Raw genomic sequence first — 57,671 nt, forward strand, 5'->3', positions numbered from 1 at the left:
TTCTGATCGCTGCTTCTGCTGTTGTCGCCCCATGGGTGCGTCTGCGGTGGGGCGTTGTTCCACTTCTTGTAGCTACAGTCTGTGCGGCATTGGTTGTGTGGGGCATCCGCATGGCTTGTCGAAAGTTTGATCGACCTCGCGCCCCTTGGCAAGGTGGAGGAGCGCGGCGACGGGCTGATCGCCTGCGGCCCGCGGTGGGCGCTGTTCGGTTGGAACATGCAGAGCGGCGTCGCATCGTGCGCCGACCGCCCGTGACGCCTACCGTGTTTCGTCTGCCTACGAGTTGGGCGACGCTCGCTGGGCTGATGGTGAGCGCAGCCATCCTCTGCTGGAGACTGACATCTATTTTCCGGTCTCCCGAGTACGTCTCCCAGACCGCAGACAACGTGTTCCATCTCAATGCGGTTCGCTTCATCATCGAGACCGGGAACGGCTCGTCGCTCGCACTCGGGGCGGCAGGCGGGTCGTCGCCTTCGCTGTACCCCGGCGGTTGGCATGATTTCGTCGCTTTGGTGGTTCAAACCACGGGAACGTCCATTCCCGTGGCGGTGTCTGCCGCCAATCTGGTCATCGGGGTAGTCCTGTGGCCGCTCTCGGTTGTCTTTGCAGCCCGCGTCCTTTTTGGGCATGCGAGGATTGTGGACCTTTCGGCTGCCGTGCTTGCCTGCTGCTTCAGCGCGTTCCCTTATCTGCTCGTAGACTGGGGCGTCCTCTATCCCAACTACTACGGGATGGCCGTGCTCCCTGCGCTTGTCGGGTTAGGGGCACTCGTCGCTAGACTTCCGCAATTCCGCCTTGAACTCTCTGGGTCAATTGCTAGCGCGTTCGCCGTCAGTTGTCTGGGCCTCATGATCGTTCATCCGAATACGGTGCTTACGGCTGGAGTCGTAATTGTGCCCCTGTGGGTCGCTCGACTCGCTGGGCGGATCTCGGCGCGGAGTCCATTGTCTCGCCTCTCCCCGCGCCGGCGACTGGTTTCCGTTGTAGCCCTTGTAGCAGTGCTCATCCTCTCGGTGGTGGTCTGGATTGAACTTCGGCCTTTCCCGTTAAACAGATTCGACATCACTTGGCCGCCCTACGAGACGCCGGCACAGGCCTTAGGCGAGTTCTTCCTGACTACTCACAGCGGCTGGCCTGCTGGTTACGCGACTTCTGTCTTCTTCATTGTTGGGCTTTTCCTAGCTGCAAAGAGGAGAGGCTGGCGCTGGCTCGTCGTCTCCTCGACGATCTGGGCTGTCCTTCTGGTCTCAGTGGCGGGATATCCGAGTTCATATCTTCGCGGATTCTTAGACGGGGGTTGGTACACCGACTTCAAACGCATCGCTGCTGGGGCCGCCGTGATGGCCTTGTTCGTCGGCGTTGCTGCTTTCAAGACCCTCCACTCCTTCGTCAAAATCCAGTTGCGGCGGAGAGGAAGTTTGAAACCAAGAGCTCTCACGTCGCTTGTGTCGATCCTCGGGATCCTTGTCCTCCTAGTTGTCGCTTGTGTTGCACAGACGACGAACATTCCCCAGGCGGCGGCTCACGCCGAGACGAACTACAGCCTTGGCCCCGGTTCCCCAATCATGTCTGCGGACGAACTGGCCCTCTACAAGACGATCAACAGCATTGTTCCGTCCGGCGCGATGATCGCTGGCAATCCTTGGGACGGGAGTGCATGGGCGTATTTCGTGTCCGGGCGCCAGGTTCTCTTCCCGCATGTTCTGACCCCGTGGACCCCCGACCGCTCGGTTGTGGCCAAGATGCTCAACCAGGCTTCTGATAACCCGCTCGTGTGTAGCGCAGTGCGACGGCTCAACCTGCGATATGCCCTGACGTCCGACGAGCTCATCTACCTTCCGGGAAACCCCGGAACGTTGCAATTCCCTGGCATGGCTGGGCTCGAGTTGGCAAAGGGATTCCAGCTCGTGGCCTCAGTCGGCGAGAACCGCCTTTATAAGATCACCGCGTGCTGGTGAGCGCGACGATGGCGACAGCATTCGTAGAAGGGACAGGAACCGAGTGGACTGGCTGAGTATTGGTCCTGTTGTCGCGGTGGCGGTGCTGCTTCTCGTCCTTCCCGGCGCAGCCCTTGCCCTCGCTTTCGGTCTTCGGGGGTTCGCGGTTCCTTCGTTAGCACCCGCACTCTCGTTGTCTGTGATCGCGGTCGCGTCAACCGTTGCGCCTATTGTGCACGTCAAGTGGTCGCTCGCGCCGGTCCTCTGGATGACGGTCGTCCTCGGGGCGATGCTGGTATTCCTCCGGCGGCTGCTCCGACGATTCGACCGGAAAACGACAAGTCCACTGGAGCGAATGCGCTCTCGCAAGCAGGGCTGGGGCACGGTTGTCGTGTTTGTGCTCGCAGTGGCGATTCCCGCGTTGCTATTGGCAAAGAACCTCATCATTGCCTTTGACACACCGGGCAGTTTCTCCCAGACCTTTGACAATGTCTTCCATCTCAACGCCCTCCAGTACGTTCGCGAGACCGGTTCTGCATCGTCGCTCACGATTGGACATATGGTCGATAGCGCGTACTACCCCGCAGGCTGGCACGCGCTCGTCTCGCTGGTTGGTTCGGTGACATCAACAGCCATCCCTGAATCTGTCAATGCGGCGAATCTTGTAATCGGCGCCTTGGTTTGGCCGCTGTCAATGGTGTACCTCGTGTGGCGCCTGGTTGGAGCGCGGCCGGTCGTCCTGTTGTCCGGCGGAATCCTCTCAGCCTGCTTCGCCGCGTTCCCGCTCCTCATGCTGGACTACGGAGTTCTTTACCCGAACTTTCTTGCGCTGGCAGTTCTGCCAGCCTGTGTGGGAGAGCTCTTCCATGCGCTGGGGTTCAGCCGACAGGCCCGGGCCAACGTCGGGGTCGAGTGGATTCTGCTCGGAGCTGTCTCTGTCGGAATGACAGTGGCCCACCCAAGCGCACTCATGGCTCTCGTGGCGACGAGCGCCTTTCCAGTCCTGGTACTGTATCTGCGGCAGGTGAGGCCCCTTGTGCGCGAGCGGCTCTGGCTCAAGGCGCCTGTCGTGGTGCCTTCGATCGCGCTCCTGGGGGGCGTGGCCGGCGCAGCGGTGGCTTGGAAGCTCGTTCGACCTGATCCCGCGGCCGCCTTCTGGCCTCCGACTCAAACTGTTGCTCAAGCGATAGGAGAGGCGATTTCTGGCTCACCAATGCGTTCACAGCCGGTATGGATCATAGTCGGCCTGATTCTAATGGGCCTCTACCGTTGTGTTCGTCAGCCGGGCCACCGCAGTCCCTTGTGGATCTTCCTTGTCCTTGCTGGCTTCTACGTGGTCGTCTCGGGTTTCGATCAAGGGCGGGTTCGGAACTTTCTCGTCGGTGTCTGGTACAACGACAGCTACCGCTTGGCGGCGTTGCTGCCATTGGCGTCGATTCCGGTAGCCGTCGAAGGAGTCCTCCAAATTGGAGAGTGGTTCAGACGCGGTTTGCACGCCCTTTCTAAGGTGCTGCTCAGCCGTGTGGGATCGAGCGATGACCGGATCCGAGGGCTTAAGAGGGGCGTTCGTATGGGCGGCTTGGGAGTAGTGGTCCTCGGTCTCGTCGCGACCTCTCAGAACGGTCAGGTCCACACGGAGGAACTTGCCGCCAGAAGCCTCTACGAGGTCCGTCCCAATTCGCCACTGATCACGACAGACGAGCTCGCGCTCCTGAAGCGTCTCGACAAGGAGGTGCCTCAAGGAACTGTTCTCGCGGGAAGCCCTTGGACGGGAACGGCGCTGGCCTACGCACTGGCCGACCGCAAGACTCTGCAGCTCCATATCCTTGCGGGAGCGAGCCCGGATGTCGATGCGATCGACACTGGTCTTCGGAACGCCCCGGCCGACGGCTCCGCTTGCAAGGCCATCAAGGATCTCCACGTCCAGTACGTCCTGGACTTCGGCACACAGGAAGTGCACTACGAGCACCATCCTTACCCGGGTATCGAGGACCTGCAGGGCTCTCACGCAGTCCAACTCATCGACCAGCAGGGCAACGCTCGGCTTTACAAGGTCGTGGCCTGCCAAGGGTGAATGGGCAGAGGCTGCGACAACCCGGCTGGTAGGCTGGACAAGGTCGTTCCGGCACGTGGACACGTTGTGACCGGATAACTGTTCAGGTTCAAGGTGGTTGTCTTATGTCCCTTCTCGAGGGTTCGTCCGTTCTGATTACGGGTGGCACAGGGTCTCTCGGGAAGGCGCTCATCAGAGAGCTTCTGGGGAAGCACAACGTTCGTCGTCTGGTTGTGTTCAGTCGGGACGAGCTGAAGCAGCTCGAGGTCCGGAACATGTTCGACAATGATCCGCGGCTTCGCTGGTTCATCGGCGACATCCGTGACCGTGACCGGCTGCACCGGGCCTTCCACGGGGTGGACTATGTGGTCCACGCGGCTGCTCTGAAGCAGGTGGACACGGCGGAGTACAACCCGTTCGAGTATGTTCGGACGAATGTGGGCGGCTCTCAGAACGTGATCGATGCGGCGATCGATGCCGGGGTGAAGAAGGTCGTGGCACTGTCGACGGACAAGGCCTCGAGCCCGGTGAACCTGTACGGTGCTACGAAGCTGTGCGCGGATCGGCTGTTCATCTCGGGCAACCATTATGCGGCTGCCTATGACACGCGTTTCTGTGTGGTGCGGTACGGCAATGTGATGGGTTCGCGGGGCTCGATCGTGCCGATCTGGCGTCGTTTGGCGGCGGAGGGGAAGTCCCTTCCGGTCACGGACAAGCGGATGACCCGGTTCTGGATCACTTTGGAGCAGGCGGTGGAGTTCGTCCTGGATTCCTTCGAGATGATGCAGGGCGGGGAGCTGTATGTGCCGAAGATCCCCTCGATCCGCCTGATGGACCTGGCTGCGGCGGTGGACCGCAACGCGGCGACGCACGAGATTGGGATCCGGCCGGGGGAGAAGCTCCACGAGGAGATGATCGCGGCGGACGATTCGCGGCGCACGGTCTCGGTCGAGGGCCGCTACATCGTGATGCCCCATCTGGTGGGCTGGCGTTACGAGGTCCCGGAGGGGGCGGTGCCGGTCAAGGACGGGTGGAGCTACCAGTCGGACGGGAACGAGGTGTTCCTCAGTGTGGAGGAGCTCGAGGCCATGATCGTCGCAGAGGGGTTCTGAGCCGGATGCTGCCGTACGGGCGCCAGTCGATCAACGAGGCCGACATCGAGGCGGTCGCCGAGGTGCTGCGGGGGGACTGGCTCACGACTGGGCCGAAGGTGGAGGAGTTCGAGCTCGCGCTCTCCGCTGTCGCCGGCGGCTCGGAGGCGGTCGCCGTGACCTCGGGCACTGCGGCCCTGCACGTGGCCTACGTCGCCGCGGGCGTGCGGCCGGGGGACGAGGTGGTCACGACGCCGCTGACGTTCGTGGCCACCGCGGCGGCTGCGGCGATCGCAGGGGCGAAGATCGTCTTCGCGGACGTCGACCCCGCGACGGGGAACCTTGACCTGGGCGCGGCCGAGGCTGCGGTCACCTCGCGGACCCGGGTGGTGGCTGCGGTGGATTACGCTGGCCTGCCGGTCGAGGCCGGGGCCTTTGCCGAGATGGCACACCGTCACGGGGCGCTGTTCCTCGAGGACGCGGCGCACTCGATCGGTTCGCTCCTGGGCGGGGTGCCGGTGGGGGCGGCGGCGGACCTGACGACGTTCTCGTTCTTCCCCACGAAGAACATGACGACGGCGGAGGGCGGGGCGGTCGTGAGCCCCGACCCCGAACTCGCGGCCCGGGCGCGCCGCTTCAAGGGCCAGGGGCTCGTGCGCGACCGGGATGCGCTGCGGTTCCCCGACGAGGGGCCATGGCATCAGGAGGTGCACGACTTCGGCCTGAACTACCGCCTCCCGGATGTGCTGTGCGCGCTGGGGATCAGCCAGCTGGCCCGGCTCGAGGGGTTCCGGCGCCGTCGTCAGGAGATCCACGACGCGTACAACGGAGCCTTTGCCGGCAGCCCGCACCTGACCGTCCCGGGGACGGTGGAGGGGGCGGCGCCCGCGTGGCACCTGTATCCGCTGCGTGTGGAGGCGGATCGCCGGAAGGCGATCTTCGAAGAGCTCCGTCGGCGGGGGATCGGTGTGCAGGTGAACTACATCCCGGCGTACTGGCATCCGGTCTTCGAGGACCTCGGCTACCGCCGCGGCATGTGCCCTGAGGCCGAGAGGTACTACAGCCAGGAGATCTCCCTGCCGCTGTTCCCGGGGCTCAGCGACGAGCAGGTCGCCATGGTGGCCGAGAACGTCCTCGAGGTCGCGGGCCCGTGAGTGGGGACCAGGGCGCGTCGGGGCGCGTCGTCGCCGTGGTGCAGGCGCGGATGCAGTCGACCCGGCTGCCGGGCAAGGTCCTGCGCGACCTCGGCGGCGAGCCGGTCCTGGCATGGGTGCTGCGGGCAGCGCGGGCCGCGCGCGGGGTGGACGAGGTCCTGATCGCGACCTCGACCGAGGGCGCCGACGATGCCGTTGCCGCCTTCGGCCGGGAGCACGGGACCCGGGTCGTGCGGGGGAGCCAGGACGACGTCCTGAGCCGCTTCCTGGCCGCAGCGCGGGAGTCGGGGGCGGACGCGATCGTCCGGCTCACGGCGGACTGCCCGATGCTGGACCCCGAGGTCATCTCCCAGGCCGTCGCGCTCTGGCGGATCGACCCGGCACTCGACTACGTCTCCACGACCCAGCACCGCTCGCTGCCGCGCGGGCTGGACGTGGAGGTCGCGGCCGTTCGCGCCCTCCGCGCGGCCGATGCCCGGCAGGAGCCGCACCACCGCGCCCACGTCACGAGCGCCCTGTACGAGGAGGGCTCGGGCTTCGGGCTCGCCTCGCTCTCCTTCCGGCCGGCCTCGGACCACCTCCGGGTCACCCTGGACACCGAGGACGACGCCCGGCTGCTGGACGCACTGGCCCCCCTGCTCCCCTCGCGCCCGCCGCGATGGCGCGACGTGGTCAGGATCCTCACGGACCGCCCGGACATCGCCGCCCTCAACGCCCACGTCGAGCAGAAGGCCCTGCTGGAAGGCTGACGTGCGCGTTCTCCTCCGCTGTGATTCCACCAAGAGCCAAGGGCTCGGCCACGTCGTGCGCTGCGTGTCCGTTGGCGAGGCCGCGCGCGAGGCAGGGTGGGATGTGGTTGCTGCAGGAGACATCGAAAGTCCCCTTGGCCGGCGCCTCCTCGAAGGCGTGGCAGACGAGCTGTTGCCCCGGCCTGCCGATGCCGCGGCCCTCGCGCGCTTGGCGCGGCAGCAGGGCGCCGACGTCGTCCATCTCGACACGTACGACGACGAGGGCGACGTGCGCGCGCAACTCGCCGAGTCCGGCATCCTGCTCTCGTCGATGGAGGACGGCTCGTTCGGGAGGCGACCCGCGGACTTGGCAGTTGACCCGTCGGCCGGGGCCGAGTTCGACTGCCGCCCCGATGACGGGACGCTGCGGCTCGCAAGGGGTGCGGACTTCATCCCCGTCCGTGCCCTCGTCCGCGAACTCCGCGCCGAACCCCCCGGGGTGCAACAGAGTCGGGCGGCCTCCGCCGGGGGGCTTGCAGTTGTCATCGTCATGGGCGGGACAGACGCCCGCAACGCGACGGCGGCAGCAATCCGGATGTGGGCGGAGGCGGGGGTGGCCTCGCACTGCACAGCCATCGTCCCCGCTGGTCAGAGCCCGGAGACGGGTGAGCTGCCCCGAGGCCTCAGTCTCGAATCGGTTGAACAGTCGAGTGACCTCCCGCGGCTTTTCGCCGAGGCCGATCTCGTCATCAGCGGAGCGGGCACGACGATCTGGGAGCTCGCCGCGCTCGGCGTGCCGATGGCGATCATCCAGCTCGTCGAGAATCAGGGCCAGAACTACGACTTCGCGGTCGAGCGCGGTATGGCCGCGGGCCTCGGTGCATTTGGCCAGCACTTGGAAGGATCGGTTGAGACCCTGCGGCAAGCCCTCTCCGACTCTCGCTTGCGCGCCGAGCTCGCTGACACCGCGCGCTCCATTGTCGACGGCGGCGGGGCGTCCAGGATTGTTGGTCTGTGGGAGGATCTCGCCGCCAACCGTTCGGGAGGTATAGCGGTGAGGCCGGCAACGCTGTCCGACGCCGCTCAGCTCTTTTACTGGCGCAACCATCCGTCGGTTCGTGCCGTCTCGCGCTCGACGGGGGAGCTGCAGTGGGACGGACACGTCGCGTGGCTCGAGCGCGCGTTGCAGCGGAGCGACGTCGTGCTCCTCTTGGCAGAGGCGGACGGGCTCGCCGCTGGAACCGTCAGGTTCGACGCGCACGGAGACCGCGACTGGGAGGTCTCCATCACCCTCGCCCCGGCCGCCCGCGGCCGCGGTATAGCGAGAACCGTTTTGCGCGCTGCGGAGGACCGATTCCGCCGTGAGCATCCTGAGGCGACCCTCCACGCCGTCATGCGCACCTCCAACGAACCGTCCTACCGCCTGTTCGTGGGGGCTGGCTACGAGGGCGGCGTCGAGCAGAGCGAGGCCACGGACGACGACGGGTGGTACCGGCTGGTGAAGGCACCGGCCAGGCGTCCCTAGGCGGTCAGGATTGAGGTATGACCACGTGAATGGCGCGCGCCAGATGCTGGGTTATCCTTTCTTTGCTGCTTGGTCGAGTCAAAGGAACCCATGTCAGATTGTCCCCGCCCACGCTTTTCTCGTCGAGAAGTCTTGGCGCTCTCGGGAGCAGCTGCCTTCTTCGGCCTGACGGTGACGTCGTGTGCAGCATCCCAGCCCGCAGGCAATGAGCCCAAAAGCAGCGGCGGGACGGTTCTGCAGCCCTCCACCGTGACGGCAGACCTCTCGCTCTCGAAATCCTTCGGCCGCCCGCTCAAGATCGCCGACGGGGAAGACGACTACCTTATTCCGGCCATGGTCGATGCGGTCAACGGCGACTATGTGCTCGCTTATCGGGCTGGAAGCGCCCACGCATTTGCCTACGGAAGCGATGCAGGGAAACTCTACGTGCGGCGTTCGGCTGATGGGGGTGTGACTTTCGGCTCTCCAACGCTCATCGCGAGCTTCGTGGCCGGGAAGATCGATATCCGCGACCCGTTCCTCTACCGCGAACCAGGGGAATCGAGGATCTGGCTGACCTTCTTCACCGGGGCACGCAGCCTCAACGGGGCGACCTGGATTACCTACAGCGACGATGATGGCGTGACTTGGGCTCCCTGTCACGAGATCCTCGCGTCGGCTCTTACACCGGGAGGGCTTCGCCGCTCCGCCGACGGCCTGTGGAGGATGCCGGTCTACCGCAAGGTCGCGGGATATTGGCGAGCCTCCCTCGTCACGGCCGCGAGTCCTTTAGGGCCTTGGTCGGTACCCGTCGACGTTCTGGCCCCACGCCGATCGGATGCGACGGAATGGGATTTCGCCGAGGTCTCACCGACGAACTGGGTCGCTGTGGTCCGTGGATCTGCGCGCACCAATGCCTTCGTCACGCAGTCGAAGGACCGGGGTCGTACGTGGGCGGCGCCCGTTCAACTGCCGAGCCCGAGCCCTGGACTGCGGTACGACGCATGGCCCGCATTGCGCATCGCACACAACGGACGCGTCCTGTGCTTCATTCGGGGGGCCGGGGGCGGCCAGAGGCTCGTGCAGCTCTTCGACCCGTCCAAGCCGCTCGTGCAATCCAACTGGAGCGAGCAGGACGGCGGGGGCCTCCTCGAGTCGAGCCTTCGGGGGACCTGCGGAAAGTTCCAACCGTTTCTCCGCGGCACCACATGGGTCGGAGCGTACTACGCCGAGACCAACGGGAAGCTTGCGGCCGAGATCGGCATCGGCAAGTACGACGAGTCGAACCTGCGGCCCCGGAGTTCGGGCAATGTTGCCGCCGCCGCTCCACCAAAGAAGCCCGAGGGCTGAGGGACGCGGCCGCCCCTGCCTCAGGAGACGGGTGTCCCTCAGACCAGTTCCCAGGTGAGCGGCGTCCCTGCCTCGCAGTCGACTCGGAAGGCCCGCCCCATGACGGTCTCGTACTGGGCGGGCGCGAGCCCGCCCGCGGGCCGGATGGAGCGGACGTTTTCCGGAGTGACCACGTCACCGGCACGCACGGGCTTGACCACGTAGAGCGAGCGTCGCAGTCGCTGGCTCTCGCCCTCACTGACCGTCGGCGTGATGGCTGGCGAGCCGAGAGCCTCCCACGCCGTGCCGCTCTCCGCGACAAGCGCGGCGAGTTCGTGAGGCTCGAGTGAGAAGTCCGAGTCGACGCCGCCGTCGGCCCTGCGCAGCGTCACATGCTTTTCGACGACGGTGGCGCCGAGAGCAACAGCTGCGATGGCTGCGCCGATCCCCATGGTGTGGTCCGAGAGGCCAACCTGAACCCCGAACGCGTCGCGTAGCACCGGGATGGTGCGGAGGTTCGACTCTGACGGGGAGGCGGGGTACGACGATGTGCAGGCCAGGACAACGATCTGATCGTTGCCCTCACCACGGATGGTCCGCACCGCGGTGTCTATATCGCTCAGAGAAGCGGCTCCGTTGGAGAGGATGACAGGCTTGCCGGTTTGCGCCACGCGGCGAAGCAAGGGGAGGTCGCCAATTTCGAGTGAGGCGATCTTGTAGAGGGGGGCGTCGAGCGACTCGAGAAGATCGACGGCGGTGGCATCGAAAGGGCTCGAGAAGGGGACAAGGCCGTGTTGACGGGCGCGCTCGAAGAGGGGAGCGTGCCAGTCCCAGGGAGTGTGCGCCTCGGTGTAGAGCTGGTACAGGTTGCTTCCACCCCAGAGGGGGTGGTCCTCGCTGATGCGGAATTCGGGCCGATCGGAGTCGATCGTGATCGTGTCAGCGGTGTAGGTCTGGAGTTTCACCGCTTGCGCGCCCGAAGAGGCCACCGCGTCCACGATCTCGAGCGCACGCTCAAGACTTCCATTGTGGTTGCCCGAGACCTCGGCGATGATGAACGGTCGATTGGCGGAACCGATGTGCTGGCCGGCGACGTCAATGGAGTGCTGCATGGAGGGGCGCAATCCTTAGGATCATGGCGTCCGGGACGCCGGGGCGAATGTCTACGATGCTAGTCCGCGTCGTCGTACTGCCCAAAAACCGGCTCCGGCCAAACCCAGACCGAACACCAGCGTGATCACGCCCATGAGGGCGGTCGTGGGAAGTAGCAGGTTGGCAGCGATTGCTGCGATGACCAAGGCGAGGGCGCCGATGAACGGGCGCAGGGGGATGACACGCGGTGCCTCGTGCAGGGCAAGCGCGGCGTAAACAGCACCGAGCAGCGCGAAGACGAGAACGCGGATGCTGCCCAGCTGCCAATACTGGGGGGACTGGGCCGGGAACCAGGCCAAGCCAGCAGCGACGACGACGACGAGCGGCGTCGCCCAAGTGAGGGCCTTGGTTCGGCCCACTGCGAAGAGAGTCGACATCCCGACGAGGTAGAGCGCGTAGCCCACGGCCACGCCCGGGAGGACCTTGGCAAGCTGGATGGCTTCGTGGTCGAGGCCTTTGAGAACGATCATTCCCACGGTTGCCGCAGCCGTGCCGCAGACGCCGAGGCCGGCAGCCACGAGCGCCACCTCTCGGCCGACAGTGCGCACGCTCGCCACGAGCTTCCGTCCGTGGGCGGCCTCGAAGATGCGAGTCGTCCAGACGTTGTTGAGGCCTGAGAGGACAGCGAAGGGGCCGAGCGCGAAGGCTGCGGCGGCGACGTACCGCCCGACGGAGGTCGCTCCCTGGAAGTGCTGGACGAAGAAGGTGTCACCCTGCAGCAGCAGAATGATCGCGATGCTGTGCGGCAGAACGGGGAGTCCCAGCCGGAAGGCGGCCGAGACAGCTGCACGCTGGCGCCAGGGCGGCGAAGGCCGTGTGAGGATCAGTGATATGGCCGCGATCGCCACCATCACGGCCGTGAAGGAAGCCAGATAGATCGTCGCCGTAGGGCCGAAGGCCAGGATCCCGATGAGACCCCCCAGATGTGCCCCCATCGAAGCCCCTCCACTCAGAAGGACGAAGGAGAGGGCGCGGTGCTGGCTTCGCAGCAGAGCTTGGGAGCTCACGACGACGCTGAGGAACCCGGTGGCGGCCAGCGCCCAGGCGAAGGCCGCGGCGCTTGCCTTGTCGGGTGCCGCTGCCAGATAGGCAAGGGCGGCGATGACGGCAAGGCCTGTTCCGAGGATGATGTTGGCCCCGTGGATGGCCCGTGCTTTGGAGGGGCCGCCCGACGGCTCGAAGTAGGCGCGGCTGATGGCCAGGGGAAGGCCCGCAGACAACACGACCTGACCGATCTGGAGGAGGACGATTGAGACGCCGACCCGCCCCCATTCGACGGGGCTGAGAATGCGGATCGAGAACGGCTGGACGACGAGGGCACCCGTCCCTTGGAGCGCGGCTCCTAGGAGGTAGTACAGGGACTGCCGTGCGTTGCTGGGGCGCGTCCCGACTGCGGCGTCAGCCACGATCGAGAGAAGGCGCCACGAGCGTCGTCGAGGCGGTCCGCGGAAGGACGCCTGGGAGATGTTCGAAGGGGTTCTTGAAGAATTGGAAGGGCGAGACCTCGACCTCGTTCACGAGTGGCCCGACCTTCCTGTCCCGGATCCCAAGGATCGCCTCCGCCTTAGCGAGAGGTGAGCGCAGCCAGTAGTCGATGAAGGGCCGGGGATTGCGCCCGTCCCAGCCGAGGACCTGCCGCAGCTCGTGAGGGGAGCGCAGGTACGCCTCCCCGAGCTCCTGTTCGGCGATCTTCCGGAGCTGGGATGTGCTCGGCTCATCCTCATAGAATTCGGGCCAGAGCTCGCGCAGGTACTCTTCGGACGATGTCTCCTGAATGCCCGCGATCTGGAAATGAGGCCCATAGATGTGGACAGGGGTGTCGACGGCGGAGGCGTAGAGCAAGGCAGTGGCAAGACGATTCGAGACGATTTTCTTGGCGCTCATGACGAGCCACATGACGCGGGCAAGGAACAGCGGGTCTCGGCGCTCTCCCGCCGTCGTGATGACGTGCCCGGCATCCTTCCAGGCCTTCACGATCTCGGGTTTCTGCATGTCGTCCACGTGCATGCAGACCACCGCGGAGCCTTCGCGCTCGAAGACCTCACGGGCAAAGCCGGCTTGGTCTCCTTCGACCGAAACGAGGCGGGTTCCGTGGAACGGGAAGACGACAGACTCAATCGATCTTTCGGGCAGCATGCCGGATTGCTCGACATGGCGGGCGAGGTACAGCGCCGCGGCCCCGATTGGCGTGCTGGAGAAGCCTGTTTCCATACGCGACTCACGTTCCGTCCACCCGCGAGAGTCGTGGGACCAGACGAAGAGGCTGCCGGGAGGTGCGGCGTGCGCGAGGTCGGCGAAGTGGGTGCGGAGAGGAGTCACAGGGGTCCATCCATGCTGGTAGAGCCCAGGGATGTGTCGAGGCGCACGGAGCCCCGCGTAGCCTGCGAGGACAGCCGAGTGCCCGTAGAAGTGATTCTGGATGTCCATCCGGACTTACTTCTCCTTCAAGGTGCGATGCCGCAACCGCGACCCTACAAGGCTAGTGGATGCCCTCAGCAGGTTCCCTCAGATCGCGCCTTCAGCGAGAGCTTCACAGGTGATCCATAACTGCTCCAACCTGCCCGCTCGCGTCTCACCTATCTCAGCATGCTGCACGGCAGCAGGACCTTGTCATAGGCCCAGCCGGTGGGCGCGATGGGCACACCTTCCGTGGAGGCGGCGGGCGTATCGCGACACTCCGAGCGCGCTGTCTGGATCCCGGCCGACCATATGGGCCCGTGTTCCCTGCCGACCGTGGGCGGGAAGAAGTAGACGGCAAGGACGACGGCGAACGCCCCAAGGACCGCCGCGACGGCGACCCCGCTGAGCCGAGTGATGACGACCGCTACAAGCGGTACGAGGTCGAGCAGGAACATCGATGGCGCGACCGTGTAGCGCGAAAGGAAGAAGCCTTGCCATTGCGCCGCATTGAACCGGGCGTAGTCGAAATACGACTGGAAGTTCATTGCCTGCGCGGCTGACCACACCGCGAGGGACGCGAGAAGGAAGACGCACGTCATGAGTTTCTGCATCCGACTGCCTCTCACAAGCGTTACGACGAACGCTGCGAGAAATGGCGCAGCTGCGAGCGCGATAGGAACCCATCCGAAGCGCGTCACGGCGAGAATGATCTGCTGCGATGTGCCGTACACAATGGCCGAGCTGCTGTTGAGGAACCAGCCTTCGATGACCGACCACCAGTTCACGGAAGGTCCCGTGGAGGCGCTGCGAGGGAAAGCCAGAGTCGTGCCGATTTGGCAGGCAACCCCGAGCAGGAGCGCCAGCCGCGGTGGCCAGAATGCGCGGTCCTTGAACCGGAAAAGGAACAGCGGGATGAACAGCGACGTCTGGATCTCGGTGAGTGACGAAACAAGGGCGGCGGCGGTGAGCATCACGTTCTCACGCACCGTCGCTGATCGCTTAATGAGGAGCCACGGCACGAGGCAGAGGAGATACCAGTGGAGGTTCGCGAAATTGCCAAGGGTCTCTTGGGGTCCTGAGGCTACGAGTACCGGAATCGCGGCCCACGCCAAGCGGATGATCGGATTGCTCGAAAGGGCGCTTGAGCAGTGCCAGATGAGGGCGGATACGACGCCAATGGCGAGGCAGCTCAGCGCCGTAAAGGCCAGCGCGTACGAACCCGGCGGCAGGAACGTGACGGCAAACCAGGCGGCGAACCGGGGGATCACATGGAGATAGCCCTGATAGGCAGCAAAGATCTGGGACAGGCTGCGGTCGCGAAGTGCGCCGTTGAGGAAGATGCCTCCGTCCTCGGCCCACAGGGTGTCCTGTGCGGTTGCTGGCAGGCGGAAGAGGGAGAGCGCGGTGGCCGCCATCATGACCGCCACTGCGACTGCGAGCCCGTCGCCGGAGAGCCGTCCGCTCGGGGGAGGTACCTGCCGGCGCGTCGTAGAGGAGACGGTCATCGTTCTTCGGCCGCCTGGTTGCCGATGGGAGGAGTCGTCTTCGGGCCCGACGGCCCGTCTTTCATCCGACGCCCAAGGGATGCGTACTGGTAGGCGAGCACGGCCAGCTCGGAGGCGGCGAGTGCCCACGCAACGCCGACCGCACCGCTCACGGCCGCGCCCAGAGCGATGAGCGGAATACCACTGAGCGCGCCGACGAGAGTGGATTGCGCCAGTGCCCGGGTTGCCCGAAGCTGAACGAGACAGGCGAGTCCGATTACTTGGGTGACCGCGACGGCCGCGAAGACCACGCCGAACGGGACGGAAAGCGGGAGGCCGAAGTCGATCCGGTGTGCGGAGAGGATGCCGGCTGCCCACGGGCCCAGGGCAGCGATGGCGAGACCTCCGGCGAAGCCGATCACCGGCGTCATTCGCGCGGCCTGCTTGATTCGATGGCGGAGGTTCTCAGGGCCCCCCTCCGGGAGCCAGCCCTGGACGAGCTGGAGGAACGGGCCGAAGGCGGTTAGCGCGAAGCGGAAGAGCTTGTCGCCCATTGCGTACAGGCTCAGGGATGCGGGCGCGACGGCGTTGATGATGAGCAGCGGCAGCGATACGTAGAGCGCTGCAGTTGCCGAAGTCGCGACCGCGTGACGCTGATGGCCGAGCCGGCCGAAGGCCGTTCGGGGTGAGAGGTCAAAATGCGGCGACGCCGGGCTCGAGCGGAAGATATGACGTGCCGCGAGCGTGACGGCACCGAGGTTGAAGACAAGCTGGGTTGCGAGGACTGCCACGAGGTTGTGGGTCATGATCATGACGACGACGCTCACCGCTACGCCGAGGGTCTGAGGGAACCCGTCGAGCCAGAAGAGCCTTGCCGGTCGAGCCTCGCCGATGAAGTACCACGAGGCTCCAAGGAATGGCATGAGGAAGGTGCCCGCCCCGACAGCGACCAGAGCGAGGTGATGCGGGTTCAGTATCCCCATGACGCAAAACATCACCGGATACACGGCCAGCATGAGGTAGGCGCGGCTCACGAGCGAGTTCGCGTACTCCTGCGGTCGCTGCTGAGGTGAAAGTCCTGCGATCTCCGCGGCGCCCGTTGTTCCCCAGCCGAAGGAGACGCCTACGCCGAACAAGGTCGCAGCCGTCTGGACCGCCGCTTGGATGCCCCACAGTTCCGGCCCCGCATCGGCGATGATGATCGGCACCGCGACCAGACCCACGAGGCTTGAGAGCCCAATTGTGAGCGCGAAGCTCACGAGCCTCTTGACCATCGACAACCGTGGGCCCAAGCTGGGACTCCTCCTTCTCCTGCATGCGCGGCACAGCGGGCCACGGCACGGAGCCCACGTGGGCCTTCCCTCGTTTGAACTGGGCCCTCCCTAGTCTACCGGTGGATTCAGGCGGCCTCGCTTGCCTTGGTAGTCTTGACCGGAGCCGTGGCGTGGGCCGCGTGCAAGAGCCAAGACGGGGAGCGAGCCCCGGCACGAAAGGAAACCGGTTGACTGTCGCTGCCGTCGTCGTTTCTTACAACCGAAGGGACCTTCTCCGCAGGTGCCTCTCTGCGATTGATCAGCAGGTCCCGACCGTGGACGAGATCATTGTCGTGGATAACGGTTCAACCGATGGAAGCCTCGAACTGGTCCGCAAGGACTTCCCTCAGGCGACTCTTTTCGAGACGGGTGCCAACGTTGGTGGAGCTGGCGGTTTCGCCTGGGGAGTTGAATTGGCGATCGCGAAGGGCCACGACTATGCATGGCTTATGGACGACGACGCCGAACCGGCCCCTGATAGCTTCGCTCCACTCCTCAAGGTCGTTGAGAATGCGGACTCTGCACCCGGGTTCTTGGCTTCCATAGTGAAGGACGAAGAAGGCGTCGAGCTGAACCAGGGCCACCTCGCGGTCGTGGACCCGAACGCTGAACACCAGCTTGCGGCAAGGGCCCTTGGCTGTCTTGCTGTAACCCAAGCCACCTTCGTCGGCGTTTTGGTGAATCTGAAGCTTGCGGCAACGATGCCGCTTCCCCATCGCGATTTCTTCATCTGGTTTGACGATGCTGAGTACACCCGGCGCCTTGCTCGCAACTCGCTCGGGTTCTGCGTGCCTGAAAGCGTCGTCCGACACCCCGCGAAGCCAGCCAACCCGGACATGGCTGGGCGGCTGTTCTACTACGTTCGCAACAACCTCTGGCTGACCAAGCTGAGCGACGTCCCTGCAGGAGTCACTGGAAGCATCGCCTGGAACGCCGCCTATCTGTTTCTATATGCGCTACGTCTCTATCCGACTGCCAAGTCGAAGAAGATATGGGCTGCTTCCCTTGCCCGAGGACTTCGGGATGGACTCTTGCGTTCACCCGAGAACATCATGCCCGGCGGCCTCATCAGAGAAAGCGGGCGGACCAGCTGACGTCCGACCTCTGGGCTTGGAGTGTCTGGCCCTAGTCCTGACTTGCACAGGTGAAGCGGGGTGTGGAGTGTTTCCGCAGGTCAGGATGGGGTTTGGTCCCGAATTGGGGCACTAGCCGGTAGCCTTCTGGGGTGTCTCCGTACGTCCGGAAAGTCAAGACGACCTCGGGAGCGACGGCGGTGCAGATCGTGGAGAAGCGGGCCGGGGTCCGGCGCATCCTTGAGCATCTCGGCTCCGCGCACAGCGAGGCCGATCTTGCCGTGCTGATGCAGGCCGCCCACGACCGGCTCAATGCCGGGCAGCAGGCCTTCGACCTCGAACTCGGCCTCGGTTCCGGCTCCGCGGACCCGGTTCCGGAACCGGCGCTCGGCCCGGCCGTCGTGACGGGAACCCGCAGCGAGGTCCTCTGGGAAGTGCTCATGGGCGCATACGCCCGGCTGGGGTTCGATGCCCTGGCCGATGAGGCGTTCAAGGCGATGGTGCTCGCGCGCCTCGTCGAGCCGGCCTCGAAGGCCGCCACGGTCGGGATCCTCGAGGACCTCGGCGTCCCGGCCCCGCACCGCAACACCCTCGCCGCGTCCCTGAGGCGCTGCCAGGGCCGAGACTACCGAGACGCCCTGGCCAAGGCCTGCCTGGCCCACTCGCTGCGCACCGGCGGGTCCGCGGCCATGGTGATGTACGACGTCACGACGCTTCATTTCGAGAACGAGGACGAGGACGAACTCCGCAGGGTCGGGATGAGCAAGGAGCACCGGGTCGACCCGCAGGTCCAGGTCGGGCTCCTCGTGGACCCGGGCGGGTTCCCGCTGGAGGTGCACCTGTTCGAGGGCAACAAGGCCGAGACCACCACCCTCGTCCCAGTCCTGACCGCGTTCCAGGCCCGGCACGGGGTCACGGACATGGTCGTGGTCGCCGACGCCGGGATGCTCTCCGCCTCGAACCTGGACGCGCTCGAGGAGGCCGGGTTCTCCTTCATCGTCGGCTCCCGCCTCACCAAGGCCCCCTACGACCTCGCCGAGCACTTCAAACGCCACGGGGACTACTTCGAGGACGGCCAGATCCTCGAATCCCGCAGGGCCATGGGAACCGGCAAGAACGCCAAGGACCGCCGGATCGTCTACCAGTACTCCTTCAAGCGCGCCAAGCGGGACAACCGCAACATCAACCTCATGGTCGACAAGGCCGAGCGCATCGCCACCGGCAAGGCACCCTTGAAGAAGGCCAGGTTCCTCAAGGTCACCGGCGCCGAGAAGGCCCTCGACCAGGCCACCATCGACCGCGCCCGCCAGCTCGCCGGGATCAAGGGCTACGTCACCAACCTCGACCCCGACAAGATGCCCGGCGCGGCGGTGATCGCCGCCTACCACGACCTCTGGCGCGTCGAGGCCTCCTTCCGCATGACCAAGAGCGATCTGAAGGCCCGGCCCGTATTCCACTACCAGCGCGAAGCGATCGAGGCCCACCTCACCGTCGTGCTCGCCGCCCTCGCCGTCGCCCGGCACCTCCAGGACGCCACCGGCACCAGCATCAAGAAGCTCGTGCGCACCCTCAGGCCCCTTCGCACCGTGACCATCCGCATCGGCAACCAGACCATCACCGCAGCCCCCGCCATCGGCCCCGACGCCCGAGCCATCCTCGACCGGCTACCCCCGATCAATGCCCCGGGGCACTAGGCCTGTGCAAGTCGGGAGGGCTACGTCACCAACCTCGACCCCGACAAGATGCCCGGCGCGGCGGTGATCGCCGCCTACCACGACCTCTGGCGCGTCGAGGCCTCCTTCCGCATGACCAAGAGCGATCTGAAGGCCCGGCCCGTATTCCACTACCAGCGCGAAGCGATCGAGGCCCACCTCACCGTCGTGCTCGCCGCCCTCGCCGTCGCCCGGCACCTCCAGGACGCCACCGGCACCAGCATCAAGAAGCTCGTGCGCACCCTCAGGCCCCTTCGCACCGTGACCATCCGCATCGGCAACCAGACCATCACCGCAGCCCCCGCCATCGGCCCCGACGCCCGAGCCATCCTCGACCGGCTACCCCCGATCAATGCCCCGGGGCACTAGGCCTGTGCAAGTCGGGTCAGAGAAAGCGGGCGGACCAGCTGACGTCCGACCTCTGGGCTTGGAGTGTCTGGCCCTAGTGCCTCACTTTCGTTTCGCGGAGAGCTTCAATGACTTTTGGGGCGATATTTTGCCATTTCGACGACGGATACCGTCCGCAAATCCATGGGCAATGGCTTTGGCTGACTTCCACTTGGCGGGACCGAACACAACGTTTCGGCTGGCGAAGACGGCATCATCCACCACTCGGTGAAGCACCCATGAGGGATAGTGGCGAGCGTACCGGGCATTCGTGATGATTCGGTTGCGGGTGACGTAGTAGAGCCGGATGGGGCTGTGGGCAGCGAAGAAGACGGGAGCGCCTTCACGCGTGAGAGTCCGCCCGAATAGCGTCTTTGGGGTTTGTTCGCCCAAGCCGTGTTCGAGATCAGTGCCTTCGGCGAACTCGACCGTCCAGCCGGCGTGGCGAACCCGGAGGGTGAACTCGGAATCGACCGCGTCAATGAAAAGAGCTTCTTCGAAGAGGCCGACACGGTTGAAAGTCTCTACGGGAATCAGCATCCCGGACTGCATCGGATCATAGGGCTCGATGCCGTTCCTGCCTTTGAAAGCGGGCACATCGATGCCGTTCATACGTTGGGCGCATACGAATCCAACCCGCCGTCCAGCCATTGCGGCCTTCTGGAGCGAGTCTAAGCACTGCTGGACGTAATCCGCGGCAAGTGTCGAATCCTGATCGAGAGTCAGGACCGTCTTTGCGTCGTGGGCCAGAGCGGCCCGAACTCCCGTATTGAGTGCTGCGGCGATACCCGAATTCTCCTCATGATGGAGGACCTGGGCCCCGATGCGGTCGAGTTCGAGGAAGATGTCCGAAGAGCTCTCCGACCGCGACCCGTCATCGACAATGATGACGAGATCCACCTGCGACTGGAGAGACTCGACTCGGTGCGGCAGATCAACAGGCGGGTTGAGCGCGGTGATGACGGCAACGACTCCGTTGGACCCTTCAGGGCTGCTCGAAGAAGGTCGCGTTTCATCCATCCGTGCTGCCTCTCTTCGGTACCAAGCGCGTCAGTCGCGACTGAGAGTCTAGCCGAAGGCGCTTCGGCTGCTGGTATAGAGTTGTGGCGGCCCGGACGGGGCCAGCCTCTTTGCTGCCTGCAGGGATCCGGCCGCGTTACCTGGGGCCGGGCACGCGCGAAGGGGTCGGTTCTGAGCAAAGGGGAAACGTGGAGAGTCCGCACGTACAGGGAGGACAAATGTACGCGGGTTTCGGAGCTATCGTCCTCGCTGCCTACAAGCCCGACGCGTCCCTGTTCCGAACGCAGCTGCAGTCGATCGCGCAGCAGAGCCATCGGGATTTCGTCTGCCTCATCACGGCGGATGGGGGCTACGAGGCTATTCAGGAGCTTGTTCAGCAAATCGTTCCGGGCGACGCGCGGTTCAAAGTGGTGGGGTTCGAAGAGAGGCTTGGCTTCTACGGCAACTTCGAGCGCGGACTGACTTTTGTGCCAGAAACTGCCGAATGGGTCGCTCTCTCCGATCAGGATGACTACTGGTACGAGGACAAGCTGGAAAAGCTCTTGCCGCGCCTCACGGAGTACGTGTTGGTGTCAGGCCAGGCCCGGGTGGTGAACGACGATGGTCGGGTCCTAGAACCGTGGACGGGCAGAAAGAACGCATCGTTTCTGAACCTGTTTGTCCAGAATCAGTTCACTGGCGGTCTGTTGGTGTTCCGGCGGTCATTGCTCGATCATGCGCTGCCGTTCCCGAGGATGAACAATCCCTCGCAGCTCCACGATCACTGGCTGGCCGTCTGCGCGTACGCGGTCGGCTCGGTGAAAATCGTCGACGAGCTCGTTCAGGATTACATTCAGCACGGCAACAATGTGGTGGGTGAGGCCGTAAAGGGCCTCCATCCATTTCAGTCCTACAAGCGAGCCCGTGAGCTCGCGCTGCGGTACGAGGGTTCTCCGAGCGTTCCCTCCATCTTGCGGCTGACCAACTCGTTGAGTTTCGGTTGGCGGCGCGTCATGGCGGAGGCCTTGGCGCGGCGTCTTTCGTCGTCGAATGCCAAGGTCTTTCAGGCCACTTCGACTTTTGGGAAACGGCACAACTGGAGCCATCTGTGGTTCGTCTTTGCTTCCGGACTCCGGCACGGGACGATTTCAGTGCCCGTTGCGCTGACCTTTGCTGTCGGCGGTGTGGTCGAGGTGCTCCGCAGAAGCTAGGCCGCGCCATAGATGGCCAGGGCCGGCTACAAGTCCGAGCCCTCTGTCCCTGAGCTCGGGCTTGACGTGCGCGGAGGAGCGGTTAGGGATCGTGCCGTTCGCTCTGGGATTCGCCCGAGGCGCCCGGCGGCGAAGTCGGTCGCTCCCCTCGCGATCGCGATGACGCTCGCGAGGCGCCGTGGGCCAAATACGAGTCGGACGGCGTTGCTTTCTGCTTCCATCAGCACCCTCCGTGCGACCCAACCAGGCTGCCGCAGGGCGTACCGCTTGGCAATGGTCAGGATGTTTCGGGTGATGTAGTACACACGGAACGGCTGGTGCTCGTACACGAACAGCTTCTTGGTTCCGAGATGGGCGTCCCAGCCAAAGATCCTCATAGGGCGTGACTTCCCGAGGGAATGGATCAAGTCGACGTCCTTGCCGATCGCGATGCGATAGCCCGCGTTGCGAAGGCGGGCGTTGAAGTCCGAATCCACGCAGTCGATGAAGAGCCGCTCGTCGAAGTACCCCACCCGGTCGAAAGCCTCGGCGCGGTACATCGTTCCAGACTGCATCGGATCGAGTATCTCCAAGTGCTCTCGCACTGGAAGTGTCGGGAGTGGCTTGCGGTTGTGGCTTTCCGGGGAAACCGCTCCGACGAACTCGGGCCGCACTCCGGCTTCAATCACGGACGCCAGTGCTTTCGACACATAGTCGGCCGTGAGCCGTGAATCCTGGTCCATCGTCATGATCCATGCCGGGTCCCAGTCCTGGCGCGCCCGCCGTATTCCTGCATTGAGAGCGGCAGCGATCCCTGAGTTCTGCTCGAGCCTGATCACTGTGGCTCCGAGCGTCTCGACCTTCGCCAGAACAGTGCTGACATCGAGGGGGGAACCATCGTCGACCACCACGACATTGTCGACTTGGCTCAGGAGGGATTCGACGTGCGTGGGCAACGTGTCGTCTGGATTGTAGGCAGAGACGACAGCCGCAGTTTCGGTGCGATGCGGAGCGCCCGAGGTGGCCCTGGGTGTCAGGGATGAGCTGGACGCGCGCGTCCGGGCCATCGCAACGGCAAGTTCTGCGATGAACTCGCCCCGTGCCCGAAGGATCTTGCGCACGGAACGCGGCTTCTTCGGCGTCAGGTTGTCGTCGTGGAGGCGGTGCCGGACCGTGTTGGCCGCAAGGTAGGTGACGCTGCGACGGACGTTTGCAAGCATCGCGAGCCACTGGTCGTGCGACTCAGTCATGACAGCGGGGAACGGCAGGGCGTCGTCGAGAAGGCTTCGGGAGAAAGCCATCGCGGAACCCCAGTGGAGGCGATAGCCGATCAGAATACCGAGCAGGTTCCGGGCATGCCGACTGGAGAAACGAGGATCGACCCGCAAGCGCTGAAAGTACCCCGGTGTGCCTCCGAAGTGCTCGCAGTTCCCCACGGCGGCGTCGGCGTGCTCAAGCCCCGCGAGGAGGGTCTCGACGCGGCCGGGGATCCAGATGTCGTCCTGATCGGACAGCATGACGACGTCTCCGGTGCTGAGGTGCAGTGCCTTCTCGAAATTGCGGACATATCCCAGGTTCTTCTCGTTGAAGACGACCCGGACGCGCGGATCGTCCAGAGACGCGAGGATCTCGCGAGTGCCATCCGTCGAGCCATCGTCGACAACGATGACCTCGTCGCCGGGCGCGAGTTCGGCGAGGATGGAGTCGAGCTGCTCCTGGATGTGATCCGCGCCGTTGTACGCGGCCATGCAGACGCTGACGCTCGGACGAGATGGCATGGGGGCAGATCTTCCTTAGCTCTCGAGGCAACTCGGTCATCATACCGGTGGAACATCCGGCCAAGGTGTGGGCCACTGCGTACGGATATAGTGGTACCGCCCGTGGCACGTAGACGCCACAAGCCCTCGCCCGTGTTGCGCACCGAAAGGCCCCTGTCCACGATGACCTCAGTCGATGTGATGCTGCCCTACTACGGCGACGTCGAGCAGATGAAGCTCGCCGCCCGCAGCGTGATGAGCCAGCACTACCAGGACTGGAAGCTGCACGTCTTCGATGATGGGTACCCAAGCGAGGAGCCTGCTGCCTTCTTCGCCGAGATCACCGATCCGCGGGTCTCGTACGAGAAGAACGACGTGAACCTCGGGGCGAACGGCAATTACCGGAAGGCTCTGGCCAGGGCTGAGGCTCCCATCGTCGTCATCATGGGTGCCGACGATGTCATGCTTCCGAACTATCTCGACGTCGTCGTTCGCAATTTCGACGCGCACCCGGAGGCCGACGTCGTTCAGCCGGGCGTCCAGGTCATCGACGAGCTGGGGATCGCGCGGATGCCTCTCGCAGATGCGGTCAAGTGGGCTTACGCGCCGAAGACGCGCGTGCCGCTCGTCCTGACGGGGGAGCGGATGGCAACGAGCCTCGTCCGGGCGGACTGGGCCTATTTCCCCTCGCTCGCGTGGAAGACCGAGACGATCCAGCGCATTGGCTTCACCCAAGGTCTCGACGTCGTCCAGGATCTGGCATTGCTCCTCGACATCGCCGCCGGCGGTGGGATGATGATCTTCGATCCTGAGCTCTCTTTCCTCTACCGTCGGCACTCAGCGTCGGATTCGTCCGTTCGTGCTCTCGACGGGCGTCGCTTCGATGAGGAGCGCCGCTTCTTCGAGAGCCAGGCTGAGCGGTTCCGTGCGCTCGGCTGGACCTCGGCTGCCCGCGCCGCTTCAAATCACCTCACAAGCCGCTTCAATGCGGGATCACTGGTTATCAAGTCACTCGCGAAGCGCAAGACCGACTCCCTCCCGCGGCTCATCAAGCACATCGTGAGCTGATCGGCTCTGCAAACGCAGACGACGGCGGCCGCGCACCTCGCGCGGCCGCCGTCGTCTGCGTTGATGAGGTCCCGAGGGCGGTCAGAGAATCGGACGTGATTCGGGGTTCTTCGGCAGCTGATCCTGAATCTCGCGGAGGTCGGTTCGGAGGATTGCCACCTCTTCGGCAAGAGCGCGGATCTCGTCCTCTCCGGCAGAAACCTCGCGCGAGAGGTGCAGGGTCACTCCCATCAGCAGGATCAGGGCGATCGCGAAGAGAAGGTTCGAGGGGACCTGGACCCCCACGACGTGCGCGGCCCAGATCAGAAGATCGGGGAACACCGCGAGGATCAGGGTGGCGAGCCCGATGACGATCCAGAGGACTGCGTACTTCTCCCGGATCTTCTGGCGCCGCAGCATCTCGATGACGAAGATCAGCACCGCGACGACAAACAGGACGGCAAGGACGGTCATTGGGGTCTCCTAATCGCCGACAGGCGACGACTTCTTGCGGGTGAGGGCGAAGACGAGGGCGAGCCCGGAACGGACGAGGTAGACCGCGGCCTTCAGCGGATGGTGACTCGGGGTGCCGCCCTGACGGGGTCGCATGTTCACCGGGACCTGAGCGACCTTGCAGCCGGACCTGACGGCGACGACGAGGGAGTCGATGGTGTCGCCGAGGTACTCGGCAGGGTAGTGGGCCACGTACTGGCGGATGGCAAGGCGATTGGCTGCACGAAAGCCCGAGGTCACGTCGGTGAGGCGGGTACCGGAGATTTTCGAGAGGACTCCGCCGAGAACGATCATGGCCCACTTGCGCGGGCCCTTGACCTCGTATTCGGCACGGTCCTCGAACCTCGAACCGATGACGATGTCCGCGTCAGAAAGCCCCTCGAGCACCCGCTTGATCTCGCGCGGATCGTGCTGGCCGTCGGCATCCACCTGAATCGCCTGGTCATAGCCGTGAAGCAGCGCGTACTTGAAACCCGTCCGCATCGCCCCACCGACGCCCATGTTGAACGGGAGGCGGATCACGCGCGCGCCGGCCTCTGCGGCGATGCGCGCCGTCCCGTCGGTTGAGCCGTCGTCGACAACCAGGACATCGCACGGCGGCGCGTAGGCGAGGACTTCGCGCACGGTCGAGCCCACGGACTCAGACTCGTTCCATGCAGGCATGATCACGAGGGTTTTCGGGCGTGATGGCATCGTCACGGCGCGGCGACCTCCTGCCCCAGATAGCCCTCGAGCCGGGATTGGCTGGACGGGGCCTCAAAGCCCGTCTTCTGGAGCTTGGCGAGATTGAGGACGCTGTTCGCGGGCCTCGGGGCCGCCTCCTTGCCCTCGAAGTACTCCTGGGACGATACCCCCGTGACGTCCGAGCCTTCGTGCCCTGTCAATGCATACACCGAGCTGGCGACATCGGCCCACGACTGGGGCTCGCCGTCGTTCGTCAGGTTGTAGACGCCGAAGGGAGCGTGGCTGTCCAAGAGGTGGCGGATGCCTGCAGCGATGTCCGTGGTGAAGGAGAGACGCCCGATCTGGTCATTCACGACTGAGGGCTTCACGCCCTTCCCCGCGAGGTTGGCCATAGTGCGGACGAAGTTTCCGCCCTCGCCGATGACCCACGACGTGCGGACGATGTAGTGGCGCGGAACGACCGAAACAACTGCGTCAGCCGCGGCCTTCGTCTGGCCATAGACGCCGAGCGGCGAGAACGGCTCATCCTCGGAGTGGAGCTCAGCGGTCCCGTCGAAGACATAGTCGCTCGAGACATGGACGAGCGTGAGCCGGTGTTCGACTGCAATCTGGGCGAGCCGGGCCACTGCGCTCACATTGATGGCCCAAGCGGTACGACGACCTTCTGCCGTCTCAGCCTTGTCGACTGCGGTGTACGCGGCGGCATTGATGATGGTCGAGTAGTTCTTCCAGTTCCGCCCGGAATAGGCGGCCGCGTCGCTCAGGTCGAACTCGTGGCGAGTCGCGAACTCTACGTTCGCATCGCCGTCGTACGCCTCTCGCAGCGCCCGCCCGAGCTGACCGTCGGCGCCGAGGACGAGGGTCTTGCGCGGTGCCATGGGGGACACCTCGGCGAGGCGCGGATGCGCCCGGTCCTTGTCGGAGAGCTCGGCCTTCTCCAATGGAATGGGCCACGGGATCGACACAGTCTCGTCAGAGAGATTCAGGAACGTGTATTGGCTCTGGGCATCCGCGGACCAATGATCGTTCACCAGGTACGTGTAGGCCGTGCCATCCTCGAGCGTCTGAAACGCATTGCCGACGCCCCGTGGGATGAAGATGGCCTTTGAAGCGTCGAGTTCGGCGGTGAAGACCGAACCGAAGCTAGGGCCTTCGCGCAGGTCGACCCACGCGCCGAAGATCCGACCTGTGGCGACCGAGACGTACTTGTCCCAAGGCTCCCCATGGATGCCACGCGTCGTCCCGGCCTTCTCGTTGAACGAGATGTTGTTCTGGACGGGACCGAAGTCCGGCAGGCCCAAAGTGAGCATCTTTTCCCGCTGCCAGTTCTCCTTGAACCAGCCGCGGTTGTCCCCATGCACTGGGAGGTCGTAGAGGACGACGCCGGGAATGGGCGTCTCGTGTGCCGCGAGGGGCTTGGAGAACTCGATGCCGGTCACTGGCCTTGCTCCTTGTACTTCGCTTCGGTTTCGGCCTTCTGCGGGCGCCACCAGGCCTCGTTGTCGCGGTACCACCGGGCAGTCGCCTCGAGCCCCGCTTCGAAGTCCTGGTACTGCGGCAGCCAGCCCAGCTCCTTGCGGAGCTTAGTCGAGTCGATCGCATAACGCAGGTCATGGCCTGGCCGGTCGACGACGTGATCGTAGGCATCGGCCGGCTGGCCCATTGCCTTGAGGATGAGCTCGACGACGGACTTGTTGTCCTTCTCGCCGTCGGCGCCGATGAGATACGTCTCGCCGATGCGGCCCTTCTCGAGGATGGTCAGCACGGCCGAAGAGTGGTCGTCCGCGTGGATCCAGTCGCGCACGTTCTCGCCCTTGCCGTAGAGCTTGGGCCGTACGCCGTCGATGACGTTGGTGATCTGGCGCGGAATGAACTTCTCGACGTGCTGGTAGGGGCCGTAGTTGTTCGAACAGTTGCTGATAGTCGCCTGAAGGCCGAACGAGCGGACCCAAGCACGTACGAGGAGGTCGGATCCGGCCTTCGTCGACGAGTAGGGGCTCGACGGGTTGTAGGGAGTCTGTTCTGTAAAGCGTGCGGGATCGTCGAGTTCGAGGTCGCCGTAGACCTCGTCCGTGGAGATGTGGTGGAACCGGGTGCCGTGCTTCCGCGCAGCTTCGATCAGCGTGTACGTGCCGATGATGTTCGTGTCGAGGAACGGCCGCGGGTTGTGGAGGGAGTTGTCGTTGTGACTCTCCGCCGCATAATGCACGACGGCGTCTGCCGAACTGACGAGCTCGTCGACCAGAGAGGCATCCGCGATATCCCCCTTGATGAAGCGGAACCGCTGGCCGGGGAGGCCCTTGAGGGACTCGAGATTGCCCGCGTACGTCAGCTTGTCGAGCACCGTCACATGGTGGTCCGTGTGGCTCAGGACGTAGTGGACAAAGTTCGAGCCGATGAACCCGGCGCCGCCGGTGACGAGGAGTCGCTGCATGCGTTCTAAAATACCGGATTTGGCATGGGCACTCGGGCCTAGGGATCATGGGGACCATGCGTGGAATCATCTTGGCAGGCGGCACCGGATCCCGGCTTCACCCGATCACACTGGGGGTGAGCAAGCAATTGGTTCCCGTGTATGACAAGCCGATGATCTACTACCCACTCTCTACGCTGATCCTCGCGGGCATCAGAGACATCCTCGTCATCACGACGCCGCACGACGCCGAATCCTTCGAGCGGCTCCTCGGAGACGGCTCCCGATTCGGCATCAACCTCACGTACGTACAACAGCCTTCGCCCGACGGCCTCGCGCAGGCTTTTATCCTCGGCGAGGACCACATCGGCTCGGAGACCGTCGCCCTTGTCCTCGGCGACAACATCTTTTATGGGCAGGGAATGGGCACCCAGCTCCGGCGCCACGAGAACATCGACGGCGCCGCGGTCTTCGGCTATTGGGTCAAGGACCCGACGGCGTACGGCGTGGTCGAGTTCGACGGCGGCGGAAAGGCGGTCTCGCTTGAGGAGAAGCCAGCGAAGCCGAAGAGCCACTATGCGGTTCCTGGACTGTACTTCTACGACAACGACGTTGTTGGAATTGCCAAGTCCCTCAAGCCTTCGGCTCGAGGTGAGCTTGAAATCACGGATGTAAATCGGACGTATCTGGAGGCTGGGAAGCTGAAGGTCGAGGTGCTTCCTCGCGGTACCGCATGGCTCGACACCGGCACCTTCAGCGACCTCAACGACGCGTCCAACTTCATTCGCACGGTGGAGAACCGTCAGGGGCTGAAGATCGGGGCGCCTGAAGAGATCGCTTGGCGGCTCGGGTTCCTTTCGGACGACGATCTCCGCCAGCGGGCCGAGCCCCTCGTGAAGAGCGGCTACGGGAGGTACCTGCTTGAGCTGCTTGGCTAAGTCCCGAACGGCGGCAGAGACGTAGCCGACGCGGAAGGCACGATTAGGGGCCACCCACAGATGCAGGAGGGCCGTCCATCGCTCAATGCGGTGGACGGCCCTCCTTCTTGCCTTGCGGCTAGCCGACTATCTCCCTGTCAGCCTTTGATCCCCGACGTGCTGCTCCAGGAGATCGTGCCGCTCTGGAAGGACTGCGAGCACGACGTTGCCGTGCTGTTGCACGTCTGGCTGGACGTCGGATATCCGTAGCGGCCGCGCTCTGCACCAGAGTTGAGCCAGTAGGTGCGGATGGGGCCGTTGGGGGAGAGCTGAGCCCCGGTGGCCGGGGACCAGATGATGGCGCCGATCTGGTAGTTCTGGTAGGTCCCGCCGTTTACGAGGCCGGTGACGACGCCGGTGGTCGGGTAGGCGAGGGGACCCTTCTCGGCACCCGAGTTCAGCCACGCCGTGCGGATGGGGCCATTGGGCGAGAATTCGGCTCCGCTGGCTTGGGACCAGACGATGGCTCCATTCTGGAAGTTCTGGTAGCACCCGCCGTTGGTGAGGCCGCAGACCTGGCCTGTGGTTGGGTAGCCGAGCGGGCCTTGTTCACCGCCGGAGTTGAGCCAGGCCGTGCGGATGGGCCCGTTGGGGGAGAGCTCGGCTCCTGTGGCCTGGGACCAGATGATGGCGCCGTTCTGGTAGTTCTGGTAGGTCCCGCCATTTACGAGGCCGGTGACGACGCCCGTGGTCGGGTAGGCGAGGGGACCCTTCTCGGCACCCGAGTTCAGCCACGCGCTGCGGACGGGCCCGTTGGGGGAGAGCTGAGCTCCCGTGACCTCAGACCAGATGATGGCGCCGTTCTGGTAGTTCTGGTAGGTCCCGCCGTTCACGAGGCCGGTGACGACGCCCGTGGTCGGGTAGGCGAGGGGACCCTTCTCAGCTCCAGAGTTGAGCCACGCCGTGCGGATGGGGCCGGATGGTGAGAGCTGAGCCCCGGTGGCCGGCGAGTAGAGGATCGCCCCGTTCTGGAAGTTCTGGTAGCACCCACCGTTCGTGAGTCCACAGATCTGGCCAGTGGTTGGGTAGCCAAGCGGGCCTTGTTCACCCCCAGAGTTGAGCCAGTAAGTGCGAATGGGCCCACTGGGGGAGAGCTGGGCTCCTGTGGCCTGGGACCAGATGATGGCGCCATTCTGGTAGTTCTGGTAGGTCCCGCCATTTACGAGGCCGGTGACGACGCCCGTGGTCGGGTAGGCGAGGGGACCCTTCTCGGCACCCGAGTTCAGCCACGCTGTGCGGACGGGGCCACTTGGTGAAAGCTGCGCACCTGTGGTCTGGGACCAGATGATGGCGCCATTCTGGTAGTTCTGGTAGGTCCCGCCATTTACGAGGCCGGTGACGACGCCGCTGGTCGGGTAGGCGAGGGGGCCTTGCTCGGCTCCGGAGTTGAGCCACGCGGTGCGGACGGGGCCGGATGGTGAGAGCTGGGCTGCGGTAGCGGGCGAATAGAGAATCGCCCCATTCTGGAAGTTCTGATAGCTACCGCCATTGGCCAAGCCCGTCACAACGTTCGAGGTCGGGTATCCCAACACTCCCTGCTCAAAGCCGGTGGTCTGCCAGAGACTGCGGATCGGTCCGTTCGGCGACAATTCTGCGCCACTCGTAGGCGACCAGATGATTGCGCCGTTCTGGAAATTTTCGTAGTTTCCGCCGTTTACGAGACCTCCCACGACCCCCGTTGTGGGATAACCGAGAGGTCCGGTTTCGAACCCCGAGGACTGCCAAGCGCTTCGGATGGGTCCATTTGGGGACACCTGAGGGCCGCTGGCTGAGGACCATATGATGGCGCCGTTCTGGAAGTTCTGGTAGGCCCCGCTGTTGACGAGCCCGCCTACGACGCCTGTCGTCTGCGAACCAATATTGGCTCCCCCTGCAACCGATCCGATAGCCGCGCTCGGATTGGTGTCACCGTAGGTGGCGAAACGCTGGAGGCTCGGGTAGTCGCCATTCCACGCATTCGAGTCCCCGACGAAGGGGCCTGATGAGCTGTACTGCCACACGCTGAACGCTGGCCACCCAGCGGGCAGTGGCGGACCTGACTGGTTGTACGCGGCCACCCAAAGCGGGTTGTTGCCGAAGCCGCCATAGTTGCCGGTGCAGCTGTTCCACCAGTCGGCGGTGGTGTAGATCATGGGGCGACGACCCGTGAGCGAAAGCATCGTATTGCTGAAGTCGGAGATCCAATTCACCATCGCCGAGCCGGCCATGCTGTAGCAGGTGTCTCCCATGTAAACGCCGTTGATGGTCTGGCCCGCGTAGGGGTTGTATTCGATATCGAGAACCGGGGGCATGGTGATGCCGTCCGGGGACCACCCTCCACCGTTCTGCACGAAGTACTGCGCTTGGTTCGCCCCAGAAGACCAATTCGGAATTGCAAAATGGTAGGCGCCACGGATCATGCCCACGCTCTGCGCGTTGCTGTACTGCTGGGAGAAGGCCTGATTGGTGTAGTAGTTGCCCTCGCTCGCCTTCACGTAGGCAAAGCGGACGCCCTGATTCCATTGGCCGCCCCAGTCAGTCGTATCGCTCCATTGGCCATTGGCATATGCAGCTTGGTAGGCGCTCACATCAACGCCGGAAACTCCCCACCCGGGCTGCCATGAGCTGGCCATCACGCTGACGGCTGCGCCCTTCGCCGGGGAACCCATTTGCTTCGGGTTCTGGGGGTTGACCTGACCCATCTTGGCGCCGCGTCCTACGGCCTTCTGCATTGCATCGCGGAGTTGGATGCTGGCGCCAGGGTCGGACGTCGCGGCTGCGACAGCACCCGGAGGCGGGGTCGGCTGCGAAGTCTGCGGGCTGGGTGTCGCCCTCGCAGAAGGGGTGGGGGTAGGGGTAGCAGAGTGCGTGGGAGACGCAGTTCCTGCCGGTGTTGGAGTCGGAGAGGGAGTCACAGTGGCGGATGCTGCCGGCACGGCGAGGCCACCGACGAGTCCAAGTGTGAGTAGAGACAGCCCCACCGAGTGGGTCAGAGATGTGAATTTCATAGCCTTGCCCGCATAGCTGGTCCGTTCCTCAGACGTGAGGGAGCGGAACCACCATAGCAGCGATGTTAAAAGTGTGAACAGTGTGGTCAGAGTAAATTGCTGTTTCCTGTGAAGTTCTTGCGCCGTTCTTGCGTATCGGCTGCGACAACGGTCCCGTAAGCTACCCACATGCCTCACCCCGCACCCATTTCGAAGGCCGTGATCCCTGCAGCGGGACTCGGTACACGCTTCCTGCCGGCAACAAAGGCGATGCCCAAGGAAATGCTGCCCGTCGTCGACCAGCCCGCCATCCAGTACGTCGTTGCCGAGGCGGCACGCGCAGGACTGGACAATGTGCTCGTCGTTACAGGCCGCAGCAAACGGGCCCTTGAGGACCATTTCGACCGGGTCCCGACGCTCGAAGAGGCGCTCGAACGAAAAGGGGATCAGAAGAAACTGGCTTCTATTCTCGAGACGAGCAGTTTGGGTGACATTCACTATGTGCGTCAGGGGGATCCGAAGGGGTTGGGACACGCGGTGCTGTGTTCGCAGCGGCATGTGGGGGCTGAGCCGTTCGCGGTGCTGTTGGGCGATGACCTGATCGATGAGCGCGATGAGCTGCTGGGGGAGATGATCCGGGTGCAGCAGGCCACGGGTGGGTCCGTGGTGGCGTTGATGGAGGTTCCGCGGGAGGCGATCTCGGCGTACGGGTGTGCGATGGTCAGCCCTGTGGAGGGGGAGTCCTTCGTGCAGGTGCATGGGCTGGTGGAGAAGCCGGCGCCGGAGGATGCGCCGTCGGATCTGGCGATAATCGGCCGGTATGTGCTGCATCCGGCGGTGTTCGGGGTGCTGGAGGAGACGGAGCCCGGCCGTGGCGGGGAGATCCAGCTGACGGATGCGCTGCAGACCCTGGCCCGTCGTGAGGGCGAGGGCGGGGGCGTGTACGGGGTCGTGTTCCGGGGGCGCCGGTACGACACGGGCGACAAGCTCAGTTACCTCAAGGCCGTCGTCACCCTCGCATCGGAACGGCCCGACCTCGGCCCCGAACTCCGTTCCTGGCTCGGGGAGTTCGTCGCGGAACTCAATGGCACGAGGCTGGCCCCCGACGCGCCCGGTCCTATCTAACGTCAGTGAAGGGACGTCCTGAGCGATGGCCCACTTCTCTATCCACTAAGCTCGTTCGGGTGCGCATGAGTCTCCCGAAGTTTTCCCGTTGGTCTGAAGCAGGCCGGGTGTTCGCAATCGCGTTCGTTTGTTTCCTCGCACTGAGTAGCCTCTGGGCCCTGGCGTCGCCGCTGATGTCCGCTCCTGACGAGCCTTCGCATGCGATTAAGGCGGCAGCCGTTGTTCGAGGGGAATGGCTTGGCCAGAACTCAGACGTACAAGGGCAGGCGCTTCGGGTAAGGGTCCCCGAATACATCGCTGCTCTCAATTCTGTTCCCAGCTGCTTCGCTTTCAAAGCTGACCGAAGCGCGGCTTGTGCTCCTAATGTTTCCAAACTGGGAAACAACCTGGTTCCGTCAACTACTACAGCCGGCAATTACAACCCTCTATACTACGCGATTGTGGGTCTCCCGACTTTAGTCACAAGCGGGCAGAAGGCCATCTACGGCATGCGGTTGGTAACGGCGGTCTGGTGTGCCTTGTTCTTCGCGGTTCCTGTTGCTTTCGCACATAAATTATGGCCCCGAAGGCTCCCGGTGGTCGTCACGGCACTCGCTATAACACCTATGTGCTTCTTCTTGGCAGGGTCAATCAATCCCAATGCAGTTGAAATTGCGACTACGCTCGCTGCGTTTGTAGCCGCTTTCGCAATGCTTGATGCTAGCTTCAAACGTCCCGTGCTTGCGGCTTCTGTTTTCGGTGTCAGTGGTTTGATTTTGGCGAATCTACGTCCGCTGTCCATTGCGTGGTTAGCCATTGCATTTGTTGGGGCGGTTCTGTTGCAATGGCGTCGCGGACTCTTGACAAAGCCACCACGAGGCATTTGGATAGGTCTTCCTTTGGCGGGGACTGGCGTCGCACTGGGACTCGCTTGGCAGATTATTTCGAACTCTTTTCAGAGCTTGGGCGGGACCGCTGTCAAGGATACGCCGGAGCAAGTCGTGTCGGTAATGCTTGAAAGAGCTTTCGACTACGCCAGGCAATATGTTGGAGTAATGGGCTGGCTGGACGCTCCTCTTCCCACTGTTGCATACGTGGTGTGGGATGCCCTAGCGATGGGCCTCTTGATCGGTTGCCTCGCGCTGTGGCGGGGTCGACGTCGTGTTGGCATCGTGCTCCTAAGCGCCGTCATTATAGGCTCTTCGCGTTTCCGCGGGAATGGTCCTGCTGGGTGATTGTCACGCTGCTGTCTGAGCGGCGCTCCTGAGCAGGATACGGGATCGGTAGTTGTCCGGGTTCCGGAAGCCCCGTCCGGTTCGTTTGATGTTCTTGATCGCGGTGTTGTTCGCCTCGACCTTGGCCGTGGTCGCGCCGGTGGTGATGAGGACTTCGATCTCGTTCCACCAGCGCTTCACGGTGCGCAGGAGCCGTTTCGTCTCCACGGTCGGGGCGGCCTCGACGAGGCCCTCGAGGATCCGCAGGTGGTCCCGCGCCTCCTCGAGCGCCCCGGACGCGAGCAGGGTGCGGAGCTGCTCCTTGGCCTCCCAGGCGGCCTGCAGCTGCCCGGTCGGGTCGTCGGATTCGAAGACCGCCCGCAGTCGGGCCCTGCCGCGGCCGGAGAGGGTCTCGGCGCCGCGCAGGAGCAGGCGCCGGTTCGCCCACCCCGGGTCCACCGCCCTGCCGCGGCGGCCCTTGATCTCCTGGCTCAGCCGCTGCCTGGCCTCGGTGACGGCCTGGTTCGCCAGCTGGACGAGGTGGAACGCGTCGACCGACACCGCGGTGCGCGGAAGCCACATCCGCAGGGCCTTGCGGAACGCCGCCGACGGGTCGATCGCCACGACCTCCACCCCGAGGCGCCACGCCAGCGGCCGGGCGAACAGCCAGTCCCCGACACCGGTGCTGTCGCGGCCGTCCACGATGCCCAGCACCTGTCCGGTGTCCAGGTCAACGATCGTGGTCATCCACGGCTCGACCCGCACCCACGGCGATGCCTCGTCGGCCCGGTACCAGCGCACGGACCGGTACCTGTGCTCGTCGATCCCGAGCCTCTTCGGCGCGAGCAGGTCGACGTCCGGCAGCGTCGCCGCGGCGGCGTCCAGGGCGGTCTGGGCCAGCCACCACGAGACCCCGTGGGCCCGGGCAGCCTCGAGTGCGGCACGGCCCGAGCGGATCACGGCATCCACAAGCGCATGCAGGAGCCGGCGCGTGGACCGGGCCCGCCTGGGCACCTCGTCCGTGGCCTCGGTGAACGACCCACGCGGGCACGCCGGCTCGTCGCAGAACCAGCGCCGCTTGCGCCACAGCACCACGACAGCGCCGGCCAGGGGGACGTCGCGCAGCCGCTGGAGCCGTCGGTCCTTCACGCGGGCCGAGACGACCCCGCAGGCGGGACAGCCCGGCACCCCGGTGGACTCCACAGTGATCCGGCGGACGCCGAAGGCGGTGAGCGCGGCGGAGAGGACGCGGTATTCGGGCAGGTTGAAGATCACGGTGGCAGCACAGGGCTGCCCCGTCGTAGGCTCGATCAAGGCTCGTGGATCCTGTTCCGGACGAATGACTAGACACCACTCATCCAACAGGGCCACGAGCCCCTTCACGCCCTACGGCGCGAGCCCGATTCCCGCGGAAACGCGAAGAGCCTCATTATATTTCTGCCTGCGTTCGTTCAGGTGCCTGCAGCCCCAGAAGTGGGATACATCTGGCAGGGGCGCTATATCCTACCGCTTGTCGTCATTCTCTTGGTTGCGTGTGGATTTTCCTTCCAAAGAATCGACCTTCAACACCGTTCGGCTCGGACCGTCTTGAAGCTTGTCGTTTTTTGCTTGGGGTTCGCGAACTTCTACGGCTTCGTTTGGGTATTGCGGCGCTATGCGACCGGAATAGGGAGCGGAATTTTTTGGGACGAGTTTTTCGGCTCTCCCAAGTGGCAACCCCCTGGGGGCCTAGCGCTGATTGCTCTCTTGTATTGCTTGATTACCGTTTGGGGTGGGTTGGCTTGCATCCGCTATCTTTTGAAACCCCATTTGTCAGAGGGGGAGGGACGGCAATTCGAGGCGGAACGCCGGGTCCCGAGCAACTACCGCTGATAATAGGGCTAAAACCCCGGTATCATTTCTGATTCTTGCTCGACAGTTGTCGCATAGGCCGAGAGTCTCATCTGGGTTTAGTCGCGAGCAGCGTCTGTGCTCGAGGGGGACGTTTCCAACGCCTCTTTCTTACCCTTCTTGAAAATCCAGTGTCGGTAAAGGAAATAGTTCCAGGTCATTGTGAGGACTGTTGAGACGACTTTCCCTATCGAATAGGACAGTCCAGCGGCTGCTATTACGTTGACGATGACGTCGGTTGCTCCCGTGTTGACTATTGCGAGGGCAATATATTTGATGAAGCTCGCATCGCGTCGGCTGTTCGATCTAAAAGTGAAGCTTCTCTGGGCGATAAAATTGAAGAGCAAGCTTATTATGAAAGCGATCGGGGTCGCTATCCAAAGGTCGATATGGAAAGCCTCGTGAAGCAGAGCAAGCGTGCCCAGGTCTATTGCGAAGCTGAGACCGCCGACGAGCAAGAACTTGACCACGGAACTGCCAGCGACTAATGCCCAGAGCCGCTTCAGGAGCGGAAAGCGGGTCTGCTGCATGCTTTGCTACAACCTATCTGAGTCTTTGAGTCACACTTCATGGCCCCGAACCGGGCCGTCTAACTGTACATGGCTCAACTGTGACCTAGCTCTTAATCCCCTCGGCTTCTACCGTCCCAGATCACAGAGCTGAACGGGCAGGGAGGGTCGCCCGAGGCTACGTGTTCGGCCTCTACGTGGCATTTTCCCGTGCCTAGGCTGACAGGGTCGGCGCGGGAAGCCGACGCCGACCATCGTTGAGGGTGGCGGCTCGGCGGAGCAGCGGGGGCTGCATGGGGGTAATACGGTGGATGCGTTTCGCATCGTTGAAAACGAAGTTCGTGAGCTGGTCCGGGTGCGGGGACTGGACCCACTCCGGCAGGCAGCTGAAGTACGCCGTCTGGTCGATGCGGCAGTAGTGGACTATGACGAGCGGGCCCTGCTGGGCGCGGTGCCGCCCCTTGGAGCGCTCGACGCCGCTCGTCGGCACGTCTTCGACGCGGTAGCGGGCTTGGGGCCCCTTCAACCGCTCCTGGATGATCCCGACGTCGAGGAAATCTGGATCAACGCACCCCATGAGGTCTTTGCGGCGCGCGGCGGTGAATCCGAGCTGACGGCGGTGACTCTCACGGAGCAGAGCGTCCGTGATCTGGTCGAGAGAATGCTCAAGACTTCGGGGCGCAGGCTCGATCTTTCCAGCCCTTTCGTCGATGCTTCACTGCCTGACGGCTCGCGTCTTCACGTAGTCATCCCCGATGTGACGCGACGGCATTGGGCCGTCAACATCAGGAAGTTCGTTGCCCGCGCTTCCCGGCTGGAACATCTGGTCGAGTTAGGCTCGCTCACCCCAGACGCCGCCCAATTTCTGTCGGCAGCAGTCGCGGGAGGCCTGAACATCCTCGTTTCGGGGGCGACTCAAGCCGGCAAGACGACGATGCTCAATTGTCTCGGTGCCGCGATCGGGGCTCGCGAACGGGTGGTGACGGTGGAGGAGATCTTTGAGCTCCGCCTTCCGCTTCGGGACGTTGTCGGCCTTCAGTGCCGCCAGGCCAATCTTGAAGGCACAGGTGAGATCCCCCTCCGGCGCCTCGTCAAGGAGGCCCTACGCATGCGGCCGGACCGGCTCGTTGTCGGCGAGGTGCGCGAGGCCGAGAGCCTTGACATGCTCATCGCGCTGAACGCCGGCCTGCCGGGAATGTGTACGATTCACGCCAATTCTGCGCGTAATGCGGTGACGAAGCTCTGTACCTTGCCTCTTCTCGCGGGCACCAACATCTCCTCTGACTTCATCGTGCCAACGGTCGCCGCCTGCATCGATCTCGTAGTGCATTGCACGCGCACCTCCACGGGACATCGTCAGGTTGCTGAGATCCTGGCCCTCGGCGAGCGTGTCGAGAACGGCCTGATCGAGAGCTCCTCAGTCTTCGCTCGCGTAGACGGCGAGCTCCGCCTTTCAGGTACAGGGCTGCCGAAAGCAGACAAGTTCGCGGCGGCTGGGATCGTCGCAACCTCCTTGGATGCCCACTGATGGCCCCCGCAGTCGGTTTGATTGGCGGCCTTGGCCTGTTCCTCGTCTGGTGGGCCTGTTGGGAGCCGCCGCGGTCGAAGACGCGATCAGAGAAGCCCGGGAGGTTCGAGCGGGCCCTTCGACAGGCGGGGATCGGCAATGTCTCGCCGGTCCGGCTTGCTGCCGCGTCGGTGGCCTTCGGAACTCTCGTGACGATTGTGGTCGCCAGCGCGACGGCGTGGCCGATCGGCTTGTGCTTCGGGGCCTTCGCTCTAGGGACACCGCTGACCCTCGTGCTATGGCAGGCCAAGAGGCGTGCCAGAGCTCTGCGGGAGGTGTGGCCTGATGCAGTCGATCATCTTCGATCGGCTATCCGCGCCGGGCTCTCGCTCCCCGAGGCACTCATGCAATTGGGTGAAAAGGGGCCCGAGATTCTCCGACCTGTCTTCGTCGCTTTCGCGGCCGACTTTCGCTCAGGCGGAAGCTTCGGCGATTCCCTGAGTCGATTGAAGGACCAACTCGCCGATCCGACCGCAGACAGAATTGTCGAGGCGCTGCGCTTGACGCGCGATGTCGGCGGCTCTGATCTCGGTCGTCTTCTCTCGACCTTGGGTGAGTGCCTCCGCGAGAACCTGCGGACGCGAAGCGAGCTTGAGGCCCGGCAGTCGTGGACGGTGAATGGCGCTCGTCTTGCTGTCGCCGCGCCTTGGGTGGTCCTACTCCTTCTGGCGGCAAGGCCAGAGGCCATGGCGGCGTACGCTCGCCCTGCGGGGCTGGTGGTTCTAGGCGGGGGCCTCATCGTCTCCTTCGTCTGCTACCGGCTCATGCTCCGGATCGGCGCCCTCCCGCCAGAGGAACGGGTGCTCCGATGAGCCCAACGATAGGATTGGCGGTTTTGAGCGGCACACTTCTCGGTGTCGGAGTGTGGATCACATGCGTTCGCCTGCCTACCGCGCGCCGGACGACCTTCGCAGAACGTGTCGCCCCGCAGTTGCGCTCGGTCGACGCCTCATCGCGCCTGCTTCGATCAGACAACCTCGACGTGACGCCGTTCGGCTCGCTTGAGCGCATCCTTCGGCCCGTCCTTGCGGAAGCCCTCAAGTCGATGTCGGGTCTCAATGCTGGAAAAGATGCGCTTGAGAGGCGTCTTGCCCAAGCCGGTTCATCGAGACGAGTAGTCGAATTCCGATCAGAGCAAGTCCTGTGGGCCGGCGTTTCGTTCGCGCTTGGGTCCGTCCTGGCGATCGCGGGTGCTTCAGCCGGGAGGATCGCACCGCCTCTCGCGGCTGTGCTGGCCCTCGCGGCGGGGGCTGCCGGATTCCTGGGCCGCGAGTTCGCGCTTGCATCCGCAGTCCGAAAACGCCGGCGACGGATCCTCGCCGAGTTCCCCGCGATGGCCGACATGTTTGCCCTCGCGGTAGGGGCGGGAGAGACCGCCGCGGGTGCGTTGGGCCGGCTCGCAGGTCACTCTACAGGGGCACTTGCGGATGAGTTCTCCAGAGTGGTGTCCGAGACACGGGCGGGCACAACGCTCGTTGCAGCGCTCAGAGCCATGGCCGTCAGACTCGACATCGCACCCATCTCACGGTTCGTCGACGGTCTCGTCGTCGCGATCGAGCGCGGCACTCCGCTTGCAGACGTGCTTCGAGCCCAGGCTCAGGACGTTCGTGACGCGGCCAAACGAGACCTCATGGAGGCAGCAGGCCGCAAGGAAATCGGCATGATGGTGCCGCTCGTCTTTGGAATCCTTCCTCTCACCATTCTGTTTGCGGTCTTTCCCGGGTGTCAACGGCCAGTTGGTTTTCCCCGTGGACGGCCAGTTGTTTTCCCCGGTGGCGGCCATCTTTCCTCCCCACGTATGGCCAGTTGATTCCCCGGTTCGGGTTTGGACTGTCTGTCGGGTCAGCGGAAGGGCGTCACCCCCTTGCCGGAGGCGGCTTGGGCGAGGCGGTAGGACTCGCCCTTGGTCTCGACCCGGTGGGCGTGGTGCATGAACCTGTCCACCGTCGCGGTCGCGATGGTCTTGGGCATGATCTCGTCGAATCCGGCCGGGGCGAGGTTCGAGCTGACCGCCATCGCCCGGCGCTCGTAGGCGGCGTCCACGAGGCGGTAGAACCCCTCGGCGGCGTCTGGGGAGACCGGGAGCAGGCCTATGTCGTCCACGATGATCAGATCGCTGCGCACGACCCTGGTCAGGGCCCGGGCGATGGAGTCGTCGGCGCGGTGCTTGCGCACCAGGGCGCCGAGATCCTCGATCCCGAACCAGGACACGATCATGCCGGCCTCGACTGCCGCGTGGCCGAGCGCCTCGCAGAAGTGCGACTTCCCAGTCCCCGACGGCCCGTAGATCGCGAGATTCTCCCGCCGGCGGACCCATTCGAGGGACTTGAGTGCTTCCTGGGTCGGGCGCGGGATCGGGGAGAGCTCCTCGTCCCAGTCGCCGAAGGTCTTCCCTGCCGGGAAGCCGGCGGATTTGCGGCGGGTGATCAGGTTGGCGCGGTCGCGGCCGGCGACTTCCTCCGCGAGCAGGACCCGCACGAGCTCGGCCGGGTCCCAGCGCTGGGCCTTCGCCGTGGGGATCAGGTTCGTGAGCGCCTTGCGCATGTGGGGCAGCTTCAGCCGGCGGGTCAGCTCCAGGGCCTCGGCCAGCGGGTCGCCGTGGGCGCGGGCGACCACGGTCTGCATCGTTGTGATCGTCACCGGTCCTCCTCCTCGCCCGTCATGTCGGCGGCGGCGGGCTCTGAGCCATCGAGGCGGCCCCAGCCGCCCGTGCCCGGCTGGAGGGAATGGGCCTCGGAGGCCCGGGAGGGCTCCACGTGGGCGAGCCCGGCCTGGTAGCCCAGGATCGAGACCAGGTCCCTGTCGGCGAACCTGCCCGTCGTCGCGGCCGTGCCCAGGGCCCGGTCGACCTGGTCGGTGCCGTAGAGCTTGGCGAACGCAACGGCCTCGGCCATCTTCGCGCGGATCCGCCTGGCTCCCGCGGCGGCGGCCTCGACCAGCCACGCCTTGGCACCCGCGCCGAGCATCAGGAACGCTGCCTCCTCCGGGGTGGTCGCCCTGGGCTGGCGGTCCGCGGCCTCATCCGCCCGGGGCGGGTAGTGCGCGTCGTCCAGGACTGGGGTCCCGGGACGCCCGGTCGCATGCCGGGCCACCTCGCGGGCCTCCCCGCGCTCGGCCACGGAGGTGACGATGACCTCCTCGCCCGCCTCGCGCACCCAGACCCTGGTGTTGGCCAGCTCGTGCGGGACCGAGTACCGGACCCCGTTCATCGACACGGTCGCGTCCCAGTTCACCCGGCGGGTGGTCCCGAACACCACCGTGAACGGCGCCTTCGGAAGCAGATGCAGCCGCTCCCGCTCCGCAGCGAGCATCGCCGCCGGCGCCTGCCGTGTCTCCCGGTGCGGGCGGGCGTTGACCTCGTCGCAGAAATCGTGGCACGCCTTCTCCAACTGCCCGAAGGTGCGGTACTCCTCGAGCAGGTTCGCCGCCGTGGGCACCAGATCCGCCTTCGAGATCCGCACCGTGGACTCCGAGCCGCCCTTGGACTGCGGGTCGGCGGGAACGCAGGTGCGCACGGTCATCCCGTAGTGGCGGCCCATCTCCACGATCTGCGGGTTGCGCACCGCGACCCTGGCGATGTGGTCGGCGGTCACGGTGCGCTCGTTGTCGGTCAGCGCGAACGCCGGGACCCCGCCCATCCTGCGCAGCGTGGCATCCATGCACGCCACGACCGTCGGCAGGCTCTTGTCCCAGATCGGGATCACGACGCGGAACCGCGACCACGCCAGCCACGCGCACCACAGCAGCGTCGCCCGGCCCCCGATCCTCGGCCCCCATCCGTAGTCCCACTGCAGCCACAGCCCAGGCTCGACGATCCAGGGGCGGAACACGCGCCGCCGCCCCGCCGCGAACTGCGCCTTGGCCTCCGCGACCGTGCGCCTCGTGGTCCTCTCCGCGCCGGTGAACCCCATCGCGACCAGCCGCTCATGGACCACATCCGCCCGGACCCGGCCTCCCGAGCGCTCGACGAGTTCTTCGATCTTCGGCAGGAACCCGTCGATCGGCCTGGCCCGCTGCCCCTTCTCGCGATCCGGCCCTCCGGCAGCCCGCAGCTTCACATACCTGGCCACCGTGTGATGGTCACACCCCGCGAGCTCCGCTGCGGCACGGTAGCTGCCGGTGAGGTCATACGCCTCAAGAATCTCCATGATCTCCTCGTTGCTCTTCATCCGCGATCATCACCACGACCGGCGGAAGGAATCCCGCACCCGGGGAGAACAACTGGCCGTGGACGGGGAGAAAGAACTGGCCGTCAGCGGGGAACTATCTGGCCGCCAATGGGGAGAATCTCATGGCCGCTGACACCCGGGTTTGCGAGCATCGCGCTTGGACCGTGACTGCTGCTCCCCAAGACCATCCAGCTACTGCGCCAAAACCATCGGCAACAACACCGAATCGACAACACCGAAAGGGAATCATGAACACCATCACCCCTTACTTCTTGCACGCGACAAGGAGAGCCGGCGCACAGGCCCTAGTCCTCAGCGGTCGGGTTTCGGGCGGCAGCCCTCGGGGATCTCGTTGTTCCGAACGCGACCGCGGAGACGTGCCCGGCTGGGTGATGATCACATTGATGAGCGCTGTGCTCGTCATGGGCCTGCTGGCGATTGCCGCGCCCGCTCTCGAAGGCTTGTTCCAGCAAGCGATCAGCAAGGTGAGCAAGTAGCGCACATGTTGCGCCCGCCGTCTCATCGATGGGATGTTCGCCCTATCGAGGCCGGTTCAGCTCCTGCTGACTTCGTGCTCGTCGGCAGCTTTCTGACCGTCCTCTTCCTCGCCATCGTCCAACTGACGCTCGTCCTTCACGTGCGAAATACGCTGGCCGATGCAGCGTCCTCAGGGGCACGTTACGGTGCGCTTGCAGACCGGGGGCTCTCAGATGCGAGCGGACGTGCAGCCGAGCTCGCGAGGGCGGCGCTCGGCCCGGCCTTCGGGTCGGACGTGACAGCCGCGCGGGCGACGACGGCGCATGGAACGTCGCTCCTCGAAGTCCGGGTGCGCGCTCCTCTGCCTCTTGTCGGTTTCGTAGGCCCTCCCGGCGTCCTCGAAGTGTCCGGTCATGCGCCCGTTCCATAATCGGTTCCGCATTGCCCGCTCGGCTGCTTACGGGACCTTGGACACGAAACCTGACGCTGGCGCATCCAAGGTTGACGCATCCAGCGCGGGGCACCCTAAATTCCTCAACGGCGAAACGGGGAGCGCCGTGGTCGAGTTCATCGCGCTCGGCGTCCTACTGCTTGTTCCGGTGGTCTATTTCGTGCTGACCGTCGGCATCCTCCAAGGTGCAACGTATGCCGCTGCGGGCGCTGCCGATCATGCGGCCAAGGCGTTCGCCGCAGCACCTGATGTCGCGGTTGCCCACGCGCGGGCGGAGGAATCAGTTCGTGTAGTCGTAGGGGATTTCGGGATGGAAGCCGGAAGGGCGAGCTTCAGCGTGACGTGCAGTCGTGCCGATTGCCTCGAAGCCGGAAACGTCGTCACGGTGAGCGTAGAGATCGAGGCCCCACTCCCGCTCACAGAAGCGTGGGGACAAGGCGGGCCCGATGCTGGACGTATCACGGCAAGAGCTACTCAGGTCGTCGGGCGGTACCGGTGAACGCGGTACCGGCGAGGGCGGCAACTCAGAACGACCATCATGCGAGGGGCCGCTGCGTAAGAGGTGTCCTCCGAAGACGGGTCAGCGCTGTCCTCCGAGGAAGCGAAAGGCTAGGACGTGACCGCGAATCCGGTCAGATCCTCCTTCTGCTCGCTGGATATGTTGTGCTGTGCCTGATGGTCGCGTCCGTAGTCACGGGAGTTTCTGCAGTTCACATCGAGCGCCAACGCCTGCTCTCGACGGCAGACGGGGCGGCACAAGCAGCGGCCGACAGCTTCACGTTCGGCGACCTCGTCCGCGACACTGGGCGCCCCGGGGCCGTCCTGAGATCTGAACGAGTGCGTGGCGCAGTAGACACTTTCCTCCAGGAGAGCGGTGCGGATCAGCGCTTCGAGGGCTTCACCGTAAGCAGTCCCACGGGTTCGCCTGACAGCCGCAGCGCACGGGTGACCCTCGGCGCCGTCGTCCGCTTTCCTCTCGCGAGCATCCTGCTGCCGGAGGGCATTCAGATCGAGGTGACCTCGATTGCGCGGGCGCGACTTGGCCGCTGACCGATGACGTAACCTTGGAGGGTTATGGCTGAGATCGACTTTCCCGCAGAAATCCGCGCCCTCCGGAACACCCACGACTCCATCGAGCAGGTGACGGACGTGGACGCGCTGCGCGGCGAAATCGCCGAGCTCAGCGAGGCCGCAGGGGCTCCCGACCTCTGGGACGACCCCGCGAAAGCCCAGCAGGTCACCTCCCGTCTGTCCCACCGTCAGTCGGAGCTCGAACGCGTCGAGAAGCTCGGAACGCGTATCGACGACCTCGAGGTGCTCGTCGAGCTCGCCCACGAGGAATCCGACCCCGAATCCCTGGCTGAAGCGGCAAAGGAGCTCGAGTCGATCCGGAAGGCCCTTGAAGAGCTCGAGGTCGTGACTCTGCTCAACGGCGAGTATGACGAGCGCGAGGCGGTCGTCACGATTCGTTCCGGCGCCGGTGGGGTGGATGCCGCTGACTTCGCCGAGATGCTCATGCGCATGTACCTCCGCTGGGCCGAGCGGAGAGGTTATGCAACAAAGGTCATGGACACCTCCTACGCGGAAGAAGCAGGAATCAAGTCCGCGACCTTCGAGGTCAACGCTCCATTCGCCTACGGCACCCTTTCCGTTGAAGCCGGCACCCACCGCTTGGTCCGTATCAGCCCGTTCGACAATCAGGGACGCAGGCAGACGTCGTTCGCCGCCGTCGAAGTCATTCCGCTCATCGAGCAGACCGACTCCATCGAGATCCCGGACAACGAGATCCGCGTGGACGTGTTCCGCTCGTCCGGGCCGGGTGGCCAGTCGGTCAACACGACCGACTCGGCGGTCCGCCTGACCCACATTCCCACCGGGATCGTCGTCTCGATGCAGAACGAGAAGTCGCAGATCCAGAACCGGGCCGCGGCCATGCGCGTCCTCCAGTCTCGGCTCCTCCTGCTGAAGAAGGAACAGGAAGACGCCGAGAAGAAGGCGCTCGCCGGCGACGTGAAGGCCTCGTGGGGCGACCAGATGCGCTCGTACGTCCTGAACCCGTATCAGATGGTCAAAGACCTTCGCACGGAGCACGAGGTGGGCAACCCCGCGGCAGTGCTCGACGGCGATATCGACGACTTCATCGACGCCGGCATCCGCTGGCGGGCGTCGCAGCGACAGCTCGCCGAGAGCTAGTTCCAAGGCCGTCCGGCGACACGCCGCCACAACAGGTGGGCGCAAGCGGGGCCCCGTGCTTATAGTCGAGCAGCCGGCGCTCTCCGTCCCCGAGCCCTGCCCGTGCGCCGGGTGCTGGATGTCCTGCATCCAAGCCGGGCCGGAAGTGCCATGATCCGCTTCGACAATGTCACGATGGTCTACGACAAGAAGGCCAGGCCAGCGCTCGACTCGGTCTCGATCGAGATCGAGCGCAGCGAATTCGCGTTCCTCGTCGGACCGTCCGGTTCCGGCAAGTCGACCTTCTTGCGTCTGGTGCTGCGGGAGGACCGGGCCACCGCTGGAGCCGTCTTCGTCGCGGGCCAGAATGTCGCGAAGCTCTCCAGTTGGCGCGTGCCACGGCTCCGCCGCGGAATCGGCGTCGTCTTCCAGGACTTCCGCCTCCTGCCCCAGAAGACTGTGTTCGCCAACGTGGCCTTCGCCATGCAGGTCATCGGGAAGAACCGGAGCGTCATTCGGGAGACCGTTCCCGAGGTGCTCAAGACGGTCGGGCTCGAGGGCATGGGCCACCGCATGCCACACGAGCTCTCAGGCGGGGAGCAGCAGCGCGTGGCCATCGCGCGCGCCGTCGTCAACCGTCCCGGCATTCTGCTCGCCGACGAGCCGACCGGAAACCTGGACCCCACAACGTCGCAGGGCATCATGCAGGTGCTCGACAAGATCAACCAGAACGGGACCACGGTCGTCATGGCCACCCACGACGACGACATCGTCAACTCGATGCGCAAGCGCGTCATCGAGCTCGGGGAAGGCCGCGTTCTCCGTGACGAGGCCAAGGCCCTCTACACCTCGATGATGCCTGTCGTCCGTCCGCCTCGGCTGGGGGAGCCAGCCGAGGACCGCCCTAGCGTTTCGTCCCCCGCGGGTGTGGGCGAGGAGGAGATCTGATGCGCCTCGCGTTCATCCTCGGAGAGATTGCCAGCGGCCTGCGCCGCAACCTGTCCATGGTCGTCTCCGTCATTCTTGTGACGTTCGTATCGCTGACCTTCGTCGGTGCGGCGGGCATACTCCAGCTGCAGATCAACCAGATGAAGGGCTACTGGTACGACCGGGTGCAGGTTGCGATCTTCCTCTGCGGCCCCGGCTCAAGCTCGGCCGGCTGCGCGGGCGGGCCCGTGACCCCGGACCAGCAGAAGGCTCTCCAAGCCCTCCTCGACTCGCCCGCCGTGGCCCAGTACATCAGCGACTACCACTACGAGTCGCAGGCTGAGGCGTACCAGCACTTCAAGGAACAGTTCGCGAACTCACCGATTGTGGATTCAGTCACCCCGGACCAGCTGCCGTCATCCTTCCGGATCAACCTCAAGGATCCCCAGAAGTACCAGATCATCAGTGAGACGTTCTCGTCGCGCCCCGGCGTTGAGACGGTCATCGACCAGAGACAGCTGCTGGAGAAGCTCTTCTCAGTCATGAACGGCGCATCTGTCGTGGCGATCGTGATCGCCGCCGTCATGATCGTGTGTGCAATTCTGCTGATCGGCACAACGATCAGGCTCTCGGCGTTCAGCAGACGCAGGGAGACCGGCATCATGAGACTCGTAGGGGCATCGAAGCTCGTGATCCAACTGCCCTTCGTCCTCGAGGGGGTGATCGCCGCCGTCGTCGGAGCCGTACTCGCCTCCGCGACAGTGTGGGCGGTGGCGAAGTTCTTCCTCGGCGATGTCCTCGCACGGCAGTATCCGGACACGGCGTTCATCTCGCCGGCCCAGGCGCTCATGCTGTCTCCGCTCCTCGTCGGATTGGGGGTCGTGCTTGCGGGCATGTCGTCCATGTTGACGCTTCGCCGCTACCTGAAGGTCTGATATGCCGGCCACTTGCACCCCTGACGTTGGCCGGAAAGGGGCCGCGGTAGCCTTCCGCGGACCGGCCACTGTCGCCGCCATCTCGCTCGCTCTCACGCTTGCGGCCTCCGGAGCCGCTCGCGCCGATGACCTCGACGATCAGAAGGCCCAGCTCGCCCAGCAGGCGCAGCAGGTGGAGTCGTCCTTGGAATTCCTCGACGGGCGCATTTCACAGTCAGCCTCTGACCTCGCGACCTACCGGGCCCAGCTCCCCGGCGCGCAGCAAGAGCTCGTGGATGCGCAGGGGCGCGTTGCCTCAGCGACCAAAGAGGCGGACGCCCTTGCGGTTCGGGTCGACGCGGCGCAGCAGAACCAGGCGAAGATCACGCAGCAGATCGCCGACGATCGCGGCAAGGCGCAAGAGACGAAGAAGCTCATCGGACAGATTGCGACCCAGGCTTACAAGGCGGGCGGGGTTCCGTCCGACCTGAGCCTGATATTCGGTGACACGGGTGGCGGGAGCCTGACCGGGAGCATTGACCTTGCCGACCAGGCTCTCCGGAGTCAGAACGCGGCCCTTGAGCGGCTCTCGCAGCAGACAGCGGCAAACGTCAACTCCGAGGCTCGCCTTGCCGCTGTGGAGAGCGAGATCAAGGACCTCAAGTCTCAAGCAGATCAGGCCCTCGAGCGTGAGCAGGCGGCGCGCGACGACGCGGCGTCGAAGAAGGCCGCAGTGGACAAGCTCGTCTCGGACACGGATCGCCTGAACAAGGAGCTCGAGGCGCAGCGGCCAGCCATTCAGCAGCAGATCGCGGACGTCAAGCGACAGCAGGACCAGATCGCGGCGCAGATCGCAGACCGGGACCGTCGGTTGCGCGAGGCGTGGGAGGCCGAGCAACGCAGGCTCGCAGAGCAGAAGGCTGCCGAGGCGCGCGCTGCGGCCCTCGCAGCGGGGCGGAACAGCACAGCGGCCGACGCCGCGGCACAGTCCGTGCGGGACCAAGCAGTCCAAGTTGGCTCGCCGTCAGCGTTCGGCCTGCGTTACCCGTTCGCGGGCAACCCGCCCATCACCTCGGGCTTCGGATGGCGGGCGACGCCGCCGGGCACCATCGACTTCTTCGGCACCGGCGGCTATATGCACACCGGGATCGACTTCGGCGTCCGTTGTGGAACGCCGGTGTATGCGGCGGCCGCAGGAACCGTGACCGTGGGCGGCTGGACGAACGGCGGCGGGGGCTGGACGGTGATGATCTCGCATGGCGTGGTCCAAGGGAACTCGCTCACGACTGTCTACTACCACAACTCGAGTGTCACGGTCTCACCCGGCCAGTCTGTCAGTCAGGGCCAGCTGATTGCGTACTCGGGCAGCACCGGAAACTCGACCGGATGCCACGCACACTTCGAGACGTGGCTCAACGGCTCGGCGGTCAACCCGCTCACCATCATGTAGGTCCACTGCGATAGAATTCTGAGGTCTTCGGGAGCCATCGGCTCCCCATCGACCCGGACCCGAGCCCAGTGAGGAGGGACAGGCGTGCCCAAGGAAACCGGCCGCAAGGCAGTAGCAACCAACCGTAAAGCTCGGCACGACTACCACATCCTCGACACGTGGGAGGCCGGCCTGGTGCTCATGGGCACTGAAGTCAAGTCCCTCCGCGACGGGCATATCTCCCTCACCGACGGCTTCTGCACGTTCTCCAATGGCGAGCTCTGGCTCGAGGCGGTCAACATCCCTGAGTACACCCAAGGGAGCTGGACCAACCACTCGGCGCGCCGGCGTCGCAAGCTGCTGCTGCACCGCGAGGAGCTTGTGAAGATCGAGCACAAGGTCAACGAGCAGGGTCTCACCGTGGTCCCGTTGCAGGTGTACTTCAACGAAGGCCGAGCGAAGGTCGAGATCGCACTCGCACGAGGCAAGAGGGAATACGACAAGCGTCAGGCCCTTCGCGAAAAGCAGGACAACCGCGAGGCGCTGAGGGCCATGCGGGCCCGCAACCGTCGCTGAGCCGGATGGTGAGAGAGATCGGCGAAGCCGAAATGCCGACGCCTGACAGGAAGGGAACGTGGCAGAGCCGAGCCGTAGGGCGATGATCGCGATCGTCGTGAGCGTCGTGCTCGTCCTCAGTGGCATCGCGGCCGTCGTCGTTCCAGGCTTGCTGACATCGACGGCGACCCCGCCAACTGCCGCGCCGTCCTCGCAGTCCCCGAGCCCCGCCCCCAGCACCAGCACCCGCTCGCCGAGTCCCACGCCGTCGTCCACGGCGGCGCGGCCCGGCCCATCGCCGTCGGCCGCTCCGCCCCCTCCGCCACCGCCGCCGCAGAGCCGTGCGCAGCAGTTGCTCGCATCAATGACGCTCGAACAGCGTGCCGGGCAGGTCGTGATGACGAGCGTTCCGGTCTCTGGGCTCGATGCAGCCTCGCTTGCGGCGCTGGGCAGCGATCACATCGGCAACGTCTTCCTCAAAGGCCGGACGATGGCGGGGGCTGCTCCCGTGGCGGACGTCGTCCGGGCGGCGCGAGCCCAGGCCACTCCGGCGGCGACACTCGGCGTCGCTCCGTTTGTCGCGACCGATCAGGAGGGCGGTCAGGTCCAGATCCTTCGCGGCCCGGGCTTCTCCGACATGCCGTCTGCTCTCGCGCAAGGAACTATGGCGCCGGGGGCATTGCGCACCGCGGCCGCCGAGTGGGGGCGAGAACTGGCCGCCGTCGGGGTGGACGTGAATTTCGCGCCCGTCATGGACACGGTGCCCTCGGCCGCCTTCGCTCCTCAGAACGTGCCGATCGGCAGGTATCAGCGAGAGTTCGGCTTCACCCCAGACGATGTCGCGGCACACGGGGTCGCGTTCGCGGAGGGCATGGCTGACTCGGGCGTGGAGGCCACGGTGAAGCACTTCCCCGGACTCGGGAGGGTCACGGCGAATACTGACACCAGTACCAACGTCACCGATTCTGTGACCACTCGGAACGATCCGTATGTGGTGCCTTTCGCCGACGCCGTCCATGCCGGAGCCCCATGGGTGATGCTGTCCAACGCGTTCTACCCTGCAATAGACCCCAACAACTATGCCGTCTTCTCGCCAACCGTGATTCAAGGGATGCTGCGTGGAGACCTCGGATTCAAAGGGATAGTCATCTCGGACGACATCTGCGATGCCACGCAGGTCTCCGGCTTCCTGCTCGATCACCGTGGAGCGGACTTTCTGGCCGCTGGAGGCACGATGGTGCTCTGCTCAGACCAGACGCGCGCGCCGCTCGTATGGCAGGGAATCGTGGACCGCGCACGTTCCGATCCGGGATTCGCGAAGATCGTCGACGCCGCCGCCCTGGCGGTGCTCGAGGCGAAGGATCGCGCTGGGCTCCTGCCCCACTGATGCTCCTACGGAGGGGCGGGAATACCCGGCCGACGGAAGGCGCTATACTGAATGTTCCGGTCGCTGGGAGGTGTCCGGTCGGTTTGACAACCGAATAGGGGATGATCGGTTTCGACGGTGTTAGTCGAGACAGGTGAAGCGGGCCGAGGATGCAGAGTCATCTCGTCAAACGCTCTCTGCAAAACAATAAGTGCCAACTCTAAGCGCACTGACTTCGCTCTCGCTGCCTAAGTAGCGAACGAGTCCGTCAGCCCGGGAACGCTATCGTCCCGGATCCTGGCGTCGATTAGATAGCCACTGCTGGTAGCCCTCGTCATTGGGGCTGCTGGGACTTTTAGATGACTGGGCCTGGGTCAGCCACTTGTGTGCATGATGGCTGGGGCCGAGAAATCCCGAAGCACACTGCGCCCGGAGAAGCCCTGACAAAGCTGCATCGGACGGGGGTTCAATTCCCCCCATCTCCACATTCCACCCCCGGTCTTCGGGCCGGGGGTGTTTTGTTTTTCGGGCCACTCGGCGGCCGGCCGACTCCCTGATTGGGCGACTTCTTGGTCGGCTCCGCGAGGAAGTCTCCTTCTCGCACAGAAGTCACCCTCGAGCGCCCTTCTCGGCGACAAGGGAACTGCGAGCAAGCGAGTCGCGGCGTTGTGTCTGCCGACGGCGGCCCGGGGCGTTCCGCCGGCTGCTCAGCTAGGCGAGGTGGTCGCCGTTGAAGTCTCGGAATCCGTACGTACGAAAGCGGGGGGCGCGGCCGTTGTGATGGGACGCATTGTGCTTCTCGGCGCACGCACGCGCCTGATCCTTGTCAGGGAACACCACACCGTGCCGGTGGGCATCACAGATGCTCAGGTACGCTCGGCCCTCACTGCTGTAGACCGGGGTGACGAACGCCCCGCCTGAAGACTTCATCGATCTCCTCCTTCCTTCTCGGCTTACCCGATCCGCCCGCGCGCGAATCACCCGTCCACACCGCGCGACCCGGAAAGCTCCCTCGAACGGCAATCGGAACGGCGAGTGGCGAGACCAGCCTCTCGACCTCGACCTCCTACGGGGGCAGGATGAGCCTGTGACGACGCGCCGGTCTGGCCCCGATGAATCCGCGACCATGACCCAGAATCAGCGACGGGTTCTGTTCGTGGCGGTGTGCTCGAGCTGCCTCGTCATCCTCGACGGGAGTGCCGTCAACCTCGCGCTCCCGGCAATGGGCCGAGAGCTCGGCGGCGGACTCGCCTTCCAGCAGTGGGTCGTCGACGGCTACCTGCTCACTCTGGGCGCGCTGATCCTAGCCGCAGGCACCATCGCGGACCGCTACGGGCGCGCGCGCCTCCTTGAAATCGGGATCGTCGCCTTCGCCGTGACATCGATTGTCTGCGGCCTTTCGTGGAACGCATGGATGCTGGTTGCCGCCCGGGTCCTCCAAGGCACCGCAGCGGCGGTCGTGACCCCCAGCGCGCTCGCGCTCATCATGGCCTCTGCCGGCGGGGGAGTGCGGGCTCGAATGATCGGGCAGTGGACGGCGTGGACGGCAGCGGCCTCAGTTGCCGCACCGTTCATCGGCGGAGCAGCTGTGGATCTCGCGACGTGGCGGCTTGTCTTCCTCATCAACATCGTTCCTTCAGCCCTCATGTGGCATCCGCTTGCGGTCCTCCGGCGAGAAGCGCCGCCACCGGACCGGGCGGGCAGACTCGACGCGCTCGGGGCGGGGCTCGCCGTCGTCGGCCTCGGCGGCCTCGTCCTCGGCCTCATCGAGCAGGGGGCAGCGGGCTGGGCGAACCCCTTTGTGATCGTGTGCTTGGCCGTCGGCGTCGCCGGGTGCGTCGCGTTCATCGCCCGCCAGCACAAGGCAGCGGCGCCCATGCTCCCGCTGGGCCTCTTCCGTGAGCGGAACTTCGCGGCGGGGAATCTCGCGACCCTGTGGGCCTACGGCGGCCTAGGGATGAGCTTCTTCGTACTGGGACTGTATCTGCAGCAGCGGATGGGACTGCGCGCTTTCGAGGCGGGGCTCGGATTACTCCCCGCGACCCTCTGTCTCCTCTTCCTCTCTCCGACCGCGGCCCGGCTCGGCGCACGGATCGGTCCACGCCTCCCGATGGCCCTGGGCCCGGCGCTCGCCGCTTGCTCGTGCGGGTGGATGGCCTTCGAGGTACCCCCGCTCAACTACTGGCGAGACATCTTGGCGCCTGTCGTCCTGTTCGGCCTCGGACTCGCGCTCATGGTTGCGCCGCTCACCGCCGCAGTCCTCGGCGCGGTGCCGACGGAAGATTCCGGTATCGGATCCGCCGTGAACAACGCCGTCGCCCGCATTGCTTCGCTGGTGTGCATCGCCGCCGCTGGCGCGATCATGGGCGGGAAGGTCGACGACGCGGGGTTCCAGCGGGGCTTGGCGGCCTCAGGCCTGTTGCTCGCTGCGAGCGCCCTCAGTTCGGCCCTGTGGATTCGGAACCCGGCGCGAGCGGAAACTAGCGTCGGGGAGGGAGGGCTGTCCGGCGACGCGGCGAGCCAGGCAGGAGACTGAGAGGCAGATGGCGTTCAGACCTGTTCGCGCTCAGACCTGTTCGAGAGTGCAGCCCTCGTGCGGCGCCTCGCTGTGGACCCAGAGGGATGAGGCGATCGTGTCCGGCACGTCGAATTCATGCGCGCTGCTCCCCGCACCGATCCGGACCACGAGCGGACCTCCGAACGGCTTCCGGCGCACGACCTGAATCGCGGTATCGAGCACGATGTGCTCGCGCGCGAGGTAGCGGAGCATCTCGGGGTCGTCGTCACTGATCCGGGTGATCAAGCCCTCGTGCCCTGGGTCGAGCTCGCCGAGGGGGAGAGCCAGAGGGTGCTCGACCCGACCGTTGGGACTGGGGATCGGGTCGCCGTGCGGGTCCCGCTCGGGGTGACCAAGCTTCTCGGCGAGCCGTTCGACGAAGGTGTCCGAGACAGCATGCTCGAGCTGTTCGGCCTCGTCGTGCACCTCGTCCCAGCTGTAGCCGAGCTCTTGGACGAGGAACGTTTCGAGGAGCCGGTGGCGCCGCACCATCGTGAGCGCTAGCCGTTCACCTTCGGAGGTGAGGCGGACGGCGCCATATGGCCGATGGTCTACGAGCCCTTGGTCCTTGAGCTTGCGCACCATCTCGGAGACGGACGAGTTGGCCACGCCGAGACGGGCTGCGAGCTGGGAGGATGTGATCGGCTTTTCTTGCCATTCCGTGAACGAATAGATCACCTTCACGTAGTCCTCGATTGAGGAGGATGGCTGGCTCTTCACCTTTCCAAGCCTACCGTCGGGCCATTGGCATGAACGTGAGCCACAGGAGTGCGAGATTGAGCGCGATGACGAGACCGGCGCTGGCCCACGATGCCGCCTTGAGCAGCGGCGAGGATGCGAACGCGCCAACGAGCCGACGTTCGGACGTGAGCCGGATGAGCGGAACGAGTGCGAAGGGGATGCCGAAGCTCAGAATGACCTGGCTCACAACGAGCGAGAGGGTCGGATCGACGCCGAGCGCAAGGAGCAGCACGGACGGGACGAGCGTGATGGCCCGTCGCAGCACGACCGGGATGCGCCGCTGGAGGAGGCCATCCATGATGGTTGCGCCGGCATAGGAGCCAACGGCGCTCGAGGCGAGGCCGCTGGCCAGGAGCCCGATGGCGAACACGGTCCCCACGAGCGGTCCGAGTGCCCCTGTGATGGCCGCGTGCGCTCCCTCGATGGTGTCGGTTCCTCCCCGGCCGCCGAGCGTCGAGGCTGCGAGGAGGAGCATCCCGACGTTGACGACGCCGGCGACCCCCAGCGCGATCAGAACGTCCAGTCGTGTCCCGTGGAGGAGGCGGGCGACGGCGCTTGCCGGCACATGCGTGTGGGGATTGGCCCGATGCCGGTCACGGGAGAGCGCCGAATGCACGTAGATCGCGTGCGGCATCACCGTGGCGCCGAGCATCGAGGCGGCAAGCAGCAGCGTGTCGGGCCCCTCGAAGCGGGGAACGAGGCCGGAGACTACGCCTGCGGGTGAGGGAGGGCTCATGGCGAGTCCCGCGAGGAATCCGATCGTGATGACGGCAAGGAGGCCCATGATCGCCAGTTCGAAGCGTTGCTGCGTCCGGTGGTCCTGGATCGCGAGGATGCCGAGGGAGACGGCTCCGACGATGAGGGCACCGATCGGCAGGGGCACGCGGAAGAGGAGTTGGAGGGCGATCGCGCCTCCCACGACTTCTGCGAGATCGGTTGCGAGTGCGACGACCTCCGCCTGGAGCCAGAAGAGGCGCCGGACGCGCGGGCGCAGGCGTTGGCTCAGGATCTCGGGGAGTGTCCGCCCGGTGACGATTCCCAGCTTCGCGGACTGGTACTGGACGAGCATGGCCATCGCGTTCGCGATCACGAGCACCCAGACGAGGAGGTAGCCGTATCGCGCGCCGGCCGTGAGGTTGGCGGCTACGTTGCCCGGATCGACGTAGGCGATGGATGCGACGAATGCAGGACCGAGGAGGCCCACGGCCATGCCCGCCGCGCCGCGCCGTGCGGCCCGCGGAGTGTCCCGCGCCGTCCTGCTCATCCTTCCGCCCCCATCGATCGCCGCCGTCTCGACGGGCCAAATCTTTGATAGGCCTCATCCACGAGTTTAGGTATCCCTAAATCTAGGCCTAGGAGGGGCTGAAGGACAATAGCCCGGTCAGGCAGGAACGGCGCTCCAGACCTGTGTGATGTACGGGAGCAGGATCAGTTCGTCGTCCCGGTGGCCCAAATGATCGTGGAGGTACCAGTCGAGATTCGCCTCGACCCGGGATCGATGTTTCTCTGTGGCCCGCAAGTAGTAGCTCCGCGACTTCGTGAGCTCTACGATCCCGAGCGTGGTGATGGGCTCCTCCCAGCGGAACGCCTCCGACTCCCAACCCGTCAGCTCTGGTCCTGACGGGGGATGGTAGTCCGGTTTGTGGACATCTCCGGCGTGCATGATGCGCGAGAGCCGGTGCACCCACGGAACCGAAGTGTCGAGCTGATTCCAGACGAGAGCCACGCGGCCCCCCGGCCTCAGGAGCCTCGCCACTTCGCGCGTTGCCGCCGGAGCATCGAACCAGTGCCATGCCTGCGCGGCAACCACAAGGTCAGCCGAGGCATCCGGCAGGCCGGTGGCCTCGGCTGTGCCGACGACGGCCTGGACTCCCGGATGCAGGCGGCGCAGTTCGCCGAGCATGTCCGGGCTCGGATCCACGGCGGTCACCGCGAGTCCGCGGGCTGAGAGCAGGCCCGAGAGCTTGCCGGTGCCTGCGCCGAGGTCGACGGCGGTGCGAGCGCCGGGTGGCACGAGCCAGTCAACGGCGTCGTCTGGGTAGCCTGGCCGGACCTTCTCGTAGTGTTCCCCGCCGGCCATGAACGCTTCTGCGAGCTCGCGCCGTCGTCGATCGTCGAACTTGGGTCCGCCCCGAGCCATGCCTTCTTCCTCCCGGAGATCCGAATGCTCCGCAGAGGAATCTACCCGCGGGAAACGCCTAGCCGCACGTCGGCGTAGGGGACGTTCTCAGTCCTCGACCGAGCACGGGGCGGCGCCTGCAGTCCCGGGGGTGTTGGGCGCCCATGCGGGGAATGGACGCGAATCGGGCACTGGGACCCAGCGGCCGACGTCGACCGCGTAGTCGAGACCCAAGCCGCGCTCCACAAGCCCACGCACACCGGTGACAAGCCTTTCGACATCCTCGAGCCGGGAGCCAAGACCGAAGCTTGCACGGAGGGAACCTGAAGCAAGACCGAGGCGGCGCAGGGCTGGATGCGCGCAGAAGCGCCCGTCGCGGATGCCCACGCCATGCTCGGCGGAGAGATAGGCGGCCGTCAGTCCGGCGTCGTGGCCTTCGACTGAGAAGTTGACGATGCCGACTGCCCCGCGCGACGCCGCGCTGACGCCGAGGTCTGAGTCCTCGAAGAGACGGTGCACCGTGACCCCCTCGATCTCGCTGAGCCCCGCCACGAGGGCGTCACGGAGCTGCTGCTCGTGTCGGTACCAGGACTTCACATCGAGGCCCTCGATGATCTGTGCAGCCTTCGCGAGGGCCGCGGCTCCGACCACGTTGGGGGACCCGGCCTCGTGCCTTGCAGGGCCCTCCGCCCAGGCCACTGAATCCAGACGGACCTCGCGAACGGCGCCGCCCCCCGCAAGGTAGGGGCGTCCGTTGTCGAGCCAATCGCGGCGGCCCACGAGGACGCCCGCGCCGAAGGGCGCGTAGAGCTTGTGACCGGAGAATGCGAGATAGTCGATGTCCGCAGCAGCGATGTCGATGCGGCGGTGGGGCGCGAGCTGCGCTGCGTCGACCAGGATGCGGGCGCCGTGTTCATGGGCGAGCGCCGCAAGCTCGGCGATCGGCAGGATCTCGCCGGTGATGTTGGAGGCTCCCGTCACAGCGACCAGACTGATCTCACTAGCCTTGAGCCACGCTTTCACGCGCTCGAGCGTCTCCGCGAGCGTGCGGGCGGCGACGACACTCCGGTGGGGCCGCCCCTGCCACGGTAGGAGGTTCGCGTGGTGCTCGATGTCGAGGTAGAGGACATCGCCCGCGGCGGGAAGGCAGCCGGCGAGGAGATTGAGCGAGTCAGTGGTGTTGCGGGTGAAGATGACCTCGTCGTCCGGCCGGCCGCCCACGAACTCACGGACGATCCTTCGTGCGTTCTCATAGACCGAGGTGCTGACCTGGGACGCGTAGCCAGCGCCGCGGTGAACGCTCGCGTAGAACGGGAGCACCTCGTTGAGGTGCGCCGCGACCTCGGCGAGGGCCGGGGCCGATGCCGCGTAGTCGAGGTTCACATACCGCGTACTCCCGCCTCCTACAAGGGGAGTGAGGAGTTCCGCGCCGACGACCTCGGCGAGCGGGTTGCGGAGGTCCACATCCCCATGGGCTGCCGCGGGCGCAGGGGATCCTGCGGGAATGATGGCGTTTGCGGGAAGGACCGGGTTTGCGGGGGACGGAGAAGCGACGGTGGGTGTGCTCATGGTGCACCTCAGGGTCGGGGCCCCGCCTCGCGGGGGCCGCGCTTGCCAAGTCCGCTCCGGACTGGCCTGGTCGTCACC

50 protein-coding genes, 1 other RNA gene, 1 pseudogene and 1 riboswitch (2 of these 53 only partly in view) are annotated in these 57,671 nt (G+C 65.0%); of the genes and pseudogenes, 30 read left to right on the forward strand and 22 right to left on the reverse strand.

Annotated elements, in window-relative coordinates:
• The 7 genes from L0M17_RS06605 to L0M17_RS06635 all read left to right on the forward strand — a co-directional run.
• Positions 1-1,958: the 3' portion of a DUF6541 family protein gene (locus tag L0M17_RS06605; protein WP_308196911.1), read on the forward strand. Its footprint begins 94 nt before the window's first position; the window shows 1,958 of its 2,052 coding nt (coding positions 95-2,052); the start codon falls outside the window, past its left edge; its stop codon occupies positions 1,956-1,958.
• 43 nt (positions 1,959-2,001) lie between these two features.
• Positions 2,002-4,011, forward strand: coding sequence for a DUF6541 family protein (locus tag L0M17_RS06610; protein ID WP_241053076.1), 2,010 nt, complete (start codon positions 2,002-2,004; stop codon positions 4,009-4,011).
• Positions 4,012-4,115: 104 nt separating this feature from the next.
• Positions 4,116-5,102 carry a UDP-N-acetylglucosamine 4,6-dehydratase (inverting) gene (pseB, locus tag L0M17_RS06615; RefSeq protein ID WP_241053077.1) on the forward strand — a complete coding sequence of 329 codons (987 nt, stop codon included), beginning with the start codon at positions 4,116-4,118 and terminating at the stop codon, positions 5,100-5,102.
• 5 nt (positions 5,103-5,107) lie between these two features.
• Positions 5,108-6,235: an aminotransferase class V-fold PLP-dependent enzyme gene (locus L0M17_RS06620; RefSeq protein ID WP_241053078.1), complete on the forward strand. Its 1,128-nt coding sequence runs from the start codon at positions 5,108-5,110 to the stop codon at positions 6,233-6,235.
• Positions 6,232-6,984, forward strand: coding sequence for a cytidylyltransferase domain-containing protein (locus L0M17_RS06625; RefSeq protein WP_241053079.1), 753 nt, complete (start codon positions 6,232-6,234; stop codon positions 6,982-6,984). Before L0M17_RS06620 ends, L0M17_RS06625 begins: the two co-directional genes overlap by 4 nt.
• A 1-nt stretch (position 6,985) precedes the next feature.
• Positions 6,986-8,488: a bifunctional UDP-2,4-diacetamido-2,4,6-trideoxy-beta-L-altropyranose hydrolase/GNAT family N-acetyltransferase gene (locus tag L0M17_RS22670; RefSeq protein ID WP_241053080.1), complete on the forward strand. Its 1,503-nt coding sequence runs from the start codon at positions 6,986-6,988 to the stop codon at positions 8,486-8,488.
• Between the two features lie 132 nt (positions 8,489-8,620).
• A complete protein-coding gene (locus L0M17_RS06635; RefSeq protein WP_241053081.1) occupies positions 8,621-9,817 on the forward strand; it encodes a sialidase family protein in 1,197 nt (398 codons plus the stop codon).
• Between the two features lie 38 nt (positions 9,818-9,855).
• Here L0M17_RS06635 and pseI read toward each other — a convergent pair whose 3' ends face one another.
• From pseI to L0M17_RS06660, 5 genes are all read right to left on the reverse strand, one after another.
• On the reverse strand, positions 9,856-10,908 hold the full coding sequence (pseI, locus tag L0M17_RS06640) for a pseudaminic acid synthase (protein ID WP_241053083.1): 1,053 nt from the start codon (positions 10,906-10,908) through the stop codon (positions 9,856-9,858).
• A 51-nt stretch (positions 10,909-10,959) separates the two neighbouring features.
• The gene (locus L0M17_RS06645) at positions 10,960-12,354 is read right to left on the reverse strand and encodes a lipopolysaccharide biosynthesis protein (RefSeq protein ID WP_241053084.1); all 1,395 of its coding nucleotides are present in this window, start codon (positions 12,352-12,354) and stop codon (positions 10,960-10,962) included.
• On the reverse strand, positions 12,347-13,375 hold the full coding sequence (locus L0M17_RS06650; protein ID WP_241053085.1) for a hypothetical protein: 1,029 nt from the start codon (positions 13,373-13,375) through the stop codon (positions 12,347-12,349). The genes L0M17_RS06645 and L0M17_RS06650 overlap by 8 nt, the downstream gene beginning before the upstream one ends.
• A 149-nt stretch (positions 13,376-13,524) precedes the next feature.
• On the reverse strand, positions 13,525-14,853 hold the full coding sequence (locus tag L0M17_RS06655) for a hypothetical protein (protein WP_241053086.1): 1,329 nt from the start codon (positions 14,851-14,853) through the stop codon (positions 13,525-13,527).
• On the reverse strand, positions 14,850-16,124 hold the full coding sequence (locus L0M17_RS06660) for a lipopolysaccharide biosynthesis protein (protein ID WP_241053087.1): 1,275 nt from the start codon (positions 16,122-16,124) through the stop codon (positions 14,850-14,852). Before L0M17_RS06660 ends, L0M17_RS06655 begins: the two co-directional genes overlap by 4 nt.
• A gap of 23 nt (positions 16,125-16,147) precedes the next feature.
• Between L0M17_RS06660 and L0M17_RS06665 the strand changes: the two genes are divergently transcribed.
• From L0M17_RS06665 to L0M17_RS06675, 3 genes and pseudogenes are all read left to right on the forward strand, one after another.
• On the forward strand, positions 16,148-17,239 hold the full coding sequence (locus L0M17_RS06665; protein WP_241053088.1) for a glycosyltransferase family 2 protein: 1,092 nt from the start codon (positions 16,148-16,150) through the stop codon (positions 17,237-17,239).
• 131 nt (positions 17,240-17,370) lie between these two features.
• Positions 17,371-18,912, forward strand: coding sequence for an IS1634 family transposase (locus L0M17_RS06670; RefSeq protein WP_241053090.1), 1,542 nt, complete (start codon positions 17,371-17,373; stop codon positions 18,910-18,912).
• A 6-nt stretch (positions 18,913-18,918) separates the two neighbouring features.
• Positions 18,919-19,299, forward strand: a pseudogene (locus L0M17_RS06675) (IS1634 family transposase); the annotation flags it as partial.
• A gap of 81 nt (positions 19,300-19,380) precedes the next feature.
• Here the strand turns inward: L0M17_RS06675 and L0M17_RS06680 are convergent.
• Complete coding sequence (locus tag L0M17_RS06680) at positions 19,381-20,337, reverse strand: glycosyltransferase (protein WP_241053091.1); 957 nt, start codon at positions 20,335-20,337, stop codon at positions 19,381-19,383.
• A 218-nt stretch (positions 20,338-20,555) separates the two neighbouring features.
• On the opposite strand from L0M17_RS06680, the gene L0M17_RS06685 reads away from it, so the two are divergent.
• Positions 20,556-21,527 (forward strand): glycosyltransferase, encoded by a 972-nt coding sequence (locus L0M17_RS06685; RefSeq protein ID WP_241053092.1) that lies wholly within the window; start codon positions 20,556-20,558, stop codon positions 21,525-21,527.
• 26 nt (positions 21,528-21,553) lie between these two features.
• Here L0M17_RS06685 and L0M17_RS06690 read toward each other — a convergent pair whose 3' ends face one another.
• Positions 21,554-23,284 carry a glycosyltransferase gene (locus L0M17_RS06690; protein ID WP_241053093.1) on the reverse strand — a complete coding sequence of 577 codons (1,731 nt, stop codon included), beginning with the start codon at positions 23,282-23,284 and terminating at the stop codon, positions 21,554-21,556.
• Positions 23,285-23,446: 162 nt separating this feature from the next.
• Here L0M17_RS06690 and L0M17_RS06695 point away from each other — a divergent pair, with 162 nt between their 5' ends.
• Positions 23,447-24,331: a glycosyltransferase family 2 protein gene (locus L0M17_RS06695; protein ID WP_241053094.1), complete on the forward strand. Its 885-nt coding sequence runs from the start codon at positions 23,447-23,449 to the stop codon at positions 24,329-24,331.
• An 81-nt stretch (positions 24,332-24,412) separates the two neighbouring features.
• Here L0M17_RS06695 and L0M17_RS06700 read toward each other — a convergent pair whose 3' ends face one another.
• The 4 genes from L0M17_RS06700 to rfbB are packed head-to-tail and all read right to left on the reverse strand — an operon-like array spanning position 24,413 to position 27,941.
• Positions 24,413-24,784: a DUF2304 domain-containing protein gene (locus L0M17_RS06700; protein WP_241053095.1), complete on the reverse strand. Its 372-nt coding sequence runs from the start codon at positions 24,782-24,784 to the stop codon at positions 24,413-24,415.
• A gap of 9 nt (positions 24,785-24,793) precedes the next feature.
• On the reverse strand, positions 24,794-25,516 hold the full coding sequence (locus L0M17_RS06705; protein ID WP_241056339.1) for a glycosyltransferase family 2 protein: 723 nt from the start codon (positions 25,514-25,516) through the stop codon (positions 24,794-24,796).
• 2 nt (positions 25,517-25,518) lie between these two features.
• On the reverse strand, positions 25,519-26,937 hold the full coding sequence (locus tag L0M17_RS06710; RefSeq protein WP_372498055.1) for a sugar nucleotide-binding protein: 1,419 nt from the start codon (positions 26,935-26,937) through the stop codon (positions 25,519-25,521).
• A gap of 5 nt (positions 26,938-26,942) precedes the next feature.
• Positions 26,943-27,941 carry a dTDP-glucose 4,6-dehydratase gene (gene rfbB, locus L0M17_RS06715; protein ID WP_241053097.1) on the reverse strand — a complete coding sequence of 333 codons (999 nt, stop codon included), beginning with the start codon at positions 27,939-27,941 and terminating at the stop codon, positions 26,943-26,945.
• A 56-nt stretch (positions 27,942-27,997) separates the two neighbouring features.
• On the opposite strand from rfbB, the gene rfbA reads away from it, so the two are divergent.
• Complete coding sequence (rfbA, locus tag L0M17_RS06720) at positions 27,998-28,858, forward strand: glucose-1-phosphate thymidylyltransferase RfbA (protein WP_241053098.1); 861 nt, start codon at positions 27,998-28,000, stop codon at positions 28,856-28,858.
• Between the two features lie 137 nt (positions 28,859-28,995).
• On the opposite strand, the gene L0M17_RS06725 is transcribed toward rfbA, so the two are convergent.
• Positions 28,996-31,578 carry a GH25 family lysozyme gene (locus tag L0M17_RS06725; RefSeq protein WP_241053100.1) on the reverse strand — a complete coding sequence of 861 codons (2,583 nt, stop codon included), beginning with the start codon at positions 31,576-31,578 and terminating at the stop codon, positions 28,996-28,998.
• 474 nt (positions 31,579-32,052) lie between these two features.
• Here L0M17_RS06725 and galU point away from each other — a divergent pair, with 474 nt between their 5' ends.
• Complete coding sequence (gene galU / locus L0M17_RS06730; RefSeq protein ID WP_241053101.1) at positions 32,053-32,988, forward strand: UTP--glucose-1-phosphate uridylyltransferase GalU; 936 nt, start codon at positions 32,053-32,055, stop codon at positions 32,986-32,988.
• Between the two features lie 65 nt (positions 32,989-33,053).
• Positions 33,054-34,202 (forward strand): DUF2142 domain-containing protein, encoded by a 1,149-nt coding sequence (locus L0M17_RS22880; RefSeq protein WP_372498056.1) that lies wholly within the window; start codon positions 33,054-33,056, stop codon positions 34,200-34,202.
• Positions 34,203-34,205: 3 nt separating this feature from the next.
• On the opposite strand, the gene L0M17_RS06735 is transcribed toward L0M17_RS22880, so the two are convergent.
• The 3 genes from L0M17_RS06735 to L0M17_RS22885 form a co-directional block, all read right to left on the reverse strand.
• Positions 34,206-35,495, reverse strand: coding sequence for an ISL3 family transposase (locus L0M17_RS06735; RefSeq protein WP_241052686.1), 1,290 nt, complete (start codon positions 35,493-35,495; stop codon positions 34,206-34,208).
• A gap of 635 nt (positions 35,496-36,130) precedes the next feature.
• Positions 36,131-36,601, reverse strand: a complete 471-nt coding sequence (locus L0M17_RS06740) for a GtrA family protein (protein WP_241053102.1) — start codon at positions 36,599-36,601, stop codon at positions 36,131-36,133.
• 193 nt (positions 36,602-36,794) lie between these two features.
• Positions 36,795-37,106 (reverse strand): hypothetical protein, encoded by a 312-nt coding sequence (locus L0M17_RS22885; protein WP_372497997.1) that lies wholly within the window; start codon positions 37,104-37,106, stop codon positions 36,795-36,797.
• Between L0M17_RS22885 and L0M17_RS06745 the strand changes: the two genes are divergently transcribed.
• From L0M17_RS06745 to L0M17_RS06755, 3 genes are read left to right on the forward strand one after another with little or no spacing between them, the layout of a single operon-like run.
• Positions 37,092-38,108: a TadA family conjugal transfer-associated ATPase gene (locus L0M17_RS06745; RefSeq protein WP_372497998.1), complete on the forward strand. Its 1,017-nt coding sequence runs from the start codon at positions 37,092-37,094 to the stop codon at positions 38,106-38,108. The genes L0M17_RS22885 and L0M17_RS06745 overlap by 15 nt on opposite strands.
• Positions 38,108-38,959, forward strand: a complete 852-nt coding sequence (locus L0M17_RS06750; RefSeq protein ID WP_241053104.1) for a type II secretion system F family protein — start codon at positions 38,108-38,110, stop codon at positions 38,957-38,959. The genes L0M17_RS06745 and L0M17_RS06750 overlap by 1 nt, the downstream gene beginning before the upstream one ends.
• Positions 38,960-38,982: 23 nt before the next feature.
• Positions 38,983-39,957, forward strand: coding sequence for a type II secretion system F family protein (locus tag L0M17_RS06755; RefSeq protein WP_308196826.1), 975 nt, complete (start codon positions 38,983-38,985; stop codon positions 39,955-39,957).
• Positions 39,958-39,989: 32 nt separating this feature from the next.
• On the opposite strand, the gene istB is transcribed toward L0M17_RS06755, so the two are convergent.
• Positions 39,990-40,787, reverse strand: coding sequence for an IS21-like element helper ATPase IstB (gene istB / locus L0M17_RS06760; RefSeq protein WP_308196827.1), 798 nt, complete (start codon positions 40,785-40,787; stop codon positions 39,990-39,992).
• Complete coding sequence (gene istA, locus L0M17_RS06765) at positions 40,784-42,316, reverse strand: IS21 family transposase (RefSeq protein ID WP_290427279.1); 1,533 nt, start codon at positions 42,314-42,316, stop codon at positions 40,784-40,786. The genes istB and istA overlap by 4 nt, the downstream gene beginning before the upstream one ends.
• A 248-nt stretch (positions 42,317-42,564) precedes the next feature.
• On the opposite strand from istA, the gene L0M17_RS06770 reads away from it, so the two are divergent.
• The 11 genes from L0M17_RS06770 (at position 42,565) to ssrA (ending at position 51,095) form a co-directional block, all read left to right on the forward strand.
• Positions 42,565-42,813, forward strand: a complete 249-nt coding sequence (locus tag L0M17_RS06770; protein WP_241053107.1) for a hypothetical protein — start codon at positions 42,565-42,567, stop codon at positions 42,811-42,813.
• A 5-nt stretch (positions 42,814-42,818) separates the two neighbouring features.
• Positions 42,819-43,223 carry a TadE/TadG family type IV pilus assembly protein gene (locus L0M17_RS06775; protein ID WP_241053108.1) on the forward strand — a complete coding sequence of 135 codons (405 nt, stop codon included), beginning with the start codon at positions 42,819-42,821 and terminating at the stop codon, positions 43,221-43,223.
• Positions 43,207-43,743 (forward strand): hypothetical protein, encoded by a 537-nt coding sequence (locus L0M17_RS06780; RefSeq protein ID WP_241053109.1) that lies wholly within the window; start codon positions 43,207-43,209, stop codon positions 43,741-43,743. The genes L0M17_RS06775 and L0M17_RS06780 overlap by 17 nt, the downstream gene beginning before the upstream one ends.
• Positions 43,740-44,294, forward strand: coding sequence for a pilus assembly protein TadG-related protein (locus L0M17_RS06785; RefSeq protein WP_308196828.1), 555 nt, complete (start codon positions 43,740-43,742; stop codon positions 44,292-44,294). Before L0M17_RS06780 ends, L0M17_RS06785 begins: the two co-directional genes overlap by 4 nt.
• 24 nt (positions 44,295-44,318) lie before the next feature.
• Positions 44,319-45,437, forward strand: a complete 1,119-nt coding sequence (gene prfB / locus L0M17_RS06790; RefSeq protein ID WP_241053111.1) for a peptide chain release factor 2 — start codon at positions 44,319-44,321, stop codon at positions 45,435-45,437.
• A gap of 150 nt (positions 45,438-45,587) precedes the next feature.
• Positions 45,588-46,364: a cell division ATP-binding protein FtsE gene (ftsE, locus tag L0M17_RS06795; protein WP_241053113.1), complete on the forward strand. Its 777-nt coding sequence runs from the start codon at positions 45,588-45,590 to the stop codon at positions 46,362-46,364.
• A complete protein-coding gene (gene ftsX / locus L0M17_RS06800) occupies positions 46,364-47,278 on the forward strand; it encodes a permease-like cell division protein FtsX (RefSeq protein ID WP_241053114.1) in 915 nt (304 codons plus the stop codon). The genes ftsE and ftsX overlap by 1 nt, the downstream gene beginning before the upstream one ends.
• 1 nt (position 47,279) lies before the next feature.
• The gene (locus tag L0M17_RS06805; RefSeq protein ID WP_241053115.1) at positions 47,280-48,707 is read left to right on the forward strand and encodes a peptidoglycan DD-metalloendopeptidase family protein; all 1,428 of its coding nucleotides are present in this window, start codon (positions 47,280-47,282) and stop codon (positions 48,705-48,707) included.
• 84 nt (positions 48,708-48,791) lie between these two features.
• Positions 48,792-49,262, forward strand: coding sequence for an SsrA-binding protein SmpB (gene smpB, locus L0M17_RS06810; protein WP_241053117.1), 471 nt, complete (start codon positions 48,792-48,794; stop codon positions 49,260-49,262).
• Between the two features lie 58 nt (positions 49,263-49,320).
• Complete coding sequence (locus L0M17_RS06815; protein WP_241053118.1) at positions 49,321-50,628, forward strand: glycoside hydrolase family 3 N-terminal domain-containing protein; 1,308 nt, start codon at positions 49,321-49,323, stop codon at positions 50,626-50,628.
• 97 nt (positions 50,629-50,725) lie between these two features.
• Positions 50,726-51,095: a transfer-messenger RNA gene (gene ssrA / locus L0M17_RS06820) on the forward strand.
• Between the two features lie 223 nt (positions 51,096-51,318).
• Here the strand turns inward: ssrA and L0M17_RS06825 are convergent.
• The gene (locus L0M17_RS06825) at positions 51,319-51,537 is read right to left on the reverse strand and encodes a hypothetical protein (RefSeq protein WP_241053119.1); all 219 of its coding nucleotides are present in this window, start codon (positions 51,535-51,537) and stop codon (positions 51,319-51,321) included.
• A 196-nt stretch (positions 51,538-51,733) separates the two neighbouring features.
• Between L0M17_RS06825 and L0M17_RS06830 the strand changes: the two genes are divergently transcribed.
• Positions 51,734-53,143: an MFS transporter gene (locus tag L0M17_RS06830; RefSeq protein ID WP_241053120.1), complete on the forward strand. Its 1,410-nt coding sequence runs from the start codon at positions 51,734-51,736 to the stop codon at positions 53,141-53,143.
• 30 nt (positions 53,144-53,173) lie between these two features.
• Here the strand turns inward: L0M17_RS06830 and L0M17_RS06835 are convergent, their stop codons facing one another.
• From L0M17_RS06835 to L0M17_RS06850, 4 genes are all read right to left on the reverse strand, one after another.
• Positions 53,174-53,884: a metal-dependent transcriptional regulator gene (locus L0M17_RS06835; protein ID WP_241053122.1), complete on the reverse strand. Its 711-nt coding sequence runs from the start codon at positions 53,882-53,884 to the stop codon at positions 53,174-53,176.
• Between the two features lie 10 nt (positions 53,885-53,894).
• Positions 53,895-55,169, reverse strand: a complete 1,275-nt coding sequence (locus L0M17_RS06840; RefSeq protein WP_241053125.1) for an Nramp family divalent metal transporter — start codon at positions 55,167-55,169, stop codon at positions 53,895-53,897.
• Between the two features lie 117 nt (positions 55,170-55,286).
• The gene (locus tag L0M17_RS06845) at positions 55,287-56,045 is read right to left on the reverse strand and encodes a class I SAM-dependent methyltransferase (protein ID WP_241053127.1); all 759 of its coding nucleotides are present in this window, start codon (positions 56,043-56,045) and stop codon (positions 55,287-55,289) included.
• A gap of 87 nt (positions 56,046-56,132) precedes the next feature.
• A complete protein-coding gene (locus tag L0M17_RS06850) occupies positions 56,133-57,593 on the reverse strand; it encodes an aminotransferase class V-fold PLP-dependent enzyme (RefSeq protein WP_241053129.1) in 1,461 nt (486 codons plus the stop codon).
• Between the two features lie 33 nt (positions 57,594-57,626).
• A riboswitch (SAM riboswitch) is annotated at positions 57,627-57,671 on the reverse strand; it runs 68 nt beyond the window's last position.

This window comes from Sinomonas terrae (genome assembly GCF_022539255.1).
Lineage (GTDB): Bacteria > Actinomycetota > Actinomycetes > Actinomycetales > Micrococcaceae > Sinomonas > Sinomonas terrae.

Excerpts from the sequence above, each read along its gene's own strand:
- pseB (WP_241053077.1), top strand. The coding sequence starts at position 4,116 with ATGTCCCTTCTCGAGGGTTCGTCCGTTCTGATTACGGGTGGCACAGGG.
- L0M17_RS06620 (WP_241053078.1), top strand. The coding sequence starts at position 5,108 with ATGCTGCCGTACGGGCGCCAGTCGATCAACGAGGCCGACATCGAGGCG.
- pseI (WP_241053083.1), bottom strand. The coding sequence starts at position 10,908 with ATGCAGCACTCCATTGACGTCGCCGGCCAGCACATCGGTTCCGCCAAT.
- L0M17_RS06650 (WP_241053085.1), bottom strand. The coding sequence starts at position 13,375 with ATGGACATCCAGAATCACTTCTACGGGCACTCGGCTGTCCTCGCAGGC.
- L0M17_RS06655 (WP_241053086.1), bottom strand. The coding sequence starts at position 14,853 with ATGACCGTCTCCTCTACGACGCGCCGGCAGGTACCTCCCCCGAGCGGA.
- L0M17_RS06665 (WP_241053088.1), top strand. The coding sequence starts at position 16,148 with ATGCGCGGCACAGCGGGCCACGGCACGGAGCCCACGTGGGCCTTCCCT.
- L0M17_RS06680 (WP_241053091.1), bottom strand. The coding sequence starts at position 20,337 with ATGGATGAAACGCGACCTTCTTCGAGCAGCCCTGAAGGGTCCAACGGA.
- L0M17_RS06685 (WP_241053092.1), top strand. The coding sequence starts at position 20,556 with ATGTACGCGGGTTTCGGAGCTATCGTCCTCGCTGCCTACAAGCCCGAC.
- L0M17_RS06690 (WP_241053093.1), bottom strand. The coding sequence starts at position 23,284 with ATGCCATCTCGTCCGAGCGTCAGCGTCTGCATGGCCGCGTACAACGGC.
- L0M17_RS06695 (WP_241053094.1), top strand. The coding sequence starts at position 23,447 with ATGACCTCAGTCGATGTGATGCTGCCCTACTACGGCGACGTCGAGCAG.
- L0M17_RS06700 (WP_241053095.1), bottom strand. The coding sequence starts at position 24,784 with ATGACCGTCCTTGCCGTCCTGTTTGTCGTCGCGGTGCTGATCTTCGTC.
- L0M17_RS06705 (WP_241056339.1), bottom strand. The coding sequence starts at position 25,516 with ATGCCATCACGCCCGAAAACCCTCGTGATCATGCCTGCATGGAACGAG.
- rfbB (WP_241053097.1), bottom strand. The coding sequence starts at position 27,941 with ATGCAGCGACTCCTCGTCACCGGCGGCGCCGGGTTCATCGGCTCGAAC.
- rfbA (WP_241053098.1), top strand. The coding sequence starts at position 27,998 with ATGCGTGGAATCATCTTGGCAGGCGGCACCGGATCCCGGCTTCACCCG.
- L0M17_RS06725 (WP_241053100.1), bottom strand. The coding sequence starts at position 31,578 with ATGGGTCAGGTCAACCCCCAGAACCCGAAGCAAATGGGTTCCCCGGCG.
- galU (WP_241053101.1), top strand. The coding sequence starts at position 32,053 with ATGCCTCACCCCGCACCCATTTCGAAGGCCGTGATCCCTGCAGCGGGA.
- L0M17_RS22880 (WP_372498056.1), top strand. The coding sequence starts at position 33,054 with ATGAGTCTCCCGAAGTTTTCCCGTTGGTCTGAAGCAGGCCGGGTGTTC.
- L0M17_RS06740 (WP_241053102.1), bottom strand. The coding sequence starts at position 36,601 with ATGCAGCAGACCCGCTTTCCGCTCCTGAAGCGGCTCTGGGCATTAGTC.
- L0M17_RS06750 (WP_241053104.1), top strand. The coding sequence starts at position 38,108 with ATGGCCCCCGCAGTCGGTTTGATTGGCGGCCTTGGCCTGTTCCTCGTC.
- istA (WP_290427279.1), bottom strand. The coding sequence starts at position 42,316 with ATGAAGAGCAACGAGGAGATCATGGAGATTCTTGAGGCGTATGACCTC.
- L0M17_RS06770 (WP_241053107.1), top strand. The coding sequence starts at position 42,565 with ATGAACACCATCACCCCTTACTTCTTGCACGCGACAAGGAGAGCCGGC.
- L0M17_RS06775 (WP_241053108.1), top strand. The coding sequence starts at position 42,819 with ATGTTGCGCCCGCCGTCTCATCGATGGGATGTTCGCCCTATCGAGGCC.
- L0M17_RS06780 (WP_241053109.1), top strand. The coding sequence starts at position 43,207 with ATGCGCCCGTTCCATAATCGGTTCCGCATTGCCCGCTCGGCTGCTTAC.
- prfB (WP_241053111.1), top strand. The coding sequence starts at position 44,319 with ATGGCTGAGATCGACTTTCCCGCAGAAATCCGCGCCCTCCGGAACACC.
- ftsE (WP_241053113.1), top strand. The coding sequence starts at position 45,588 with ATGATCCGCTTCGACAATGTCACGATGGTCTACGACAAGAAGGCCAGG.
- ftsX (WP_241053114.1), top strand. The coding sequence starts at position 46,364 with ATGCGCCTCGCGTTCATCCTCGGAGAGATTGCCAGCGGCCTGCGCCGC.
- L0M17_RS06805 (WP_241053115.1), top strand. The coding sequence starts at position 47,280 with ATGCCGGCCACTTGCACCCCTGACGTTGGCCGGAAAGGGGCCGCGGTA.
- L0M17_RS06825 (WP_241053119.1), bottom strand. The coding sequence starts at position 51,537 with ATGAAGTCTTCAGGCGGGGCGTTCGTCACCCCGGTCTACAGCAGTGAG.
- L0M17_RS06830 (WP_241053120.1), top strand. The coding sequence starts at position 51,734 with ATGACCCAGAATCAGCGACGGGTTCTGTTCGTGGCGGTGTGCTCGAGC.
- L0M17_RS06840 (WP_241053125.1), bottom strand. The coding sequence starts at position 55,169 with ATGAGCAGGACGGCGCGGGACACTCCGCGGGCCGCACGGCGCGGCGCG.
- L0M17_RS06845 (WP_241053127.1), bottom strand. The coding sequence starts at position 56,045 with ATGGCTCGGGGCGGACCCAAGTTCGACGATCGACGACGGCGCGAGCTC.
- L0M17_RS06850 (WP_241053129.1), bottom strand. The coding sequence starts at position 57,593 with ATGAGCACACCCACCGTCGCTTCTCCGTCCCCCGCAAACCCGGTCCTT.